Raw genomic sequence first — 55268 nt, forward strand, 5'->3', positions numbered from 1 at the left:
GCCGAGACGCACGAAAGCGACGTCCACACGGCCGTCGCCGAGATAGGCGAGCAGTTGTGCGGTGTTGCCTTCCGCAAGCGTGAGGGTGACGTTCGGGTAGTCCTGCCGATAGTCGCGAATCAGCTTGGACACGACAGGGTTGAACGCTGCGGACCCCGTAAAGCCGATGTTGAGCTGCCCGATTTCGCCGCGACCCGCGCTCTGCGCCTTTTCGACCGCCAGCCGCGTGTCGTGCAGGATCCGCTTGGCGTCGGCGGCGAAGGCCTCGCCGGCCTCCGTCAATACGACGCCATGACCGGTGCGGCGAAACAGCCGCACGCCCATTTCGTCTTCTAGCGCGTGGATCTGTTGGCTGAGCGGCGGCTGACCGATGCCAAGTCTTTCGGCCGCGCGAGTGACGTTGCGCTCTTCGGCGACAGCGAGAAAGTAGCGAATATGACGCAGTTCCATCTGATATCTGAAAAAGATATTTCAGTAAGACGCGATAGATATTGGACAGTATATCAGCGGTGCGACAAAATATCGCCATCGCGCGGTCCGTCCTAAATATCTTTCCGCAATACAACGCCGTTCGATCAAAGGATGAGGTGGGACGATTCGCGCCTATATCGGAGCGAGCGGCGGTGTGCGCCGTTGTGTTTATCTAAAGAGGAAAAGGGGGTCTACTGTGGCTGACACATTAAAAAAACCGAGGCCGGAATTCCGGAACATCGGTATCGGGCAGATATTGACGGCGTATCGCCTGCCGCTTGCAGGGCGCGTGTCGATTCTTCATCGCTTGAGCGGTGGTCTGCTGTTTGTTTTCCTTCCGTTCCTGCTGTACCTCTTCGACCAGAGCCTGACTTCCGAACTGAGCTTCGAGGTCTTCAAGGGCTTTCTCTCCAACATCATCGTCAAGCTCATCACGCTGGTGCTGGCCTGGGCGTTCCTGTTCCACTTCTGCGCCGGCATCCGTCACCTCGTGATGGACACGCACCGCGCAGTCAACAAGGAAGGCGGCAGGCAGACCTCCATCGTCGTGTTCGTCGTGTCCTCGCTTCTCACGCTCGCCTTCGCGGCGAAACTCTTCGGAGCATTCTAAAAAAATGGCAGCCCCTAACCGAATCGGTCCGAAGCGTCTGGTCGTCGGCGCGCACTACGGTCTGCGCGACTGGCTCGCACAACGCATCACCGCGGTCGTGATGGCCGTCTACACGGTGATCCTGCTCGTGTGGTTCTTTGGCGCGCGCGACTTCTCCTACGAAGGCTGGGCCTCCATCTTCGCCACCCAGTGGATGAAGCTGGCCACCTTCGTCACGCTGCTCTCGCTGTTCTATCACGCGTGGGTCGGCATCCGCGACATCTGGATGGACTATGTGAAGCCCGTGGGCATGCGCCTGTTCCTCCAGGCGCTGACCATCGTCTGGCTGCTCGCGTGCGCGGGCTACGCTGCGCAGATTCTCTGGAGAGTGTAAAAGAATGGCTGCAATCAAGAATACTCTGCCGCGTCGCAAGTTTGACGTGGTCATCGTCGGCGCGGGCGGCTCGGGAATGCGCGCGTCGCTGCAACTGGCGCGCGCGGGGCTGTCCGTGTGCGTGCTCTCCAAGGTGTTCCCCACGCGCTCGCACACGGTCGCCGCGCAGGGCGGCATTGGCGCGTCGCTCGGCAACATGAGCGAGGACAACTGGCACTACCACTTCTACGACACGATCAAGGGCTCCGACTGGCTCGGCGACCAGGACGCGATCGAGTTCATGTGCCGCGAGGCGCCCAACGCCGTCTACGAGCTCGAACACTTCGGCATGCCGTTTGACCGCAACGCCGACGGCACGATCTACCAGCGCCCGTTCGGCGGCCACACCGCGAACTACGGCGAGAAGCCCGTGCAGCGCGCGTGCGCTGCGGCTGACCGCACCGGTCACGCGCTGCTGCACACGCTGTACCAGCAGAACGTTGCGGCCAAGACGCAGTTCTTCGTCGAGTGGATGGCGCTCGATCTGATCCGCGACGCCGACGGCGACGTGCTCGGCGTAACCGCGCTCGAAATGGAAACGGGCGAGGTCTACATCCTCGAAGGCAAGACGACGCTGTTCGCCACGGGCGGCGCGGGCCGGATCTTCGCGGCCTCGACCAACGCGTTCATCAACACCGGCGACGGCCTGGGCATGGCGGCGCGCTCGGGCATCGCGCTGCAGGACATGGAGTTCTGGCAGTTCCACCCGACCGGCGTGGCCGGCGCGGGCGTGCTGATCACCGAAGGCGTGCGCGGCGAAGGCGGCATCCTGCGCAACTCGAACGGCGAGCGTTTCATGGAACGCTACGCGCCGACCCTGAAGGATCTGGCGCCGCGCGACTTTGTTTCGCGCTCGATGGACCAGGAGATCAAGGAAGGCCGCGGCGTGGGGCCGAACAAGGACCACGTGCTGCTGGACCTGTCGCACATCGGCGCGGAGACGATCATGAAGCGTCTGCCGTCGATCCGCGAGATCGCGCTGAAGTTCGCCAACGTCGACTGCATCAAGGAACCGATTCCGGTGGTGCCGACCATCCATTACCAGATGGGCGGCATTCCGACGAACATCCACGGCCAGGTGGTGGGCACCGCGAAGGGTCACGAGGAGCCGGTCAACGGTTTCTATGCGGTGGGCGAATGCTCGTGCGTGTCGGTGCACGGCGCGAACCGTCTGGGCACGAACTCGCTGCTCGATCTGGTGGTGTTCGGCCGCGCGGCGGGCAACCACATCGTCAGGCACGTGAAGGAAATAAAGAACCACAAGCCGCTGCCGGCCGACGCGGCGGAGTTCGCGCTGTCGCGTCTGGCGAAGCTCGAGAGCTCGTCCTCGGGCGAGTACGCGCAGTCGGTGGCGAACGACATCCGCGGCACGATGCAGAAGCATGCGGGCGTGTTCCGCACCTCGGCGCTGCTCTCCGAAGGCGTGGAGGCGATCCGCGAGGTGGCCGCACGCGTGGACAATATCCACCTGAAGGACAAGTCGAAGGTGTTCAACACCGCGCGTGTCGAGGCGCTCGAAGTGGCGAACCTCATCGAGGTGGCGCGCGCGACGATGGTGTCGGCCGAGGCGCGCAAGGAAAGCCGCGGCGCGCATGCGCAGAACGACTTCGAGCATCGCGACGACGAAAACTGGCTGCGCCATACGTTGTGGTTCAGCGAAGGCGACCGCCTCGACTACAAGCCGGTGCACATGCAGCCGCTGACGGTCGAATCGGTGCCGCCCAAGGCGCGGACCTTCTAAGGCACAGATCAAAGGAATTCAGAAATGGCCAAGCGTACATTTGAAATCTACCGCTACGATCCGGACCGCGACGCGGCGCCGCGCATGCAGTCGTACGAGATCGAGATCGACTCGCACGAGCGCATGCTGCTCGACGCGCTGGTGAAGCTGAAGGCGCTGGACGAGACGCTGTCGTTCCGCCGTTCGTGCCGCGAAGGCGTGTGCGGTTCGGACGCGATGAACATCAACGGCAAGAACGGTCTGGCGTGCCTGACGAACCTGAACGACCTGCCGCAGAAGATCGTGCTGCGTCCGCTGCCGGGGCTGCCGGTGGTGCGCGACCTGATCTGCGACTTCACGCAGTTCTTCAACCAGTACCACTCGATCAAGCCGTACCTGATCAACGACACGCCGCCGCCGGAGAAGGAGCGTCTGCAGTCGCCGGAAGAGCGCGACGAGCTCGACGGGCTCTACGAATGCATTCTGTGCGCGAGCTGCTCGACGTCGTGCCCGAGCTTCTGGTGGAATCCGGACAAGTTCGTGGGCCCGGCGGGTCTGCTGCAGGCGTACCGCTTCATCGCGGACAGCCGCGACGAGGCCACCGGTGAACGGCTCGACAATCTGGAAGACCCGTACCGCCTGTTCCGCTGCCACACGATCATGAACTGCGTCGACGTCTGCCCGAAAGGACTGAACCCGACCAAGGCAATCGGCAAGATCAAGGAATTGATGGTGCGTCGCGCGGTTTGAAGCACTTCCGATAGAACCTATCGGCTTTTCATTGCGTTTGCCTGGAGTCTCGTTCCGAGACTCCAGCACCACACTTTCAATCGCTCTTACAGATAGCTGCAGACGTAGTCGAGCGTTTCGATCACGTCGATGTCGAAGCGGCTCTTACCGGGCACCGAAAACGACTCGCCAGCGCGGTAAGTCTTCCATTCGCCGCTGCCTTCAAGGCGGATGCGGCACTGGCCGGCTTGCACTTCCATCAGTTCGGGCGCGTCCGTTCCGAAGTTGAGCGTGCCCGGCAATATCACGCCCAGCGTCTTGCGCGTGCCGTCCGCGAAGAGAACGGTGTGCGAAACGCACTTGCCGTCGAAATAGACGTTGGCGCGTTTGATAACGGAAACCTGATCGAATTGCGTTGCGGCCGTCATGGCGGTCTTCCTATGAATCGTCGTGAAGGGATGCGTTGGCGCCGCGTTGCGGCAGCCCATTGTGCGTGTTGCGCCGGCCGTCTGCGCGAGCTTGCGGTCGGGCGCAACTCGCCATCATACAGACGTCGCGCATCGGAATCGGCATAACGCCGAACATCAATCAGGCTTACGCCAGCGGCCCGAATCCGGACACACGACAACCGGTTCGCCATTCAGCAATACCTGCTCTTCATCCGGCTGCGAGATCGGCAAAGGTGCAACGTCGAACTCGACTTGAAGCGCGCGCGCGACATGTACGTCTTCGATAGGAAGCTCCCATGTCAGGAAGATCTGCACGCTATCCCGATCCGGCGTGAAGTCGTCCACGTTGAAGCCGCTGCTACCTCGCCGGATCACACCATGAGGCTGACCTGTGTCGAATATCACGGCCGTTCCGCGGGTCAACGGAATGCGCTGCCCCGAACAGGCGAAATGCAGGTCGAGCCCCTTGTCGTCACTCAGGAACAGGTTGCAGAATGCCGCGCCGCCGTATTGCATGGCGTCATGGTGATACGTGGCGCCGCGGCAAGCCATTAAGGCGACGTCGCTAGAGGCAAGTATGTCGGGCAATCCGAGTGAGCGCGTCCAGTCCGACATCGCCTGAACACAGAGCGTGTAATCCGGCCAACGCATACGTGTTCGCGCGAAAGGCATGACTTCGACATCGCCGGGATCGAGAACCATGCGCGACGACGTTTCCCTCTCCCAGTCGACCAGCACACGATGAGGCAGTTCAGGCACGTCGACGATGCCCGACAGCACGATGTCGCTCACGCGCCGTGTGCGAATGGCGTCGCCACTGGAGAAACAGGAGATCAGCATGTCTGGCGCTCGATGCCATTGGGAAGACGAAACATCCGCATATTGTAGCGATAGCGAACCGCTCGCTCGCGCTGCGCCAGCCGCTTGCTAGTCAATGGACACGCCGCCCACCGCTGCATAGCGTCCGGGAGTGGTTCCCGTTGCACGCCTGAACATGTCGATGAAAGCGCTCACGTTCTCGTAGCCCAGTTCGAGTGCAATGGTCGTGACGCTGACACCATCGGCGACCAGTTCCAACGCGCGCAGCAATCTGGCCTGTGCGCGCCATTGCGCAAAGCTGAGCCCCGTCTCGGCGACGAATCGCCGGCTCAGCGTGCGCGGCGAAAGCCCTGCCCACTCGGCCCATTGTTCGAGACGGCGCGTGTCGGACAGATTGCAAACGAGCGCGTCGGTGATGCGCACTAGCCGTGCGTCTTCAGGGCTCGGCAAGCCAAGCGATTCCGCCTTGGACGCCGCCAGCTCGTCCAGGATCGCTGGGCCAGCAGACCACGAAAGACCTGTCGCCCGACGAATTCAGTTCGATGCAGGGCAGGACCATGACCGAAGAGAGCTACAAGCGGCTGGCCAACAGCGTGCGTGAAGTGACCGGCGTTGATGCGACGCCCGAGGCCTGGAAGGAGATCATCAATGGCTACATGATCGGGCCGCTGACGGGCATTGCGATGACGTTCAACGAGCCCGGCGAAAAAGGCCCCGCGCCGACCAACCGGGAACAACTCGGGCTGTGGGACGCGTTCGGCGCGTCGCGCATGCTCAAGAAGAATGCGCGTGAAGTCGAAACGCTGTTCTATACCGAAGCTAGACCTGAGGAACGAGACATTCCGGGCAGGAGTGGCCGACACATCCAAGTCGCGCCCGTTCCCCGCGTTCACCGCTCCAACCAGTCACGATCTGCGCGACCTGGAGAATCACTACCGCGACAATGAAGCGATCCTGACGCTCGTTGCGGAACTCCAGCATGCGCGGGTATTCGTTCTCCAGCTGGAACGGTCCCGCCAGGTCATAGCACGCTGCTGGCGCGCGGAATCAGACCGCGATCTCGCCGCGCTTGAAGAGTTGAGGCTTCGGCTGGATGCAGAGGAGGTACGGGCCGGTCTCGCCGCAACAACTGGGTCAGTACAGCGTGGAAGCTTGCGGTGGGCTGCCGCATTCTGTAATGAACTTCACCGGGTAGGCATGCCTATTCCTACGGTTGAATAGATGAAGTCTGACAAACGAAGTTGTAGAGTCCTACGTTTAAATCCATTCAGCATGATTTAAGTTAGCCTTGGTGAAAGTCAGGTGTAATTTTAAGAGTTGTCGCATTCCTCGTTCTTGGCGGTCCCGGTAGGTTGGTTGTGCATCAAACAACCATTCAATAACCGGCAGGGACGAAAAATGAAAAGACGCCGACGCTTGGGAGTGGCGACTGTATTCGCGAGACGCCTCTTTCCAGCTTTCACGCTGTTCCTCTCAATCAACGCAAACGCGGCAGACTGCTCGTCGCTATATGCGCAGTCCGGCGCGACGCCGGGTTCCCCGACGTGCAAGCTCGATGTAACTTCAAATTCGCCCACAGGAATGGGGAATTACGCCTGCATCAATGACCTTGTGCAGATTGAGCAGTGGTGTAACACACCGGCCGACCCGCCCGCAGATGGAACTTGCTCCGTCGCTGATCCGGTGTTCCCTGCTAACGGCATCGTCACCCTTTCGGAGACAGACTTCGCCAGCGGCGACGCTTCACCTCTTGTGTTTGCCCGCAGCTATCTTTCAAAGCCATTCGACAAAACACAATCAGCTATGGGCGGATATTGGGTAAGCAACTGGCAGCGAAGGCTTGATCTGACCGCTGTCAATGCAAGCGCGCCTAAAATCACAGCCTACCAGAGCAGCGGACAGCCGCTGATCTTTAGACCCAGCGGCGGAGCGTGAGCCGTACCGGGAACTTCGGGCGTATCCCTGACGAAAAGTAGCGACGGTTACTACTACCAGAAAGACGAGCGACTCGGTACAACCGAGACATATTTTTTTGATACGGGTCGGCTGCACTCCGAGACAACGCGAATGGGCTTCTATCGCGAAGTTATCTATGACGGACAGCGAATAGATGCAATCGCACAGTGGCCCGTTGATCGGGTCGGGCAAACACCGTCGAGGCTGACGCTTAGCCTGACGTACGACAGCAGCGGTCGCGTCGTGAGCGTGGTACCGCCTTCGGGTAATGCCACGCACTATGCGTACGATACGAAAGGTAATCTCACTTCAGTAACCGCGCCAATCGGCTATGTACGTCAATACTTGTACGAGGATGCCCGCTTCCCCAATGCGTTGAGCGGCATAAAGGACGAATCGGGCTCGCGAATCGCGACATGGTCCTACGATTCCAAGGGGCGCACAATCTCCGTTACGCATCCTGACACGACGCGCAATGTTTCGTTAGCCTACGGCTCCGGCACTACAACGGTCGGCAACTCGACTGGCAACACCATATATTCATTCATCGTCGGCGACGCGTCGCGTCCTGCATCGATTGCTACGCCCGGTGGCACGGTGTCCCGCACATGGGACACGTCTGGAAACCTTAAACAGAAAACAACCCCGGATGGTAATACCCAATACACCGGGGACGCCGTGAATCGGCCAACAAAAGCCACAGCAATCGTTGACGGCATCAAGACGGTAACCACCGTCGAATACAGTGACAGCAATTCGCTGCGGCCGCACCTTGTGGCAACACCTGGAAAACTCAGGGCGTTCGTTTACGACACAGCAGGCAACGTCACTGGCTACGCTGAATGGCAGACCACGGACCAGACGGGCGAACAGGGATTGCACGCAGTCGCGGCAGGCGATCAGATGACCGTAGGGGCGCGCTACGATGCGGCGGGCCGAATGCTGTCTGCTACGGTCGTACGGAACGGTGCGACGACCGAAGACTGGACATACACGTATGACGTACGCGGCAACATCGCCACCACAACAGATGCCGTATCGGGATGGGCGATGCGGACTCTCGGCCGTAACTCCGAAAACCGTGCGACGCAGATAGCTGGTAATAGCGGTCAGGCAAGCGTCGCCTACGACGAGCGCGGTCGTGTCAAGAACTTCCAGTACAACGAGCCGGCAAGCACAATTAACGGAGGGCGGGCTCGTGTATTGACAGTGGACTACCAGTACGCGGCCAACGGTACCGTTTCGTCGCGTTCGGCGAAGGTTTCTACCAACGGTGGATGGTGGCAACCAATAAGCGACACTGAACTTGGAGCATGGCTTGCCAATTGGGAACTAGGTAATGATCCGGTGGCTCCTCCTGCCAACCTCAGCGGCGTTAAGTCGGATGACCAGGCATTCGTTCCTGACATGTGTGTTGAGTGCTACGTCAGTTGGAAAGCGAAATTGACAGGCAGACTTTATCAAAACGAAGTTAGCGAGGCGCTTCCGAAGTGGGGAGAGACAACGGAGTTGATGCTGGCTGCTCAATCGCAGCTTCCCGTCATCTACCTCATACCCGAACTTGCGGCATCTTCGAAGAGGTCGATGATTTACACTGATTCTGTCTCCTCAGCCAAAAGCCTGGACAATGGATTCGTCAAGTGTGGAGGGAGCGGAGATAATGAATGGCGTGAAGCGGACTGTCACGCAAAGTACGAGCGCGATGTCTTCAAGTGCAACACGTTCGCCAAATACATGGGTGGCTTGCCCGGCCTCGCGCTTTGCAAGAAGCAGGCGTTTGATGACTACCAGGAATGCAGAGGACACTGACGATGAAATTTCCACCATGTTCAGTGGTCGTTACTTACGATCAGGACCGTCAACGGTTGATCCTGCAGACAGCCGACCGGGCAAAAATAGCCGGGGCGCTCAAAGGGGAATCCGAGATTCCGGTTTTGCTTGATGACTTTAAGTTCAAGCTTGACGACGAATTCGCGCGTCGATTCGGCGCCGGCGTGCTCGCTCTAGTTGCGCTCGGCCAACCTGATCTCAAGCAATACATCAGCTTTACAGAGGCACCGCCCGACGAGCCGTCAGACGAGTAAGTTGTTCGCGATGGGTGACTCGACCTAACGGCGCGACGCTGGTCGGGCAGCAGCGTGTCAAGCACCCAGCGCTGCACGTTAATTGCATGCAGGTTCGCCGCACGTGCCAGTTCTACGCCCACGAACATCGCAGCGAGGTTGGCCAACCACAGCCGTTCGCCGCGGGCGGCATCCGTCGGGCGCATGAGTTCGTCGCATTTCTGCTGGATGAGTAGTGGCAAACGGTCTTGGTTGGCAACCAGCCATTGCGCATGGATGATTCCGGCGTGCCCATAGTTGCGTGCCACCTGGTGGGTGATGGGCATTTCGCTAATCCATTGCCGGTCGTCAGGATCGATGCGGGGCAACTGCACTTCAGTGAGGCGGTTGAGGACCGCGACGTGATCCGCCTCCGCGCCGTTGACCAGCATTTCGCGGATTGACTTGTTGGCGCTCGAGAGGAACATCGCACGCCAGCTTGTCCCTTTGACGAGGTGCTGCTGTGCGTTCAGTCGGTTCGGCACGACGGCAACTGATGCGCATTGGTCGAAAGGTCGCCGCGTCGCCGAACCCTGGCAGATGACATTCGATGCGCGTGCGCGAGCCGGCAATAATTCCAGCCACAGCGACGCGCTGGCGTTGACACTTCTTCACTGCTGCGCATGCTTCGCTGCGTCTTCGATCACCGCGGCGACTTCCTTGGGACGCGATTCATACACGGAGTGGCTTGCACCCGCCAGTACCGTGGTGTGGCTATGCGCGCGCTGGTAGTAAAAGCGCTCGAGGTCCGGATTGATAATCTTGTCGTCGGCCGCCACGATGCCCCAACTCGGCTTCATGGTCCAGGCGGCAACCTTCATCGGCTCGGAGAAGACCTTGGCCGCTGTGAGAATCTGCGCGCGTGACTCGAACTCCGCTTCCTTGAGCGGCAGATCGGCTGCGAAATCTTTCGCGAAATCGGCGGGATTCAGATACGTGTAACCGTCGTCCGTCTTCTTGATGGCGCCTGCCTGCTGCGACGTGTAGCTGGGCATCTTTTTGCCCAGATCGCTTTCGTCTTCGCCTACTGCCGGCGCGTGAGCCGCGACGTATACGAGCCCCGCCACTTTCGGATCGACGCCGGCCTCGGTGATCACCGATCCGCCATAGCTATGCGCGACCAGAATGGTGGGACCGTCCTGCATGTCGATTACCCGCTTCGCTGCGGCTACGTCGTCGTCGAGCGAGGTCAGCGGCTCCTGCACCATTGTGACGTGGTAGCCGTCTTTGGTCAGGATGTCATAGACCGGCCTCCACCCCGAGCCGTCGACCCACGCGCCATGAACGAGAACGATATTGCGGATCGGCGCTTTGGCGGGTTGCGTGTCCTGCGCCATTGCGCTGGCGGATGCGAACATGCATGCAGACAAGGAAAGAACCGTTGCGGCTAATGGCAAGATTTTCACGGCGAAACTCCATTGATAACGATTAGATAGCGAGGTGGGATCCTGTGCATGACTGCATAGTCCACAGGATCCGGCTTGCGGCACTTAACTACCGGCGTAGAGGTTGCAGAAGCTGACCGGGCCGACGCAAGCAGATTGCATCGCGGTATGCGACGCAGCACCCGACGCCGAGCTGCCACTTTGCGCGACACCGCCGACGGCTTGCATCGTCAGTTGCTGATCGCTTTGTGCTGCGACTTTTGCTTCTGCTGCCTCGACATCTGCGGGGTAGTTAACATCGTCACCGCTGGTAGGCCGATATCCAGCGTGCTCGACGCGGACGAGATCCGCACGAACTTCCGCACGTGTGAGCGGAGCGCTGCTTTGAGCGAAGCTGAGTACCGGGGCGCCAAGAGCGGAAACGGCGAGAGCGAGGCTTACGAACAATTTGGACATGATCAATACTCCTTAATTAAGTGAATGGTTCACGGCGGGAAGCCGCGGATAAAATCGCTTTGCACAGACCGGCAGATTCATTTCCGCCGAACAACAATGTCTATCGGATTCCTAACTATCTGACTTTCCGGTGTCACGGGTCGGTATTCGCTCCTTCGAACTTCCTTCTCGTGGGGTTCCGGATTAATGCGATTGCATCTGGCTACATAGGGGCGAACACAGGGCCCCGACGTTTATTCCAAAGTTTTTCGAAATTGATGGATCGCGGCGCTCACCTCGCGGCGAGGCCTTAGCGGGCGGCGTGCCAGCAGGCATAAGGAAAATGCAAGGAATGCGTTTGCGAACCGGCGCACAAAGCCTGTTTGTTTCCGCGGCTCAGTAGCAGCATCGGCATAGCCTTATGCCGAGGAGCAATTAGTGTGTGCAAGTTCTCAACGATGCGGTGACCTTCCTGGCCGTGGCACGTGAGCGAAACTTCACGCATGCAGCTGCGCGGCTCGGCATCCTGGTAAGAGACGCCGCGAACTCTGCGTTCGCGCCGCCCTTATAGCTGGTAGCGGAAGATTCGGGACTTATCCACCCTGAAAATCAGCGAAAGATGCGTCCAGCTGACGAGCCTGTAACCGCGCTTCTCAAGATAGTCATACACTTTCGAGCCGACGACATCCCGCATTGAGGCCGATGAAGATTCGACGATGATGATTTTAGGCTTGTACTTTTCAATATTGATCGACATCAACACCTGATAATCGTGACCTTCGGCGTCGATGGAAAGCAGGTCGATCTCATGATCCGAGTAACGGCTGTGTTCGAGCACGTCGTCCAACGTCGTAGTCTCGACACTGCGCACCGATGTAGGCGTCGTCGTTTCGTTGGCGGCCACTTCAGGATCGAGAGTGGAGGTCAGCCCATAGTTCGAGAAGTTGTAGACGTTTTTTACAGCCTTTTCGCTTGAAATAGCCGCGCACACATTGGTATCGGACGCCCGCGCAAGTCTGAAGGCCTCGATTTTGATGGGGTCCATGTCAATGTTGATGCCCCGCCAGCCGCGCTTGTACAACGCGTACGTATTCGAAAACTTGATTGGGTGATAAGCACCCACATCCACGTAAACGCCCTTGGAACACTCCGGGCTGATTATCTCGCGGAGTACAGCGTCTTCTCCGAACTGGGAATAGTACAAGCGCCCTCCCCGTGTCAGCCATGTTTTCCGCACCAGCCAAAGAAAATGCCCGAAGGTTTTAAGCGAACTCATAGTATCCCCACGCCCCTGAGATCGATGCGATGGCGGAAGACTAATCAACATTCCATACTTTTCAAGGACATTAACTCAACGAATTGGGCCTTTCAGAAACAGGGGCCTATCACTTGCGTCTCGAAGCGTCGGTGCGCGACGGCTTCAAAACCCCTCAGCAAGCCGTTGCATTCTCTCCGTGTCTGAAAATCACCGCATAAAAAATCTGCTCCCTATGACAGCACACAGGCTGAAGAAGCGATTATGTCGTTGCTTCGGGCCGGTATAGGGTCTTTACAACTTCGCAACCTGCGGAATCATCGCCGCCTGGCCACGCAAGACGCCCGAGTCGTCGAATAACTGCCACACCGTTGCTTGCTCGATCCAGAAACGCTGCCCGGACTTCGTAATGCGAATACCGCGATACCCGGTGACGAAACCGTCGCGCGCGACCTGATCCAGAAACGCCTGGCGCTCCCCGCGCTCCGGAAGTTCCGCCGACAGCCGCGAGCGCAGAGACGTGATCTCGTCCCAGTCGTATCCGAAGATCGTCTGCGCCTTTGAGTTGCCATAGATGAACATCGGGTCGGCCTGCGTGTCATGCGCGAGAAGGCCAAACGGCGCTGATGCGTAGAGCCATGCAGCGCCCTTGGTGTCGCCAATGTCGGACGGCACCAGCGATTTACCGAGCAAACGGTGATAGCTATTCGTGAGGAGGCGGAAGAATTCGACATCCGTCTTCAGTGACATGGTGTAGATGGCTCCAAATCTGGTTATCCAAAGCAGTGCAATGCGACGATTGCGAATACCGCTGGTTTCAACACGTGCGAGATTACGCAAATCACGACCGTTCCATCAACCGACAGCGAGAACGGGATCGATCTCTTTGTGCGTGAAGCCAAACCTCGCCATTTGCTCGCGATGCGCGGCCGAGCCCAAATACGATCGCAATTCCCGGTCGACCGCATGGCGCAGATCATCACTGCTCTTGCTGAACGAAAAAGCACCAAAGGGTATTCCGAGGGCGCTGCCTGTCACAGGCCGATGCTCCACTGCGCAAAGCACCGAGCCGCCAATTCGCTCAGCCAGTATGCGATTCCCGAGGGCGGTGCTCGCATAAGCGTCCACGGTGCCTGAGCGAACTGCCTCTATCGCTTCCGCCTGCTGCTGAAAGATGACAATCTGGTCCTCGCGTACGCCAGCCGCTCTGGCCGACTCACGCTGCACCTGGCCTGCGATGATGCCAAGCCGGGCATCGCGCCGCTCGGCGACCGACGCATAGCTGTCCAGCGCCTTGTCGTTGTCTGTACGAACGAGAAAGCCGTCTGCCATCGCCCACACGGGAACGCTGAAGGCCACCTGCTGCGCCCGCTGCGGCGTGATGAACAGAGGAACATTCATATCCCAGCGGCCGGTTGCTACGCCATCGAGCAACTCGCTAAACGTAGTGAGGCAATGCTCGATCTCGGTCGCACCAATGGCACGAAGAACGACCGTTGCCAGGTCGATATCGGCGCCCATAGCCGCGCCGTTCGGTCCGCTCCATCCAAACGGAGGTTCTTCCAGGTACGCGATCCGAATCTTCATTGCTGCCTCGCAAATCCGGGAAGTCGATGGTGCGCCGATTGTACTGGCACACGCGGCATCGCAAGAAAACGCAAAGTTTGATGCAAAGAAAAAGCCACCCATGAAGGGTGGCTTTTCAATGTTTGGTGGGCCTCCCGTGAGTCGAACACGGCACCAACGGATTATGCTAACCAGCTACGACTTTCGCCGCCCCTTTCGGGTTTGTGGTCTGGACTGTCTCTTGTCTTTACGACCTGCCCGTTCAGTCTCTACACGTTCTCTCAAAGAGAGCTTCGCTCGGGATTGCCACGCTGCGAGAACAGCAGAGGTTTCCCCGAATTTGAGCAGTTCTACCAAGGGGCAGAGCTAACTTACCCCAAGGCAACCCATTCATGACTCACCATGCCGTGCTGCGTGGTTTAGGTGAGTCGTTGCTAAGTCCGCTGCTCTAACCAAGCATGAGCTAGAGGCCCTGAGAACTCGAGATTTTACCGTATCTGAAGCTACCAACGTACAGCATGTTGGCATGTCCGTTCGTCGAGTGGCCGCCATACTACACGAAAAAGGGGCCTCCGCGACCGCTCCGCTTTGACGGAACAATCGGGAGACCCCTTCAAACTGCTACTGACTCACTACGGCCACACCTGCCGATCAGTTGCCCTCAAGGAACGACTTGAGTTTGTCCGAGCGGCTCGGATGACGCAGCTTACGCAGCGCCTTTGCCTCGATCTGACGAATCCGCTCACGCGTGACGTCGAACTGCTTGCCGACTTCTTCAAGCGTGTGATCGGTGCTCATCTCGATACCGAAACGCATACGCAGCACCTTCGCTTCGCGCGGCGTCAACGAATCGAGCACGTCTTTGACGACGTCGCGCATACTCGCGTGCAACGCAGCGTCTGCCGGCGCCACGGTGTTCGTATCTTCGATAAAGTCGCCCAGATGCGAATCGTCGTCGTCACCGATCGGCGTTTCCATCGAGATCGGCTCTTTCGCGATCTTCATGATCTTGCGGATCTTGTCTTCCGGCATTTCCATCTTCTCGGCCAGCGTTGCCGGATCCGGTTCGAGGCCTGTTTCCTGCAGAATCTGACGCGAGATGCGGTTCATCTTGTTGATCGTTTCGATCATGTGAACCGGAATACGGATCGTGCGCGCCTGGTCCGCGATCGAACGCGTGATGGCCTGACGGATCCACCACGTGGCATACGTGGAAAACTTGTAGCCACGACGATATTCGAACTTGTCCACCGCCTTCATCAGTCCGATGTTGCCTTCCTGAATCAGGTCGAGGAACTGCAGACCGCGGTTCGTGTACTTCTTCGCAATCGAGATCACGAGACGCAGGTTTGCCTCGGTCATTTCGCGCTTCGCCTGGCGCGCCTTCAGTTCGCCGGCCGCCATTTGACGGTTGGTTTCCTTCAGGTCCTTCAGCGGCAGCACCACACGCGCCTGCAGATCCAGCAGACGTTGTTGCTGCTCGCGAATGGCCGGAATGTTCCGCGTGAGGATCGCGCTGTACGCGTGACCTTCGCTGACGATCTTGTCGGCCCACTCGAGGTCCGTTTCGCTACCCGGGAAACGCGCGATGAACTCCGCACGCGGCATGCCGCACTTGTCGACCACCGTATGCAGAATCTGGCGCTCGACCTGACGCACTTCGTCCACCTGCGCACGCAACGTGTCGCACAAACGCTCGACGGTGCGCGCGGTGAAGCGGATCGTCATCAGCTCGTTCTGGATGGTTTCCTGCGCTTTCAGGTACGACTTCGACTTGTAGCCTTCCTTCTCGAACGCGCGACGCATCTTGTCGAACCATTCGCTGATCAGGGCGAATTTTTCGAGCGACGCACGCTTGAGCGCTTCCATTTGCGCTGCGTTGGCCGTGGCCTGCGCGGTGCCGTCGTCTTCTTCCTCGTCCTCGGCTTCTTCTTCCTCGGCTTCTTCGTCCTCGCTCTCGATCGCTTCCGCTTCCTGCACGGAGAAGCCGTCCGCGTCTTCCGCGTCGGCGTCGATCAGGCCGTCGACCAGTTCGTCGATGCGGATTTCCTCGTTCGCGACGCGCTCTGCCATAGCGAGAATGTCGGCGATCGTGGTCGGGCACGCGGAAATGGCCATCACCATGTGCTTCAGGCCGTCTTCGATCCGCTTGGCGATTTCAATTTCGCCTTCGCGCGTCAGCAGTTCGACCGTGCCCATTTCACGCATGTACATGCGCACCGGGTCGGTAGTGCGGCCGAATTCCGAGTCGACGGTGGACAGCGCAACTTCCGCTTCTTCTTCGACTTCGTCGTCTGACGAAGCGGCGGGCGCGTTGTCGTTCAGCAGCAGCGTTTCGGCGTCGGGCGCCTGCTCGTACACAGCCACGCCCATGTCGTTGAACGTGCTGATGATGCCTTCGATCGCCTCGGTCTCGGTGAAGTTGTCCGGCAGGTGATCGTTGATTTCAGCGTACGTGAGGAAACCGCGCTCCTTGCCGAGCTTGATCAGCGCGCGCAATTTGGAGCGGCGCTCCTCGAGTTCCTCCACCGTGCCGGGCGCCGACGAAGAAAACGCGTCTTTCAGAAGCGCCTTTTCTTTGGCACGGCGGTCGCGAGCCTTGGCCTTTTCCACTTTGCCGGAAGCGGCCACAGGGGTTTCTTCGCTCTGGGTTGCGTCGTCATCGACGGGTACTTCATTCAGCTTTTTCGTCATGGAGTTCGCCGTACCGGCTGTAGTCTCGACTCGCGGCTGGTGGACAACAGCCGGTTGAACCGTGGATACTGGAGTCTCGCGCACTGCCGCATCGTCCTGCGCGACAGCCGCTTCCCTTGCGCTTCTGACACCCGGTCGTTTCGCGGCCGGAGGTGGTACAGTTTTCGCCGCCTTGGCTACCGCCTTTGCCATCTGAGCCGGCTCCGCTCGCGCGGCCGGAGTGGCTAAAGACTTTTTCCCGACAGCCGGTGTAACGCTGACGGCAGAGGCTTTCCTGACGGAAGAATCTAACCTGGCCGAAGTGACCTTTCTGGTCTGCTCCATGGAGCGTGAGCCGGGTGTGTTCTTTCCGCCTGTAGTCTTTGCCATCGCATCGCCTTTTCGCCTTTGCTAGGAAAACCCTTTGAAAAACAAACCGCTGGAAACCTTTTATTATACCACTCAGGTTTCTGCGGTCCCGCCTACAAGCCGAGCTGGCGCTTCATGTCAGCCCGCTTCCTGTTGAGCTCCGCAAGCTCCGCGAACTCCTCCGGCGTGTGCCGGGATTGTCGTGAAAGCTGCTCGAGACGATCGCAATAAGCGTCGTATCGCATCTTCAGAATCGCCGCTTTCAGCTCCTCTCCGACGATCCTTTCCTGCTCGCGCCGCTCTTCTATGACGGTCGCATCTTCCGGGTCCTTCAGCAACAAATCCCGGACATTTTCATCATAGTCCAGAATTTTGCGAAAGATTTCCTCGAAAGTTGGGGCGTTTGCGCCGTTTCGCAATAGGTCGGAGAGCAATTGAAACTCCGCCGAATCGCCGAGTGCGCGCGCATGCGTCGTCACTTCTTCAAATAGTTCGCCGTGCCGCGTCACGGTGAGAAGCGCCTGTTCGGCTTCTTCGTCGAGCACCGCGACCGTGCGCGGATACATCACAAGATTGCGCAGCGTCTTTTCTTCAATCCCGGTCACGCTGCGCCGGTCCTTACGGGCCGGCGCCGAACGCGCCGCCGCCGCAATACGCGAGTCGACCTCGCAGAGCGCGGCGACCTCGTCGAACGGCACATCCAGCCGGTCGGCGAACATATGCATGATCTGCGCGCGCAGCGCATTCGCCGGCAGCGCCTGCAGCAGCGGCTTGGCGTCGAACAGCGCGCGCGCACGGCCTTCCGGCTGGTCCAGTTCCTTGCCGGCGAGCACCTCGTTGAGCATGAACTGCGAGAGCGGCATAGCGCGTTCCACCTGCTCGGCGAACGCCTCGGTACCAAACTCGCGGACGTAGCTGTCCGGGTCGTGTTCAGCCGGCAGAAACAGGAAGCGAATGGTCCGGTTGTCAGCCGCGTGCGGCAAACAGGCGTCCAACGCGCGCCGCGCGGCGCGCCGGCCGGCTGAATCACCGTCGAAACTGAAGATGACCGTGTCGGTCTGGCGCATCAGTTTCTGCACGTGAATCGGCGTGCAGGCTGTGCCCAACGTTGCGACCGCGTTCTGAAACCCCAATTGGGCCAGCGCGACCACATCCATATAACCTTCGACGACCAGCACGTAGTGCTGTTCCCGGATCGCAAGACGGGCCTCGAAAAGCCCGTACAACTCGCTGCCTTTGTTAAATAGAGGCGTTTCCGGCGAATTCAAATACTTCGGCTCGCCGCCGTCCAGCACCCGGCCGCCGAAGCCGATTACCTGCCCCTTCACATTGCGTATAGGGAACATGATCCGCTCACGAAAGCGGTCGTAGCGGCGATTCTGGCCCTGCGCGTCCGACTTCTCGCTGACGATTACCAGACCCGATTCGACCAGGGAATCGTCGCGATAGTTCGGAAAAGCTGCTTCCAGGTTCTGCCAGCCGTCCGGCGCGTAGCCCAGCCCGAAGCGAGCGGCGATCTCGCCGGTCAGGCCGCGTTTCTTCAGATATTGAATCGCGACAGGGGCGCCGCGCAATTGCTTGCGGTAGTAATCGCAAGCCGTCTGCATGACGTCGGAAAGCGCGGTCGTCACTGCTTTCGAGGCCGCCGGTGCATAGCCGCCGGAACCGCCGCCTCCGTAGCCCGGCGAAGGCTCGTTCGGCACCGTCAACCCGACCGATTGAGCGAGTTCGTTGACCGCCTCGGGGAACGAGGCGCCGACGTGTTCCATCAGGAAGCCAATGGCCGTTCCATGGGCGCCGCAGCCGAAGCAGTGATAAAACTGCTTGGTCGGGCTCACGGTGAACGACGGGCTTTTCTCGTTGTGAAACGGACACAGTCCCATGAAGTTCGCGCCGCCCTTCTTCAACTGCACATACCGCCCCACCACGTCGACGATATCGACGCGGTTGAGCAGATCCTGCAGGAATGACGGAGGAATCACGGTAGATGACGCCAGCTTAGGAGCTCGATACCGCGCGCGCCGCCCATGGCGGCCGCGCGGGCCACAACGCGCGGTTTACTTCGCGAGCGCAGCTTTGACTTGCGCGGAAACGGCGGTCATGTCGGCACGACCGGCGAGCTTCGGCTTCAGCACGCCCATCACCTTGCCCATGTCTTGCGGACCGGCCGCCCCCGTTTGCGCGACGGCGGCCTGCACCTCGGCGACGATCTCCGCCTCTGACATCTGCGCAGGCATGTATGCCGACAGAATAGCCAGTTCAGCCTTTTCCTTATCAGCGAGGTCCGTGCGGCCGGCGCCTTCGAACTGGCTGATCGAGTCCTTACGCTGCTTGATCATCTTGTCGATAACAGCAGTGATTGCAGTGTCGTCGAGCGTTACGCGCTCATCGACTTCACGTTGTTTGATCGCGGCGAGCAACAGGCGAATCGTGCCGAGACGCTCCGTTTCACGTGCCCGCATGGCGGCTTTCATATCGTCGTTGATCCGGTCTCTGAGGCTCATTACTCACCTGAATGCGTTGAAAATTGAAAAACCGGCTGAGCGGACTGCATCGACATTCACCAACACGAATACCCGCTTGGGACAGCTTCCTCAAGCGGGTTGGCGCAATGTGCGTAGTGGATGCGACCCTGCCGGCTGGTCCGAAAAGACCTTGTTTTCCGTGGCAGCATCTGTTGTGCCGTCACCGGTTGCATGTCGCGGCTCCGTTTGAGCGAAACAGCGACAACGCCAGAATCAGTAGAATTTCTTTGGCAGCATCTGGCCACGCAGACGCTTGAAATGACGCTTCACCGCAGCCGCCTTCTTGCGCTTACGCTCAGCCGTAGGCTTTTCGTAAAACTCGCGCGCTCGAAGTTCCGTCAACAAACCGCTTTTCTCCATAGTGCGCTTGAAACGGCGCATGGCGACTTCAAACGGCTCGTTGTCTTTTACGCGGATGGTCGTCATTTTTCAATAACGGAACTTTGTAAAGGTTCAGGAGTATAGCAGAGCTTTCGCACAAAGCCATTGCGCCGTCAAGCCCCCCGGGCATACTCCGCAGCGGCCTCGCCGGCCGCCACGCCTGACGCCCAGGCCCACTGGAAATTGTAGCCGCCGAGCCAGCCCGTTACGTCGACCGCCTCGCCGATGAAGTACAAGCCCGGCGCGCGGGCGCTCATCATCGAGGTGGACGAAAGGTCGCGTGTATCCACGCCACCGCGGGTGACTTCGGCCTTGCGGTAGCCTTCGGTGCCGTTCGGCGTGAGTGTCCAGCGCGACAAGGCTTCGCCAACACGGCGAAGCACCTTGTCCGGCAGGTCGGCCACGCGAGCTTCGGCGGGAATCTGATGGGTCTCGAGCCACACGTGGGCAAGCCGCTGCGGCACCCATTCCGACAACAGATTCGCAATCTGACGCCGCGTTCCGGTCTTCGCCTCAAGTAGCGCCGCGGCGGCGTCCCGGTCCGGCAGCAGGTTGATGTGGATCGGCTCGCCCGGCTGCCAATAGCTGGAGATTTGCAGCACGCCCGGCCCGGAAAGGCCGCGGTGCGTGAGCAGCAGATCTTCTTCGAATTCAGCGCCGGACTTCTTGTTGCCGGTCGCGATCCGCACCTCCAGCGACACGCCGGAGAGCGCCGAAAAGGGCTCCCAGTCGGCGGCGGCGAACGTGAGCGGAACGAGCGCGGGACGCGTGTCGATTAACTTGTGGCCGAACTGCTTGGCAAGACGATAGGCAAAGTCGGTGGCGCCGATCTTCGGGATCGACAAGCCGCCCGTAGCGACGACAAGCGCCCGCGCCGCGATAGAACCCGCGTTGGTGTCGAGTGTGAAGCGGCCTTCCACGTCTTGCCTCACATGCTCGACCGTTAGCGGCGCACGCCATGCGACCCGTCCCGCCTCGCACTCGTTTTTCAGCACGTTGATGACGGCGTCGCTCGACTCGTTGCAGAAAAGCTGTCCTTTATGCTTCTCGTGCCACGTCACATGATGCCGCTTGAGCAACGCCATGAAGTCTCGCGGCGTGTAGCGGGCGAGCGCCGAGCGGCAAAAATGCGGATTCGCAGACAGATAATTGGCCGGGCCCGCATACAGGTTCGTGAAGTTGCAGCGGCCGCCGCCCGAGATCCGGATCTTCTCCGCGAGGCGCTGCGAGTGATCGATCAGCACCACGCGACGGCCGAGTTGCCCAGCCACCGCCGCGCACATCATGCCGGCCGCGCCCGCGCCGATCACTGCAATATCGTAGGATTCCATGGGGCCGCATTGTACCTGCGCGCCTGCGGCGCCCTGGCTCGCACTGCTATACTTTAATGCTTACCTTTTTGCATTTCGGGTGCGTCCAAGCGCCCGTTTCAGCCCACCAGACATGCTCGTTCTCGGCATCGAAAGCTCCTGCGACGAAACCGGCCTCGCGCTCTACGACACTGAGCGCGGCCTGCTCGCGCACGCCCTGCATTCGCAGATTGCGATGCATCGCGAGTACGGCGGCGTGGTGCCCGAACTGGCGTCCCGCGACCACATCCGGCGCGCGCTGCCTTTGCTCGAAGAGGTAATGGAGCGGTCGGGCACGGCACGCGGCGACATCGACGCGATCGCCTACACGCAAGGGCCGGGGCTCGCGGGCGCCCTGCTGGTGGGCGCGAGCGTCGCCAATTCGCTCGCCATGGCCTGGGACAAGCCGACCATCGGGATTCATCATCTTGAAGGGCATTTGCTGTCGCCTTTGCTTGTCGACGAGCCGCCGCCGTTTCCGTTCGTCGCGTTGCTGGTGTCGGGCGGCCACACGCAATTGATGCGCGTGACCGACGTGGGCGTCTACGAAACGTTGGGCGAAACGCTAGACGACGCAGCGGGCGAAGCCTTCGACAAAACCGCCAAGCTGCTCGGCCTCGGCTATCCCGGCGGCCCAGAGGTTTCGCGCATGGCCGAGTTTGGCACGCCGGGCGCGGTGGTGCTGCCGCGCCCTATGCTGCATTCGGGCGATCTGGACTTCAGCTTCAGCGGCCTTAAAACGGCCGTGCTTACGCACGCAAAAAAGCTTGGCGGCGCAAATATCTGCGAGCAGGCGAAAGCCGATCTGGCGCGCGGCTTCGTTGACGCTGCCGTCGAAGTGCTTGCAACCAAGTCGCTCGCCGCGCTCAAGCGCACGAAGCTCAACCGGCTAGTCGTGGCAGGTGGCGTGGGCGCGAACCGGCAGTTGCGCGAGGCCCTTTCGGCCGCCGCGCGAAAGCGCAACTTCTACGTGCATTACCCCGATCTGTCGCTGTGCACGGACAACGGCGCGATGATTGCGCTGGCAGGCGCGTTGCGGCTGCAACGCTGGCCCGATCAGTCAGGCAAGGACTACGCGTTCACCGTCAAACCCCGTTGGGATCTGACGTCACTCGCACGCTGAATCCTTCGCGAGCCTCGCGCTACGCCGACAAAAAAGCCGCTTGTTTAGAGCGGCTTTTTTCATGCAATCAGGATTTAGAGGCAAAGCGTCAAACCAACCGCTTATCACGCTCGATCACGGCATACGCGCTGTGATTGTGAATCGACTCGAAGTTCTCAGCTTCCAGCACGTATGCGACGATCCGCTCATCCGCGTTCAGACGCTGCGCGACGTCGCGCACCAGATCCTCGACGAACTTCGGGTTTTCATACGCGCGCTCGGTCACGAACTTCTCGTCCGGACGCTTGAGCAAGCCCCATAGCTCACACGACGCCTCTTCCTCGGCGATACGGATCAGGTCTTCTACCGCGACCTCACCCGCCAGTTCCGCGTTGATCGTCACGTGCGAGCGTTGGTTGTGCGCGCCGTACTGCGAAATTTTCTTCGAACACGGACAGAGGCTCGTGACCGGCACGAGCACTTTCAGGAACAGACGGGTTTCGCCGTTACGCGTGTCGCCAGTCAGCGTCACTTCGTAATCCAGCAGGCTCTGCACGCCGGACACCGGCGCGGTCTTGTTCACGAAGTAAGGGAACGACACTTCGATGCGGCCCGCCTCGGCCTCGAGTTTCGTCAGCATTGCGGCGAGCATCTTGCGGAACGTGGCGGGTTCCAGCGGCGCCTTGTTCTCTTCGAGCAATGCGACGAAGCGCGACATATGCGTGCCCTTTTGCTCTGCGGGCAAATGCACGTCGAGATTCCATGTGCCGACCGTCGGCTGGGCCTCACCGCTTGGTGTGCGCACCGTCAGTGGATGGCGCACCGCCTTGACGCCGACCCGCTGAATCGGAATCTGGCGAGTATCGGGCGTGCTTTGCACGTCTGGCATCACAAAGGCGGGATTCATCTGATTCATGTTCTTGTCCTTTCAGGAAGACGCCGACCCGCCGCAGGCTTGCGGCTCCGCAGAGAGCCCTACGCCGGAGCAAATTTGCCGGTCGTTAAGGCTGCCCATAACGGGTTTTGCGGAGCGACGGGTTCGGGAGTCCTCAGCGACCGTGCGGAGCAGAGACCGCAACGGCAAACGCCGGCCCCTGCCGGCGTTCGATGATGAGCCACGCACGGGCCCATCGACTCAAGTTAGCGACTTCTATTGCCACCATGGCAACGGACGGCGCAATACGCGGAGCCGGGCTTTACAGCGTGCCAGTCGATATGCTTATCGCCTGGCACGCCGAAAAGCTAATCGGCACGCCTCAAGCGACGCGCTTGACCGACGACTGGCCGGCCACGGCACCGCTTGACAAAAAGCGTTCGCGAATCGACTTCGCAATGCCCGTGGCGTCGAGGCCGCACGCGGCGAGCAGCTTGGCCGGATCTCCGTGATCGATGAAGCGGTCGGGCAAGCCCAATTGCAGTACCGGCCGCGTAGCCCCACTCGCGAGCAGGGCCTCGACGCATGCCGAGCCCGCACCACCCATCACGCAGCCTTCTTCGACGGTGACAATGGCGTCGTGCGTTTCAGCGAGTTGACGCACGAGGTCAGCGTCGAGCGGCTTCACGAAACGCATGTTGGCCACGGTGGCGTCGAGTTGCTCGGCAGCTGCCAGAGACGGCGCGACCATCGTACCGAACGCCAGAATCGCGATGCGCTTGCCCGCCGGTTGTGACGTTTCGCGACGCACTTCGCCCTTGCCGACGGGCAGAGCAACCATTTGCTTGACGGTGGCCACGCCGGTGCCGGCGCCGCGCGGATAACGCACGGCCGTCGGACACGATTGCTGCAACGCCGTGTACAACATCTGACGGCATTCGTTTTCATCGGACGCGACCATCACCATCATGTTCGGGATGCAGCGCATGAACGCGAGGTCGTAAGCGCCCGCGTGCGTAGCGCCGTCCGCGCCGACCAGACCTGCGCGGTCGATTGCGAACACGACCGGCAGATTTTGCAGCGCGACGTCGTGGATCAGTTGATCGTAGGCGCGTTGCAGGAACGTCGAGTAGATCGCGACGACCGGCTTCATGCCCTCGGCCGCGAGACCCCCAGCGAAGGTGACTGCGTGCTGCTCGGCGATACCCACGTCGAAGTAGCGGTCAGGGAAGCGCTTCTCGAACTCCACCATGCCGGAACCTTCACGCATGGCCGGCGTGATGCCGACCACGCGCGCGTCCAGTTCCGCCGCGTCGCAAAGCCACTCGCCGAACACCTGGGTGTAGGTTTTCTTCGACGGCGCAACAGCCGGCTTGATGCCTTCAGCGGGATTGAACTTGCCCGGGCCGTGATACAGCACCGGATCAGCCTCGGCGAGCTTGTAGCCCTGGCCCTTCTTGGTGACCACGTGCAGGAATTGCGGACCGCGCAGTTCCTTGATGTTTTGCAGCGTGGGGATCAGCGAATCAAGGTCGTGACCGTCGATCGGGCCGATATAGTTGAAGCCGAATTCCTCGAACAGCGTGGCCGGAACGATCATGCCCTTCGCGTGCTCTTCGAGCTTGCGGGCCAGATCGAGCATGGGCGGCGCGACGCGCAGCACGCGCTCGACGCCCGCACGCGCCGCGGCGTAAAAGCGGCCCGACATGAGACGCGCGAGATGGCGATTGAGCGCGCCGACCGGCGGCGAAATCGACATGTCGTTGTCGTTCAGGATGACGAGCAGCGGCACGTCGTCTTCTACGCCGCCATTGTTCAATGCCTCGAAGGCCATGCCCGCCGTCATTGCGCCGTCGCCGATCACGGCGATGCCCATGCGGTTATCGCCCTGCAGCTTGCTGGCGACCGCCATGCCGAGTGCCGCCGAAATCGACGTGCTCGAATGCGCAGTGCCGAACGTGTCGTATTCCGACTCGTCGCGTTTAGGGAAACCGGAGATGCCGCCCAACTGTCGCAGCGTGTGCATTCTGTCCCGACGGCCCGTCAGGATCTTGTGCGGATACGTCTGATGGCCGACGTCCCACACGATGCGGTCGTGCGGCGTGTCGAACACATAATGCAGAGCAATGGTCAACTCGACCGTGCCGAGGTTGGACGAAAGATGGCCGCCCGTCTGCGACACGCTGTCGAGCACAAAGGCACGCAACTCGTCGGCAAGCGGTTGCAATTGGCGGCGATCGAGGCGGCGCAGGGCTGCCGGGTCGTCGATGGTTTTCAGCAAGTCGTACATCGTCGTTCCATTGTAGGAAAACTTACGCGCCCGCACTTCATACATGCGCCTGGTGGGGACGGCGCGCGGCGGCGGGCTTTCGCGTTCAGCTGACCCGGTTCACCACCAGATCTGCCAATTCGGCAAGGCGCTGCGCGCGCGCGCCGAACGGCGCCAGCGCGGCGTGCGCGTCGCTGCGCAGCTGCGCTGCCAGCGAACGCGATGCGTCGAGCCCAATAATCGACACGTAGGTCGGCTTGCCGTCCTTCGCGTCTTTACCTGCTGTCTTGCCGAGCGTCGCCGAGTCGGTCGTGACGTCGAGAATATCGTCGACGACCTGAAACGCGAGGCCGACCGCAGCCGCGTATGCGTCGAGCGAACGCATGGCGTTCGCGTCCGGCGCTTCACCCGCCAGCGCGCCCATGCGCACAGCGGCACGCAGCAACGCGCCGGTCTTCATGCGGTGCATGGTTTCGAGTTGCGTCCGCGTGAGCGTGTGACCGACGCTTGCAAGGTCGATTGCCTGACCGCCGCACATGCCGATCGAACCGCTAGCAAGAGCCAGTTCGCGCACGAGCGCCGCCTGCTGCGCGGGCGCCAGAACCTCGGAAGTCAACGCGACGAACGCCTGCGACTGCAACGCGTCGCCGACCAGCAGTGCCGTGGCTTCGTCATATTTGACGTGTACCGTGGGTTTGCCGCGGCGCAGCGCGTCGTCGTCCATGCACGGCATATCGTCGTGCACGAGCGAGTACACGTGGATCATTTCGAGCGCCGCCGCTGCTGCGTCGAGGCACTCGGCGCGCGCGCCGGTCAGCTCCCCGGCTGCATGGCACAGCAGCGGGCGAACCCGCTTGCCGCCGCCCAGCACGGCGTAGCGCATCGCCTCATGCAGCTTGGCCGGCTCCGTTGTTTCAGCCGGCAGGTAGTGTTCGAGTGCCGTTTCGACGCGCTCGAGCACTGAGCGCGTCCATTGTTCGAATGTCATAGGTCGTCCCCGCTTTCAGTAGCGGCTGTTCCTGCGGTATTCACGGGCAGTGGCCTGAGCGTCTCGCCGTCGAGCACGCGCACCTGCTGCTCGACTTTCTCGAGCTGCTGCTGGCAAAACGCCACTAGAGCCGCGCCGCGCCGATAGGCGGAGAGCGATTCTTCGAGGCTGAGATTGCCGCTTTCCATGCGTGCCACGAGCCCTTCCAGCTCTGCCTGCGCCGCCTCGTAGTTCTCAGGCAGCGGCGTGCTATCGACGCCTTCAGCCGGCGCCGCAGCAGTATCGTTCGACCCGGTCTTCGCCATGAATAGTCGCAAAATTAAAACAAGTCGGACATTCTACGGCAAAAGAGACAAATCCGACTCGCCAGCCGACCTTCGGGCCGCCTGTCCGGCCTTCGCCGCCCTGTCAGTCTCGCAGAAAAAAAACGATTGGTCTGCGGCGAAAAGACCGAACTTTCTCGACATTTTTGACCCAAATCAGTGACTTAACTGTCCCAAGGAGGGGGAAACAGGTATAATCTTGGGCTCCCTAAATCGAATCTTCGATGGTTGGGTTGTTCACTGCTTTCACGTCTTCATCGGGAGTGGGAATGTCCAATCTGAGCAATGCATTGCAGTTGCGGTCTGTTCACAGCCAACTGCCAGTCACGGCTTACTTTGACGAAGCGCTTTTAACGCGCGAAATCGAAACCCTTTTCAGGAAAGGTCCTCGTTACGTCGGGCACGATCTCATGGTGCCGGAAGCGGGGAATTATTTTGCCTTGCCCAGCGAGAGCGAAGGGCGCGTGCTCGTCCGTAACCAGCAGTCGCAAGTCGAACTGCTGTCGAACGTGTGCCGCCACCGGCAGGCCATCATGCTCAACGGCCGCGGCCACGCGGAGAATATCGTCTGCCCGCTGCATCGCTGGACGTACGATCTGAACGGCCAGCTTCTCGGCGCTCCGCATTTTGCGGACAACCCTTGCCTGAACTTGGGCGCCACGCCGCTGCAGAACTGGCAAGGGCTGCTCTTCGAAGCGCAGGGCCGCAACGTCGCACCCGACTTGGCCAATCTCGGCACGAAACGACATTTCGACTTCTCGGGCTTCATGTTCGACCATGTCGAGGTGCACGAGTGCAACTACAACTGGAAGACCTTTATCGAGGTCTATCTGGAGGACTACCACGTCGCGCCGTTCCATCCGGGCCTCGGCAGCTTCGTCAATTGCGACGATCTCACGTGGGAATTCGGCGAGTGGTACAGCGTGCAAACGGTCGGCGTTCACAAGGACCTCGAGCAGCCGGGCAGTCCGACTTACCGCAAATGGCACGACGAAGTATTGCGTTTCCGCGGCGGCACTCCGCCGGAGTTCGGCGCGATCTGGATGGTGTACTACCCCGGCATCATGATCGAATGGTATCCGCACGTGCTGGTCGTGTCGTGGCTGATTCCGCGCGGTCCGCAGAAGACCACGAACGTGGTCGAGTTCTATTACCCTGAGGAAATTGCGCTGTTCGAGCGTGAGTTCGTCGAAGCGGAACGCGCCGCCTATATGGAAACGGCTCGCGAAGACGACGAAATCGCCGAACGCATGGACGCTGGTCGCCGCGCGTTAATGGAGCGCGGCGAATCGCAGGTCGGCCCATACCAGAGCCCAATGGAAGACGGCATGCAGCACTTCCACGAGTTCCTGCGGCGCGAGCTCGGCACGATCTGACTGCGGCCTCGCTGCAACTCACTTGCCTTTGCATCAACACACGGAAAGACGGGCTTCGGCCCGTCTTTTTTTGTTTAGACTAACGAGGTAGCCCGGCCATCCGGTCGCGTCACGAGACCGCCGGCAACGGAGCCGCCATCGCCTGCATCGAGGAGACGTCATGCCCCACACTCACTACACCACTTTGATCTCTGCGACGAATCTCGCCGAACGACTCGCCGAGGCGCCGGGCAGCGTGTTCGTCATCGACTGCCGCTTTGACCTGGCCGACCCGGAAGCCGGTGAAAAAGCCTATCTCGCAGGGCATCTGCCCGGCGCGCATTATCTGCATCTGGACCGCGATCTGTCCGGGCCGAAGAACGGCACGAACGGGCGCCATCCGTTGCCCGATCGTGCGCGGCTCGTTGAAACGCTGGAATCGCGCGGATTGAAGCAAGGCCAGCAAGTCGTCGCCTACGACGCGCAAGGCGGCATGTACGCCGCGCGCGCCTGGTGGCTGCTGCGCTGGCTCGGCCACGACGCGGTGGCGTTGCTCGACGGCGGACTGCAAGCGTGGGAAGCCGCCGGCCACCCGTTGACGCAAGACGTGCCGCCGCAAAATACCGGCGACTTCAAAGCGGGCGCTCCGCTTTCCGTCACCGTCGACGCAAACATGGTCGAGCGCAATCTCGGTTCAAAAGAGCGCGTGGTGGTCGACGCGCGCTCGGCCGATCGCTATCGCGGCGAGAACGAGACGCTGGATGCGGTGGGTGGGCACATTCCGGGCGCGCTCAATCGCTTCTTCAAGGACAACCTGACGGCTGACGGCCGCTTCAAGCCGGCTCACACTCTGCGCGACGAGTTCACCGCACTACTCGGCGATACGCCTCCTGAACATGTCGTCCTGCAGTGCGGCTCGGGCGTGACGGCGTGCGTCAATGCGCTGGCGATGGAAGTCGCCGGTCTGCACGGTGCAGCGCTCTACGCGGGTTCCTGGAGCGAATGGAGTTCTGATCCGAAGCGGCCCGTCGCAACCGGCCCGAATCCCTAAGCGAAGCGCCGCCAGGAAAGCCGAAGGCCGTTGCCGCTCACAAGCGGCAACGGCCTTTTTATATGTTGCATGTGCCGGGAACGGGGCGGCCCGAGCGAGTCAAAGCGGCAAGCTCACACGCGGAGCAAAAGCAGAAGCCGCAATGCCGAAGCCCCAAGCCGAAAGCTCAAACCACTCCGTGCTGCTTGAACCAGGCCAGCGTCCGACGCCAGCCGTCTTCCGCGTCGGCCTTCTTGTAGCTCGGCCGGTAGTCCGCGAAAAAGGCATGGCCCGCATCGTCGTACACAACGAATTGCGAACCGCGCGCTACCTGCGGCCCTTGCGCAATCGCCTGTTTCATCTGCTCGAGCGAGTCCTGCGGAATGCTTTGGTCCCGCAACCCGTAGAGACCGAGCACCGGGGCGTGTAGATCCGCCACGCGGTCGAGCGGGTTCGTAGGTGTGGTCGCCGTGCGATCGCCGATAACACGCCCATACCACGCAACCGCCGCCTTGAGCCGCGGATTGTGCTCTGCGTACAGCCACGCGATGCGCCCACCCCAACAGAAGCCCGTCACGCCCAGCCGGCTCAGATCGCCGCCGTGCTCGCCGGCCCACGCGACCGTCACGTCGAGATCGGCGAGCGCCTGTTCGTCCGGCACCTTGTTCAAGATCTGTTGACTGATTTGCTGGATGGTCGGAAGCGCCATCGGATCGCCTTCGCGGACGAACAGATCCGGCGCGATGGCCAGATAGCCGAGCTTGGCGAAACGCCGGCACACGTCGGCGATATGTTCGTGCACGCCGAACGCCTCATGAATGACGATGATCACCGGCAGATGCGTCTTGCCCTTCGGCTGCGCGCGGTAGGCCGGCACGAGCGTGCCGCCTGAACGCACGGCGATCTCGCCGGCTTCCAGACCTTCGCTGTCGGTATGGATGGTTTGCGCCGACACGGGCAACACGGCGGCAGCAAATCCAGTGCCGATCGCGGCCTTGATGAAAGTGCGCCGGTTGAAGGGAACGTGCGGGACCAGGCTGTCGACATCGGGATTCAGCATGCGGGCGCTCCTCGTTGAACGTTGGAGGCAACAGGATACGCCTCGCGCGTGTCCCGTTGCAGAAGCAACTTCTTCGCGAGACGCGCCGTCAGTGCAGCTTGACGCGCGGTAACGTGGTGCGCCGCAGCCAGTGCGCAAAGGTGTCGAGCACCATTCGGGCGTAGCCGTGTAGCGCGGCGATATGCAGCCGGTACAGCGACATGTACATGAAACGCGCGAATAGTCCCTCGATCAGCATATTGCCGCCGATCACGCCGCCCATCAGATTGCCGACCGCGCTGAAGTGTCCAAGCGACACGAGCGAGCCGAAGTCGCGATAGGTGAATTCGGGCAGCGGCCTGTTTTCAAGCCGCGCCGCGAGCGCTTTCAGCAGAAAACTGGCCTGTTGATGCGCGGCCTGCGCGCGCGGCGGTACGTTCCTTTCGTTGCCGGGCCAAGGGCATGCAGCGCAATCGCCAAGCGCAAAGACGTTGTCGTCAATTTCGGTTTGCAGCGTGCGGCGCACGTTGAGCTGACCGAGCCGGTTGACCGGCAAGCCGTCAAGCTGGCTCAGAATAGCCGGCGCCTTGATGCCTGCCGCCCACACCGTCAGATCGGCACGCACGGTTTTTCCGCTCGCGGTGCGGATGATGCCGGGCGCAACCTCGGCCACGGTCTCGCTCGTCATGAGCTTTACGCCGAGCTTGGTGAGCAGCTCGGCGGTGGCCGTCGACACCCGTTCCTGCAAAGCCGGCAAAATGCGCGGCCCTGCCTCGATCAACACAATGCCCACGTCGTGCCGAGGATCGAGCTTGTGCAGACCATACGCGGACAACACCTGAGCCGTATTGCGCAGCTCCGCGGAGAGTTCGACGCCCGTCGCGCCGCCGCCGACAATCGCCACCTGAATGCGCGGCTCGGAAGAAGGCGATGTGCCCACTCCGGATTCGACCGGCTCGTGCGCCTGATGCTCGGCCCGCATGCAAGCCGCGATAAGGCGCTTGCGAAAACGCTCGGCCTGGCTCACGGTGTCGAGTGCCAGAGAGAACTCGGGCGCGCCTTTCACGCCGAAGAATGCCGTCGTGCTGCCGATCGCGATGATCAGCGTGTCGTACTCGAGATGGCGTTCGGGAAGGAGTTCGGCGCCGTCGTCGTCGAGCACTGTGCCAAGGGTAAGACGCCGGTTCGCGCGGTCGAGGCCCGTCAGTTCGCCCTGCTGGAACTCGAAGCCATGCCAGCGCGCTTGCGCGGCATATTCGAGCTCCTGCGTGAACGGGTCCATGCTGCCGGCCGCCACTTCGTGCAGCAGCGGCTTCCAGATGTGGGTCGGATTACGGTCGACGAGCGTGACCTGCGCCCGCGTACCGGCTTTGTTATTGTGACCATAGCGATCGCCTAAGCGAGTTGCCAGCTCCAGTCCTCCTGCGCCTCCGCCAACGACGATGAACCGATGCATTGAACTCTCCGTATTTGCCAATGGGTTGTGCGTCGTGATCGCGCGCGAGAGGCACGCGTCTTTACCGATTGTCCGCGAGCAGCATGGTTTGTCACAAGCCGCCAATACGCATATGTGACATGCACACGACGATATCGCGCGCCGTCACACAGGCGTCAATGCGCTTCCTCCCAGTTGAGTCCCGCGCCCACTTCGGCGACCAGCGGGACTTTCAGCGCGGCGACACCGCACATCAACTCGGGCAGACGCTGGCGCACTTCAGACAGTTCTGCGTCCGGCACTTCGAGAATCAGTTCGTCGTGCACCTGCATGATCATGCGGGTGCCGATCCTGGATTGTTCGATCCACTTCTGCACCGCGATCATCGACAACTTGATCAGATCGGCGGCCGTACCTTGCATTGGCGCATTAATGGCCGCGCGCTCCGCGGCCTGACGGCGCGGACCATTGCCGCCGTTGATTTCCGGCAGCCACAGCCTGCGGCCGAACACCGTTTCCACATAGCCCTTCGCCTTCGCGCTCAGACGCGTCTCGTCCATATAGCGAGCGACGCCCGGATAGCGCGCGAAGTAGCGGTCGATATAGAGCTTCGCGGCGTCGCGCGTAATGCCCAGGTTCGACGCAAGGCCGAACGAACTCATGCCATAGATCAGACCGAAGTTGATGACCTTTGCCACGCGCCGCTGATCGTTCGACACTTCGAGCGGCGTCACGCCGAAAATCTCGGCCGCAGTCGCGCGGTGAATGTCTTCTCCTTGCGAGAACGCGCGCAGCAACGATTCGTCGCCGGAAATGTGCGCCATGATGCGCAGTTCGATTTGCGAGTAATCCGCTGAGACGAGCTTGTGCCCCGGTGGCGCAATAAAGGCCTCGCGAATACGGCGGCCTTCGCCGGTGCGCACGGGAATGTTCTGCAGGTTCGGGTCGTTCGACGCAAGGCGCCCCGTGACCGCAACCGCCTGAGCGTAATTCGTGTGCACGCGACCGGTTGTTGCGTTGACCATTCGCGGCAGCTTGTCGGTGTAGGTCGACTTCAGCTTCGACAAGCCGCGGTGTTCCAGCAGGATCTTAGGCAGCGGATAATCTTCTGCGAGCTTCTGAAGTACTTCTTCGTCGGTGGACGGCGCGCCGCTCGGCGTCTTCTTCACGACTGGCAATTCGAGTCTCTCGAAGAAGATCTGACCGATCTGCTTCGGCGAGCCGAGATTGAATTCGCCGCCGGCGAGCACATACGCCTCGCTCTCCAGCTGAATCAGACGCGCGGCGATTTCGCTGCTTTGCTGACGCAGTTTTTCCGCGTCGATCAGAACGCCGGTACGCTCCATCTTGCGCAATACACGCGACGTGGGCACTTCGATGTCGCGATAGACATGCTCGAGCGCCTCTTCTGCAGCAAGCTGCGGATACAGTGCCTGATGCAGACGCAACGTTACGTCGGCGTCTTCTGCGGCATATTCGGCAGCTTTGTCCAGCGCGACTTCGTCGAAGCCGATTTGCTGGGCACCCTTGCCCGCGACGTCTTCGTACTTGATCGTTTTGATGCCGAGATGGCGCAACGCGAGGTTGTCCATGTCATGCGGACGATGCGACTCCAGCACGTACGATTGCAACAGCGTGTCGTGTTCGACGCCGCGCATCTCGATACCATAATTGGCCAGCACCTGCTCGTCGTATTTCATATGCTGACCGACCTTCTTGTGCTCCGCACTCTCGAGCCACGGCTTGAGCCTCGCAAGCACTTCGTCGCGCGGCAGTTGCACAGGCGCGTCGGGGCCGCGATGCGCGAGCGGCACATAAGCGGCATGACCCACTTCTACCGACAAGGACAGACCCACGATTTGCGCGGTCATTGGATCGAGCGACGTGGTTTCGGTGTCGAACGAGGTCAGCTCGGCTGCGTTGATTTTTTGCAGCCACGCGTCGAACTGTTCCCACGTTTGCACGGTTTCGTAGTGGCGTTCGTGATCGACGCTGAGCGCGGGCGGCACGTCGGTTTCCGGCCCTTCGACCGCATCGGCAATTTCGACCTCGCGCAGCCAGGTCTTGAACCCGTGACGCGTGAAGACATCGCGCAATTCTTCGCGCGATTCCGGCCGGCTCTGCAAATTCTCCTCGATCGACGTGAGATGCCCCGTCAGATCGCAATGACGCTCCACGGTGACGAGCTTGCGCGCCATCGGCAGAAAATCCAGAGCACGTCGCAGATTGTCTCCTACCGCACCTTTGATCTCGTCTGCATGTGCGACGATGCCATCTAGCGACTCGAATTGCGACAGCCATTTGAGCGCGGTTTTCGGCCCGCATTTCTCGACGCCGGGCACGTTGTCGACGGTATCGCCGATCAACGACAGGTAGTCGACAATGCGCTCCGGGGGGACGCCGAACTTCGCAAGAACGCCGGCGCGGTCGAGTTTTTCGTTGGTCATCGTATTGATGAGGGTGACATGATCCGACACGAGCTGCGCCAGATCCTTGTCCCCAGTCGACACGATCACGTTCATGCCGCGCTTTTCCGCCTCGGTGCTAAGCGTGCCGATCACGTCGTCGGCTTCCACGCCGTCGATCATCAGAAGCGGCCAGCCAAGCGCACGCACGGCCACATGAATTGGCTCGATCTGCCGCGAGAGATCGTCCGGCATGGATGGACGATTCGCCTTATAGTCGGGATACCAGTCGTCGCGAAACGTTTTGCCCTTGGCGTCGAACACGCACGCGCTATACTCTGCTGTGACTTCCTTGCGCATGCGCCGCAGCATGTTGATCATCCCGTAGAGCGCACCTGTGGGACCACCATCGGGCCCGCGCAGATCAGGCATCGCATGGTAGGCCCGGTACAGATAACTCGAACCGTCGACCAATAGCAGGGTCTTACCTTCAAGGCTTCGTTCTTCAGGCATTATGACTAAGAGAAAAGTGATTCCGAGTCTGCGATCACTCGCAGATCAAGAGCGCGCAACGGCAAAAAAGGCCCGCGCATCGTGGCAGATGTTCACGATTATGGCAGAGTTTATCGAGGCGACCGAGTACCTCTCGGAGATCCGCCCCGCTGTCAGCATCTACGGTTCAGCGCGCCTGAAACCCAGCTCGCCGTACTACAAACTCGCCACGCAAATTGCCCGCAAGCTCTCCGATGCAGGCTTCGCCGTGATCTCCGGCGGCGGCCCAGGCATCATGGAAGCCGCAAATAAGGGCGCTCATGCAGGCAAGGCGCCTTCAGTCGGGTTGAATATCGAGTTGCCGCACGAGCAGTCCGGTAACCAGTGGCAAGACATCTCGCTGCGCTTCCGTCATTTCTTCACGCGCAAAGTTACGTTCGTGAAGAATTCAGATGCCGTGATCGTGATGCCCGGTGGCTTTGGCACGCTCGACGAACTCGCGGAAGTACTCACGCTCATTCAAACCAAGAAGTCGCGTCACGTGCCGATCATTCTGGTGGGCGCAGAGTTCTGGGAAGGTCTGCTTGCGTGGTTCAAGAACTCGCTCACGCCTATGGGCCTCATCAATCCGACGGACATCGACCTGATGCAGGTGATCGACGACCCGGACCAGGTGCTCGAAGCGGTGCTCAAGTTCTACGAAGATCGCGAAGGCGCTGAGCCGCAACCCACCAAGTCGGAAGAAGACCGCATGTTCTATCTGTAACGTGCGAGGGCTGCGCACGCGCGCAAGACTGCTGGATCAATCATTCAAGCGGGCGGCCTCGGGGCTGCCCGTTTGCGTTTGCGCCTGATCGGTCTGATCGCCTTGCGCCTGCAACCATTCGCAGAATTGCGCGACGAGCGGCGCGTGGGCGACCTCTCTTCTTGCCACCCACCAATAGCCGCGCGCGTCGATGCGCGGCGCCGCCAGCGGCATCACGAGCCGGCCAGACGCGAGTTCGTCGGCAAGTAGCGGCAACGGGCCGAGCGCCACGCCAAGTCCATCTACTGCGGCCTGCAAGGCCAGATAGAAGTGATCGAACGATTGCTTCTTCCGGCAGTTCGCCGTCACGCCCGCGGCCGACAACCAGTTGCCCCACGCATCGGGCCGCGTGTCGGAATGCAGGAGAACGTGTCGCGCGAGGTCGTCGGCCGTCTTGATCGGCGAGCGCTGCAGTAGCGCGGGACTACACACGGGAAGCTCGCTCTCGCCAAGAAAGTGCCCGCTCACGCAGTTTGGCCAGTGAGCGGGGCCTCGCCTTACAGCAACGTCGAAGCTATCCAATGTTTCGACCGGCGCGTTCGACGTCGCCAATCGCAATTCGACGTTCGGCACCTTGCGCTGGAATTGATGCAGGCGCGGCAGCAGCCATTTCATCGCGAACGTGGGCAGCGCATTCACCCGCAGAATGTGAACGACGCCGGTGTCGCGCAGTTGGTCGGTGGCGTGAGCAATGCTGTCGAATGCAGCCTGCACGGTGGACAGATAACGGCGGCCGGCCGCCGTCAGGCGAACGCGCTTGCCGTGACGCTGGAACACTTGCACGCCGAGCCACGACTCGAACGCCGCGACTTGCCGGCTGATTGCACCGTGCGTCACATGCAGTTCGTTGGCCGCAGCGGTGAAGCTTTCGTGCCGTGCCGCGGCTTCAAAGGCACGCAGCGCCGGGAAAGGAGGAAGATTACGGGCCATGCTTGTGATTGTAGATCACAAAGACGCGCGCAAAAATCGTTTTGCCGCATGGCGTTTCGGCGCTAACCTCTTGAGCTTGAACGGAAAGCGAAGCGCCATGGACCACAATCTCACATCACTCGACTCCGCCGCAGGGCCGAGGCCCACTCTGCGGGAAATTTTCGGCGGTTTTCTGGGCTTGGGACTCATCTCATTCGGCGGAGCACTGCCGCTCGCGCGCCGCGCGCTTGTCGAGCAACGCCGCTGGTTGAACGCGGAAGACTTCACCGATCTGCTGGGTCTTTGCCAGTTTCTGCCGGGCGGCAACGTGATCAATCTCTCAGTAGCCGTCGGCATGCGCTTTCGCGGAATCCCGGGCGCGCTCGCTGGATTGCTCGGCTTGATCGCCGGGCCGTCGCTGGTGGTGATCGGTCTTGGCGTGTTGTACGAGCGCACGCAGGACGACCCGCATGTGCGTCATCTATTTGCGGGACTTGCGGCGGCCGCAGCGGGGCTTCTGATTTCGATGGCCGTGAAGATCTTGCTGCCGCTGCGCAACAACCCGATGGCCGCGCTCATCGCCGCCCTCGGCTTCGTTGCTATCGCGATCATGCGGCTGCCGCTGTTGCCCACCATGCTTGTGCTGACGCCGCTCAGCATCTACGTTGCATCGAGGAGCGCACAATGAACGACACGCTCGTTTCTCTCGCCATCATTTTCAGTCAGCTTTCGCTGCTCGCATTCGGCGGCGGCAACACCATTCTTCCGGAGATGCAGCGTCAGGTGGTCGAGGTGCATCACTGGATGCCGGCCGGCGAATTCAGTGCCCTCTTCGCGCTTGCCCAAGCCGCGCCAGGGCCCAACCTGATGATCGTGACACTGATTGGATGGCACGTGGCCGGCTGGCCTGGCATGCTGGTGACGTCGATCGCGAAGTTCGGGCCGTCGTCTATCGTGACCATACTCGCGCTCCACGCGTGGGACCGCTTCAAGGATCGGCCGTGGCGGCGTTATGCGCAGTTGGGGCTGGTGCCGGTTACGGCAGGCATCGTCGCGGCGAGCGCGGCGCTGATCGCGGAGGCGTCGGATTCGACGGCGATTGCCTGGGCAGTCACGGCGGCCACAGCCGCAATCGCATTGAAGACGCGCATTCATCCGCTATGGCTGCTGGCCGCCGGGAGCGTGATCGGGCTGACCGGCTTTGGGCAGTAGACGCATCGGTTGATGCCCTTGCGCTTCCGCCGAGTGCAGCCGCCGACGGAAGAATCGCCCGCCTCAACACTCCGTTTACTGAAACGCCACCTCTGCAAAGCTGCGCAGCTTGCGGCTATGCAAACGATGCAGCCCGTTCTCGCGCAAAAGCTCCATGGCTTTCACGCCGATCTGCAGATGCTGGTCGACTTGCGCGCGATAGAACTGATCGGCCATGCCGGGCAACTTCAACTCGCCGTGCAGCGGCTTGTCCGACACGCATAACAAGGTGCCGTAAGGCACGCGGAAGCGGAATCCGTTTGCGGCAATGGTCGCGCTTTCCATGTCGAGCGCGATCGCGCGGCTTTGCGACAGCCGCTGAACCGGCTCACGATGATCGCGCAACTCCCAGTTGCGGTTGTCCACACTCGCGACAGTGCCCGTGCGCATAACCCTCTTGAGTTCCACGCCGTCGAGCTGCGTGACTTGCGCGACCGCGCGCTCCAGCGCAACCTGCACTTCGGCGAGCGCGGGAATCGGGACCCACAGCGGCAGATCGGCGTCGAGTACGTGATCTTCGCGCACGTAGCCGTGCGCGAGCACATAGTCGCCGAGGCGCTGCGTGTTGCGCAGGCCCGCGCAGTGGCCCAGCATGATCCACGCATGCGGACGCAGCACGGCGATGTGATCGGTAATGGTCTTTGCGTTCGACGGCCCGACGCCGATGTTGATCATCGTGATGCCGCTGCCGTCCGCGCGCTTCAGGTGATATGCGGGCATCTGCGGCAGACGCGGCGGCGCCGTGCCTTCCTGCGCCTGCTCACCGAGATTCTCGTTGTAGATGACCACGTCGCCCGGTTCGACAAACGACGTGTATTCGCTGCGATACGCGCGCAGTTCCTCGTCGTCTGTATGGGCCATCATGGTGCGGCCAAGTTTGACGAATTCGTCGATATAAAACTGGTAGTTCGTGTACAGCACGTAGTTCTGACAATGCGTGGGCGACGTCGCCGTGTAATGCTTCAGCCGATGCAGCGAGAAATCCACGCGCGCCGCCGTGAATAGCGCGAGCGGATGCGGCTCGCCCGCCAACGGCTCGTAGGTGCCGTTGACGATACGGTCGTCGAGCAGCGCGAGGTCGGGCGTGTCGAACACGTCGCGCATCAGGAAGAGGCGCTCGCGATCCAGATCGCCTTCGAGGTGAATGCCCTCGGCAAACGCAAAATGAATGGGGATCGGCTGATTCGACACGCCAACTTCGATCTTCACATGATGGTTTTTCGCGAGCAGACGCAACTGCTCACGATAGTAGTTACCGAACAGATCGGGGCGCGTAACAGTTGTCTCGAACACGCCGGGGCCAGCGACAAAACCGTACGAGCGGCGCGAGTCGATATGCGTGTTGACTTCGGTGCAGACGCGCACGAACGGGTAGCAAGCACGTACCCGGCGTTCGAACAGTTCGTTGCGGCGATAGCGCGCGAAGGCGTCGCGCAGAAAAGACGTGTTGGCTTCGTAAATGGCCGACAGGCGTGTGACGGCCTCGGCAGCGTCGTCGAAGGATTCGGTCGGAAAGCTGTGGGCGGGAGTTTGCACCGCGCGTTGATTGGTATCGTTGTTCATCTTCATTCGCCTCTATTGATGAGACGACATTACCACGGAACCCATGATCGCCAAATGACGTCGAGGCGCGCGCGGCACGCGCCGCCGCGGGGCGAGCGAGATTGTGGGCGCGCCGCGCGAAAGCGGCGCAAAATAAGGCGACTGCGCCCGTGGCAGAAGCTGGATTTGCTAGAATCGGGGCACCATTCCGGAGAATCACCATGAAGCCGCTCCTTCCCGTCGCCGTTGCACTGGCCCTTGCCTTTGGCAACGCCGCGATGGCTGCCCAGCCTGTCGACGACACTCCGCCCCCGGGCGCGCCGCAGTCCGCTAACGAACGCGCCGGCCTGCCCGACCTGGAGAAGATCAACCGGCCGGCTGCCGAGGTCAGCTCGAAGGTGGAAATCAACGTCCCGCGCACGCCGAGTTTCCACGAGCGCAGCGGGAACGGCACGGAAATCACCGAATACCGCGACAAAGGCAAGCCCGTCGAAATCAACGTCCGCTCGAACCTTGGCACCCGCTACCAGATGAGCGCGCCGCTCGATACGTCGCCCACCGTGCGCGACAACGGACGCGCGAGCACGCGTCTGCCTTCGGTGAACCTGAGGTACTGACGCCTGGCGGGGCGCCGGCGCCGCTCCTGATCAATGCCCTGCGCCGGCGCGCGTCGCCGGTGCTGTGAGCTTGAATTCCGCATCGCGCGGCGGTGCGCCGAGCCTCGCAACTGTTCCACCGACCTGCCTGAACGCGCGCTCCACACCGCTTTCACCACCGCACGTAGCCCGCTGGCCGCATCGCGCCAGCCCGACCAACCTGACCTGACGTTTCCCGCATGGCTGTCTTCACCGCTGTCACCGAATCCCAACTAGCAGACTGGATGCGCCATTACGATCTCGGCGAAGTCGTCGAATTTCGCGGCATTACGTCCGGCATCGAAAACAGCAACTTTTTTCTCACGACCACGCGCGGCGAATACGTCCTCACCATTTTTGAAAAGCTCACGGCCGGGCAGTTGCCGTTCTATCTGAACCTGATGCGCCATCTTGCGGAGCACCGCGTGCCTGTGCCGGACCCCATGCCGCGCGAGGACGGATCGCTGTTTGGCATCCTGCACGGCAAGCCCGCCGCTATCGTGACGAAGCTCGAAGGCGCGCCGGAACTGGCGCCGGGCGTCGAACATTGCATCGAAGTTGGACAGATGCTTGCGCGCATGCATCTCGCCGGGCGCGATTACACCGGCTATCAGCCGAACCTGCGTAGCCTGCCGTGGTGGAAGGAAACGGTGCCGACCATCCTGCCGTTTCTCGAAGGCGAGCAGCGTGACTTGCTGTCGTCCGAGCTCGCGTATCAGGAGGCGTTCTTCGCGTCGGCGGATTACGCGGCGCTGCCTGAGGGGCCCTGTCACGCAGACCTGTTCCGCGACAACGCCATGTTCGCGCATGCCGCGCCGGAGACCGGTCACGAGGTACGTCTCGGCGGTTTCTTCGATTTTTACTTCGCCGGCTGCGACAAGTGGCTGTTCGACGTCGCCGTCACCGTCAACGACTGGTGCGTCGACCTCGCCACGGGCAAGCTCGACGAGGCTCGCACCGAGGCCATGCTGCGCGCGTATCAAACGGTGCGTCCTTTTACCGTCGAAGAAAACCGTCATTGGGGCGACATGCTGCGCGCGGGCGCGTACCGTTTCTGGGTCTCGCGCCTGTATGATTTTCATTTGCCGCGCGCGGCCGAACTGCTTAAACCGCACGATCCCGGCCATTTCGAACGCATTCTGCGCGAGCGCCTGTCCGGCGTCGCACTTCCAGGCATTCACACCTCATGCAACTGATCGAAGTCCCCGCGAAAACCGGCTATGTATGGTTCCGGCAAGGTATCTGGCTGTTCCGCAAGAATCCGCTCGCATTTCTCACGCTGTTTTTCACCTATCTGCTGGTGATGACGCTGGTTGCACAGATCCCGCTGATCGGCAGCGTGTTGCCGCTCGCGTTCATTCCAGGCGTCGCCGTCGGCTTCATGGCCGCATGCCGCAATACGATCGCGGGCAAGCCAGTCTTTCCAACAATCCTCGTGGATGGCTTCCGTTCGTACGGACCAGTGGTCGCCCGGCGGCTGATCGTGCTCGGCGTGTTCTACGTAATCGCGATGGCGGTGGTGCTCGCGGGTTCGGCACTCGCCGACGGCGGCATGTTGCTGAAAGTGATGCTCGGCGCGGGCGCGGCAATGGACCCTCAGGCAGTCGCCAACAGCAATATGCCGCTCGCCGTGGTTACGGCCTTTGCGCTCTACATTCCGGTGGCCATGCTGTTCTGGTTCTCACCTATTCTCGCGGCGTGGCACGATGTACCGCCCGTCAAGGCGATGTTCTTCAGCCTCGTCAGTTGCTGGCGAAATCGCGGCGCATTCATCGTGTTCGGCGCGCTGTGGTTTGCCGTGGCCATGACAGTGTCGCTCGGCTTGTCGGCGTTGATGCAGGCGCTCGGCGCGGGCGACTTCGCGTTCGCCGTGCTGATGCCCGCCACGATGATCGTCACGACCATGCTGTATTGCTCGTTCTACGCAACATATCGCGGCTGCTACGGCGTGCAGACTCCGCAAACGCCTGATCTGCCGACTACGCCGGCCGCCTGAGACCTGACGCCAGGCGCCAATTGCCGCTCGCGGCATTGGCGCTCTGTTGCTCGTCTGGCGGGGCTGCGTCCACTGCGGCGCGCGCTTCTCGTAGTCCGCCTTTACATCTCATAGTCGTCAACGTGCGCCGATTTGCGGCACAATGGTTTGCACTCAATCTATTCGCGCGCACTCCTTTGACACGAGATGCATCATGACCCAGCGCCCCGCTTTGCCCTTCACGCTCGACGAGCAACTGTGCTTCGCCCTCTACTCCACGTCGCTGGCGATGACCAAGGCCTACAAGCCGCTTCTCGACAAGCTCGGTCTCACGTATCCGCAATATCTGGCGATGCTGGTGCTATGGGAAAGCGACGACGTCACGGTCAAGGGAATGGCCGCGCGCCTGAACCTCGATTCGGCAACTGTCACGCCCCTGCTCAAGCGCCTCGAGACGCAAGGTCTAGTGGAACGGGTGCGGGGAGTGGAAGACGAACGTCTCGTCTACATTCGACTCACCAAGGCCGGCGCAGCGCTCAAGCGTCAGGCCCGCGAGGTGCCCGCCGAAATCTTTTGCGCCACGCAACAGACCCCCGAATTTCTGCTGCGTTTGCGCGACGATCTGACTCGCCTGCGCACCACGCTTAACGACTACATGGATAACTAGACGCGCCGGTGCAAACGCTGGCTATCGACGTCATGTAAAATTTCATTTGTACACAAATGATTTGTGTACTATATTTATCACACGCCGCTTCACTGGCACCGCGCCACAACGGCAGGTAGCGCGAAGCGGCAACATGCAGACCCTTACAACCCAGATCAAGGAGCAGCGCGATGAACATCCTCTACAAAGCAAGTGCAACGAGCACCGGTGGCCGCGACGGCCGTGCAGTATCGTCGGACAATGCGTTGGACGTTAAGCTCGCTGCGCCGCGCGAATTGGGAGGCAACGGCGCAGCCGGCACGAACCCTGAACAGTTGTTCGCCGCTGGCTATTCGGCATGTTTTCTCAGCGCAATGAAGTTCGTCGCGGGTCAGCACAAGCAAACGCTGCCCGCCGATACTCAGGTCACCGCAGAAGTCGGTATCGGTCCCAACGACAAGGGCGGCTTCGCACTGGACATCGATCTTCGCATCTCGCTGCCGGGTCTGGATGCAGATGCAGCTAAAGAACTGGTCGACGCCGCTCACCAGGTTTGCCCGTACTCGAACGCTACGCGCAACAACGTCGCAGTTCGTCTGCAAGTCGCGTAAGCTGCCAGGTCGGCGGGTCGCTCACGGCTCGCCGGGAAGCGCGGCACTTTAACTGCCGGCCTCATCCGCGCCCGCTCTCGACGCCGAGGGCGGGCGCGCAGCCATTTACATTTCAACTTGCCGATGACACGCGTCCGACGACTGAACGACACCTTCGACACCGGTCTGGTCTGGTTTCGCCGTGACCTGCGCAGCACCGATAACGCCGCGCTGTACTACGCGCTCAAGCATTGCGAGCGCGTGTGGTGCGTGTTCGTGTTCGATACGACGATTCTGCAACCGCTCGTCGATAAATGGCTGACGCGTAACCCGGGCACGCAGGCGCAAGATCGCCGTGTCGAGTTCATTCTTGCGTCGCTGGGCGAACTTGACGAAGCGCTGCGCGCTCGGGGTGGCGGGCTCGTCGTGCTGAGCGGCGATCCGGTCGATCTCGTGCCGAAACTCGCCAACGAGTTGCAAGTCGATGCGGTATTCGCGAACCACGACTACGAACCCGCCGCGATCGAGCGGGACGACAACGTGCGCGAGCGTCTCGCCGAGGCAGGACGCCAATGGCTGACTTTCAAGGATCAGGTGATTTTCGAGCGCGCCGAACTGTTGACTGGCCAGAACAAGCCATTCACGGTTTTCACGCCGTACAAGAACGCGTGGCTCAAACAACTGACGAGCTTCGATCTGAAGCCTTATCCGGTCGAAACCTACGCAGACCACCTGGCCAAGTTGCCGGCAAAATTGGACCGGCATCTACCGACGCTCGATCAACTGGGCTTCGCGCCCAGCAATCTGGGAGCGCTCGAGTTGCCCACCGGCATGAGCGGCGCCCGGGTGCTGCTCGACGACTTTCTGACGCGTATCGACAGCTACGCAGAACGGCGGGACTTTCCGGCGGCCAAGGGTCCTAGCTATCTGTCGGTGCACTTGCGCTTTGGCACCGTGTCGATTCGCACGCTCGCGCGGCTCGCTCATGAGATGTCTCTGCAACCGGATGGCCGGGGCTCGGCCACGTGGCTCTCGGAACTGATCTGGCGGGATTTCTACTTCATGATCCTGTCGCATCACCCCAAGTTGGCGGGCGGGGCGTCGTTCAAGGAAGAGTACGACCGTCTGCGTTGGGAGCAGGGCCCGGAAGCGGATGAAGCGTTCGCCGCATGGTGCGAAGGCCGCACCGGCTATCCGCTAATCGACGCGGCCATGTTGCAGCTCAACAGCACCGGCTACATGCATAACCGTCTGCGCATGGTGACCGCGAGTTTTCTGGTGAAGGACCTGGGCGTGGACTGGCGGCTCGGCGAGCGCTATTTCGCCGATCAACTGAACGATTTCGACTTCGCGGCAAATAATGGCGGCTGGCAATGGGCGGCTTCCACAGGATGCGATGCACAGCCCTATTTCCGGATCTTCAACCCAGTCACGCAATCGGAGAAGTTCGATGCCGACGGCCGGTTCATCAAACGCTATTTGCCGCAGTTGGGGAAACTGCCGGCCAAATGGATCCACGCGCCGTGGCTGGCGGGCGCGGAACGGCTCGCACAACACGACGTTGTGTTAGGTGAGGACTACCCGGCGCCGATCGTCGACCACGCGCAGGCGAGAGCCCGGACGCTGGCACGCTTCGGAAAGTGAGCACACGCTCACCGCGTCTTGTGACGCAGCCGGAAAGCGGGTTTTTGTAGCAGCACTACTGGCTCGGAGCCGAGGCTCAGCCCTTCGCCAGCACCGGCGTCATTCGATACCGCCGATGCTTCAATTACAGCGCAGCTTAGTGCTGGCTCATCCACGACGGCTGACGAAAGTTCGCCTCGCGATCCAGCTTGCGCATGCGGAACTCGAGGTCGTACAGGTCGGTCGCTTCTGCCAGGAACGCATCAGCGCGTTCTTTTGCGAGTTGTTCGGGCGACTTGGTCAAAAACAGGAAGAGGCGGGTGAGCAGGTACATGATGAGAACCTCGGCAATGAGTGTAGGCATTAACGCCTAGGGGATAACCCGTATTATAGGGAAAACCCTAGGATTACGCCAACATTCATTTTCGGCTGTTGCTCAAAAGTCACCGTGCGTACGCAGAGGCGTCCGCCGAAGTGCTCTCGGCGACGCCCGCGCCCACCCGCCGCTGGTGCTTGAAGAACTCCCACACCATGGCGCTGGCGTCCGGGCCCTTCGCGGAATGGAACGCCACAGAGTCGTCTCCGCCGCTCCAGGCATGCGCCACGCCTTGCACGTGACACACGCGCACGACGCGCCGGCCACTACGGAAATAGTCGCGTAGCGTCATGCCGCCCTTGCGCTCTTCGCGCATTTCGCCGGATTTGCGCGCGCCTTTGGGATCGATCATCCGATTCAGACGCAGAAATTGCGTCGCAAGCTGGTCGGCGTTGACCGGCGCAACCACATGATCGGCGTCGCCGTGGATGATGAGCGCCGGCATGCCCGGGTAGTGCGCAACGTCCGCGACCTCATCAACGAGTTCGGCAGGATCGCGCCGCGCGCCGCGCCGCATCACGTCCATCGCCGTAATGCCCGAGCGGGCTTCGCCAAAAGCCGGCCCGGAATGCAGCGCGACCGCCGCAAAGCGGTCCGGATAACGCAGCGCCAGCAGCGCCGCGAGCCCCGCCCCCGCAGAAATCCCAGCGACATACACGCGCTCGCTGTCGAAACCATGCTGGGCGACAAGTGCATCGACGAGCGACACCACCGCCCGCGCCTCGGCACCACCCGCGCTCTCGCCCGAGTCGTACCAATGCCAGCAGCGGTGCGAATGCGCATGCTTCGACTGTTCGGGATAGACGACAGCAAAGCCGTAGCGGTCCGCCAGCACGTTCATCCGTGTACCTTGCGCGAATTCGTCGATAGATTGCGTGCAGCCGTGCAGCATCACAAGCAGCGGCATAGCTTCGAGAGCGTGGCCCGACGGAACGTAGAGGCCGTATTGAAGGTGATTGACCAGGCGGCCGGGCGCCGCCGGCGCCGAATGGAACGAACGTGTCCACGATCCGCTCGCCCACGCTGCCGCCCGCGGACGCACCCGCGATTCGCGGGGGGCCGCGCGCGGCGCTTCGCGTTTGACGGGCGAACGCAGCGCGGCAGACTTCAGCGGGCGAACTTTCGTCGACGGCTTGCTGGACGCCGCGCGGGCCGGGCGCTTAGTGGCGCGCTTGGCGGTCGTGTTGGCGTGCTCGGTCTGAATAGCGAGCAGGCGCTTGAGGCCGCGGAGCCAGATTTTCGATAGACTTTTTGCCATCGGCGCTAAACCTCGCAAAAAGGGCAGGATTGACGAACGCACATGCGTTTCTTGTGCAATGCACAATAACATCAATCCTCAGGCGATGCAGAAGCCGCCTGGCGAGTCTGCCAGCACCGCCTGCTGCACTAGACCTTGTCCCCGCCCGCCATTAAAGGCTGCTGGCGCCTGTTAGCCGCCTAACATCCCCAAGCAAAAAGCTTGTCTGCGCGGCGAGAGCCGTCGGCAGGCGCCGTCTATACTAGGCGCTTACCGAACGCGTCGGCGCTTTGCCCCGCTCGCGCGTTAGTGAGATATCAATGATTCTATGCGGCTCTGACCGCCTTTTCTCGATGCCCGACCTACCAGCCCAACTGTGGTACTCGATCACCAGCCTCGGCGGCGCCGGCATGACGCTGCCGCTAGCGTTCGCCATCGCGCTGTGGCTCGGGGTCGGCTACACGTGGCGCATGGCGGCCGGCTGGCTGCTGTTGCTCGGCGCGGCAATCGGCGTCGTGACGGTGACGAAGCTGGCGTTCCTAGGCTGGGGCGTAGGCGTGCGCGAGTTCGATTTCACCGGCGTCAGCGGCCATGCCATGCTCTCGACGGCCGTCTATCCCGTCGCCCTGTTCCTGATGCTTTTGCGCACGCGTCCGTCCGTCCGCGTGCTGGGGGTTGTACTCGGGCTGGCTGCCGGAATGGCGGTTGGGTTGTCACGCGTCGTGCTGAGCGCGCACTCGCCTTCGGAAGCAATCACTGGGTGTCTCGTCGGCGCGCTAGCCGCGCTTTTGTTCGTGCGGATGGCCTGGAACGCCGTCCCCGAGCGCCTTTCCGTGGTCCCAGTCGCGGTCAGTCTGATGGCGCTTGCCGTGCTGATGCACGGCGTTCACGTGCCGACTCAGCGCTGGGTGACGCACATCGCGCTGAAAGTCTCAGGCCACGACCGGCCGTTCATCCGCGCAAAGTGGAAGGCCGTGCGCGACGTCCGGCCGGCCGCCGCGCCACTCTCGCAGACGCGAGACAGCCTCGCGCCGCCCCACTCTCTCAACGCCTAAGCCGTTTCTCTGCCTCGCCATCCGCCTTCTTCGCGCGGCGGCATGCTCGTCGGGCCAGCGCTATAACCTCGTCTATATTACGATACGGGTTTCCAATCACCGTCTGGCGCGCGCCGGGCTTCCACACGTTCATGACACTGTCCCGCCGCCTGCTGAAACAAGCGCTGCTGATGACCAGCGCGTTTTCTATTGTCTTTAGCGTCAACGCCCGCGCCGATGAACTGGTGGTGTCCGCCGCCGCCAGCCTGACCAATGCGTTCACCGCAGTGAGCGAAGCCTTCGAAAAGCAGCACGCCGGCACCAAGGTTCTGCTGAATTTCGGCGCCTCCGACGTATTGATGCAGCAAATCGTCAAAGGCGCGCCCGCCGACGTCTTTGCGTCAGCCGACCAGAAGGCCATGGACAAGGCTACGGCGGAGAAAGTCATCGTACCGGCCACGCGCAAGGACTTCGCTGCCAATTCGCTCGTTCTGATCGTCCCGGCGGACAGCCGTTTTGCGCCGTCCAGTCTCAACGAATTGACGTCGTCGAATGTGAAACGGATTGCGTATGGCGATCCGGCCTCCGTGCCGGTCGGCCGCTACACGCAAGGTGCGTTGCAAGCCGCCGGCGTATGGGATGCCGTGAGCGCCAAGGCCGTGCTTGCGGCGAACGTGCGTCAAAGCCTCGACTATGTGTCGCGTGGCGAAGTGGACGCCGGTTTCGTGTTCGGCACCGACGCCGCAATCGTCCCCGGCAAGGTGAAGGTCGCGCTGACGGTGCCGACGCAAACGCAGATCACCTACCCGATCGCGCAAGTGGAGGGCAGCCGTCATGCAGCGGACGCGCAGGCCTTCGTAAGCTTCGTTTTGTCGCCGGCCGGCCAGGCGGTGTTGGCGAAGTACGGTTTCAAACCGGCCCATTAACATCCGGATCGCTCTACCTCCATCAACGCCGACAACGGACCGCAGACGATCATGCAACAAGCCTGGATTCCGCTGATGCTGTCACTCAAGGTGGCAGGGTGGGCGACCGCGCTGAATCTGGTGTTCGGTGTTGCCGTCGGTTTCGGCCTGTCGCGCTGGCGCTCGGGAGCGCGCGACGTCGTCGATTCGTTGCTGACGCTGCCGCTCGTCATGCCGCCGACGGTGCTCGGTTACTACCTGCTCGTCCTGCTCGGGCGACGCGGTGTGATCGGCGCCTGGCTCGACCGCTTCGACATTCAACTGGTGTTCACCTGGCAAGGCGCAGTGATCGCGTCGACGGTGGTGGCGTTCCCGCTCGTGCTGAAATCGGCGCGCGCCGCCTTCGAAGCCGTCGATCCCCAACTCGAGCGCGCCGCGCGCACGCTCGGCGTCAGCGAAACGGCGGTTTTCTTTCGCGTGAGCCTGCCGCTTGCCGCGCGTGGAATTCTCGCCGGCGGCCTGCTCGCCTTCGCGCGGGCGCTCGGCGAATTCGGTGCCACGCTGATGATCGCGGGCAATCTGCCGGGCCGCACGCAGACGCTTTCGGTCGCAGTCTACTCAGCCGTGCAAGCGGGCGACGACGCCACGGCGAACTTTCTCGTAATCGTGACCTCGGTGACGTGCGTCGTGATCCTGCTGCTCGCCGGCCGCCTCGTGCCGCAGCGCACGCTTCTGGTTTCCCGCTGATATGCCGCTCGAAGTCGACATCCAGAAGACATTCGTGAGCGCCGAGCGTCGCTTCACGCTCGACGTCGCTTTTACTGCGACCACGCAGCGCGTGGTGCTGTACGGGCCGTCCGGCGCGGGAAAGAGTCTCACGCTGCAGGCGATCGCCGGTCTGTTGCGTCCCGACGAAGGCAAGATCACGCTGCACGGCAACGCGCTGTTCGACAGCAAGCTCAATCTCGATCTAAAGCCGCAGGCGCGCAAGGTCGCGTACCTTTTTCAGGACTACGCGCTGTTTCCGCATCTGAACGTGCGTCAAAACATCGGTTTCGGCTTGCAGCGCGGCTGGTTCAATCCGCGCGCGCGCAGCAGCCACGCACAGATCGATTACTGGCTCGATGCGCTGGAGTTGCGGGGTGTCGCCGGCAATTATCCGGCACAGCTTTCGGGTGGGCAGAAACAGCGCGTCGCGCTTGCGCGCGCGCTCGTCGCGCAACCTCAACTGCTGTTGCTGGACGAGCCGTTCTCGGCGTTGGACAGCACGCTGCGTCAGCGCATGCGGCTGGAGTTGTCCGACTTGCAGACACGGCTTGATATTCCGATGGTGCTCATCACGCACGATCCCGACGACGTAGCCGCCTTCGGGGATCAGGTCGTGCAGATCAGCGACGGCCGCGTTTGCGAAAACCAGACATTCAGCGGCTACACACGCAGCGAAACCTGATTGGCGGGCGCCCTTGCCCTCTCTTTCGCACGAACGCTCAGTCTTTCACGCCGAGTATCACGCTGGACGCCTTGAATGCCGCGACGGCGCTCGCGCCTTGTGCGAGGCCGAGTGATTCGGCGCTCTCGTTCGTGACCACGGCTGTGATGATCGCGCCGCCTTCGAGCATGAGCGACACCTCGGCACTGACCGCGCCCCGCTTCACGCTTTGCACGATACCGCGCAGCTGGTTGCGCGCAGAAAGCTTCAGCGGCGCGCTGTTTTCCCGTTCGACTAGCAGCACGACCCACGACGCCTTGATCAGCGCGAACGCCGCGGAGCCGACTGCGAGGCCGAGCGATTCAGTGCTTTCATGCGTGAGCACGGCGACGATCGTGTGCCCGCCGGGGAGCGTCAGCGAGACTTCGTCGTTGATCGTGCCGCGCGCGATATGCGATACGGTGCCGTACAGCTGATTGCGGGCGCTCGTTTTTACGCCGATGCGGCCGATCAGATCCCAGTCCGGCGCGAAACCTTCGATCGCGGCGCCTGCACGCTCGAGAAAGCGCCGATGTTCGCGTTCGACAGCGCGGAATGTTTCGATGAGCTTGAGTGCGCGCGGCGTCAGCGTGGTGCCGCCGCCGCCCTTGCCGCCAGTCAGACGCACGACGAGCGGCTCGCCGGCGAGGTTGTTCATTGCATCGACGGCGTCCCACGCGCCCTTGTAGCTCATGCCAACGGCCTTCGCCGCGCTGGTGATGGAGCCGGTTTCGCCGATCGCCGCGAGAAGCGCGATTCGCGACGCGCCGCCGAGCGTATTGGCGCCTGCCTGGAACCAGACCGAACCGCCGACTTCCAGCGGTTCGTGGGACGGATCGTTGAGCTCGGGTGCCATGGCGAGGAGCGGTCAGTGAATGATCGGGAACAGCAGATCATTATAGCGACCGGTGCTGCGCCCCTCGGAGGCTCAAGGCTACGCGAGCCGCGCAAGCCGCAATGGCAATACTGCCGCAGCGCCAGGACCGCACCGGTCGAACCGAGCGCCGCCGCTCAAAGTGCGTAGTGAGCGATCCCATTCCCGAACGACCAGTTCTCCTTCAGGACTTCGACGAGGTTGATCAGCACATCCTCTCGCCTCAGCCCCGGCGACTCATGCAACTCATCGACCATGCGCTTGTATAGCGCCTTCTTCTGCTCCAGCGTGCGCGTGTTGTTCAGCGTTATCTGAACCATCACGAGGTCGTCGGTTCGCTGCACATTCAGGTACTGGTTGTCGTACACGAAGTTGTCCGCTTCGTGCTCCGTGATCAACATGAAGATGTCGTCTTTCGGCACGTTGAATGTGGCAACGAGCGCCCGCTGGGTGCTGTCCGCAATTGCCTTCCGATATTCGGCGGGCTTGCCGGCGCGCAAAGCGATTCGGGTAATCGGCATGACTGACTCCTCAAATGTGTGAATACGTGCACACAGCTTAGGCCGGCCGGTTCATAATGAACAGATATTGCTGGCTATTTCATCTATATTCATCCGAAATGAAGGTTCTCGATCTGGATGCCGTCCGTGCGTTCGTGCTTGTCGCCGATCTGTGCAGCTTCACGCGCGCCGCCGCTGCGCTCGACACCACGCAATCCGCGGTCAGCCTCAAGCTCAAGCGCCTTGAAGTACATCTGGGAAAGCAGTTGCTGGAGCGCACGCCCCGCGTGGTGCGTCTTTCCGTCGACGGCAAAGCGTTTCTCAGCGCTGCCCGCGACCTGTTGAACGCGCATGAACGGGCGCTGGGGTCGCTGTCAATGGACCGACGGCGGCTCTCGCTCGGCCTGAGCGAACACGTCGCGGGGCCCGACCTGCCGCAACTGCTGGCGCGACTCAACGCGCACGACCCGGGGCTCGTGGTGGAGCTGCACCTGGGCACGTCCGCTGCGTTGCTCGCCCATTTCGACGAGCGCCGTCTCGATGCAGTGATCATCCGGTATGGCGCAGACGAACCGCCGCGCGACGACGCCCAGGTGTTGTTCAGTGAGCCGCTCGAATGGCTGGCAACGCCGGCATGGCTGCCGCGCATGGGCGAGCCATTGGCGCTCGCGCTGTTGAGCCCGCCGTGCAATGTGCGCGATGTCGCGCTGCGTACGCTGACGGAGGCGTCGGTGGCATGGCAGGAGGTCTTCGTCGGTGGCGGCGTCGCGGCTGTGGGCGCGGCGGTGGCCGCGGGACTCGCGGTGTCGCCACTTGCGCGCAGAGTCGCGCCGCGCGGTTTGATCGATGTCGGCGGGCGGCTTGGGCTGCCGCGACTGCCGGAGTCTCGCGTGACGCTGCACTCCCGCGTGCGGGACGAGCGCTCAAAGGAAACGCTGCGGCTCGTGACGAACGGGCTGGCGAGCGGGTGAGCTGGCTGGAGGGACGCGTTGTGGGTGCGTTGGCGCTCCGGCGACTCAGTGCAAGATCGGGGGAAGCGAGCCGCTGCGGGCTGTTGCCGGGTCCGCAGTTGCTGCCGCCTGGTTAGCGCTGGTATTTGGCGAGGGCGCGGAGGCATGAGGCTCGATCGTCGCCGATGTTTTCGCCGCTCCTCGCTTGCTCCCTGCGTCACTCATCGCACCGTCCCCGGCGGCGTGACTTTGAATCGTGGCGGCGTGCGTGGCCTTCGACTGACCGGTTGGTGTCTGCGCCACTTGGGCGCGTCCCTTCGTGCCTGAGGCGGTGACCGCTACCTTGTGCTTCGACTTACCTTCGGCCGTGTGGGAGGCTTTGTTGGTGCCCGTCGCCGCCACGCGATTACTACCGCCATGAATGCCGGCCTTCTCTGCATGACCGGCAGCGGCCGCCGACGCCGACCCGGTGCGCGACGCCGCATGCTTTCCAGCATCCTTCGTCGCCGGCTTCGAAGCGCTCTTTTCACCTCGCACAGACTGCCCGGAAACGGCGCCGTGCTTGGCATGCGCGCTCGCCTCAGGAGGATTCCACAATTCTGTATAACCGGCCGCCATGGCCGCTCCAGACGCACACCACACGGCGATCGCCGTTGCTACTGCTCGAAACCACATCTGCCGCATCTCCTGGATCTTTGACTTTCGTGACGAGCCGGGATTATATTCCCTTGCAAAAATCCATATTTGGACTAGCATAGGCAATAAGTACATATAAGGACTTACCCGCTTATGGCACATGCCGCCCGCGCCACCCAGCCCGAAGCGCCTCTGCACCGGCCGGCTTCGGAACCATCGTTTGCAGAAATGTCTGCGGCGGGTTTGCGCGCGTTCTTCAGAATTGCGCAAGACTGGGATCTAAGCGCCGACGAGCAGATCATGCTGCTCGGTTCGCCAGGCCGCTCCACTTACTTCAAGTGGAAGCAGGCGCCGGAAACGGCGCGCGTCGGTCGCGATACGCTCGAGCGCCTGTCGCTGCTGCTCGGCATCTACAAGGCGCTGCAAATCCTGTTGCCGCAACCGGGCACAGCGGACACCTGGATCAAACGCCCTAACAGCGCACCGCCGTTCGGCGGCCGTCGCGCGCTCGATCGCATGCTGGCGGGCAATGTCAGCGACCTCGTGGCCGTGCGCCAGTATCTCGACGCAATGCGAGGCGGCTGGGCGTGACAGAACCGCATTGGCAGGACCGCTGGCGCAGCGCGCCTTTGGATTGGTCGCCCGCGTATCGCGTGATTCCCACTCGCTTTCCGGCCGTCAATCTGTTCGATCGGGTTGCATCGCCGGAAGATTTCGATGCGCTGTACGCGCTCGAAGCAATGACCAACGACCGTCTGCGCACCGAAGTCGGAGAACTCGATCTCGTGCCGCGCGAAGAACGCCGCTTTGGGCCGGGCTACGGACCGATCATGGCCGCGCTCACGCATCTGAATCCGCTAGGCAGCAGATTTTCCGACGGCACCTACGGCGTGTTCTATTGCGCCCGTTCGCGCGTCACGGCCATCGCCGAAACGCGGTATCACACGGCCAGATTTCTGGAAGCCACCGCAGAGCCGCCAATGCGTCAGCAAATGCGCCTCTACACCGTCGTGGCGCAAGGAGAGGTGGTCGACCTTCGCGGCGATCCGAAGCTCGATCTTGCAGTGCTCTCTCCCGACGACTACCTCACCGGTCAATCGCTGGGCCGTGCGGCGCGTGAGGCGGGAGCGCCGGGCATCGCGTATCCATCGGTGCGGGATACTGAAGGCGAATGCCTTGCTGCATTCAGGACAACGCTGTTGCGCGACTGTCACCACGCGGCGTATCTGGAATACAACTGGAACGGCACGAGCGTGGATATGGTGTTCGAGCTCAACCAGGTCGGCTGAGAGCGCCTCGATGAGCGCCTCGTCAGGGTCAGGGCAGCGCCAGCGCCGCCGCGCCTTCGGCGCGCGCTTCTTCCACTGAAATCGACCAGCGTCGCAGCGCTCGCGGCTCGACGATAGTCAGCCTGCCGCCCGGACCGAATGCGCCAGTGTCGATGAACACCTGCGCGCCGACCTGCTTGATGTCGCGCATCGGAGTATGACCGCAGTACGTGAGCGACAAACCGCGCTGCCGTTGCGGATCGCCGTTGCCCATCGCGAGATCACGTCCCCACAGCATCTGCTGGCGCGTTTCGGCGGTGAAATTGCCGGCGTCGAGTTCGGCGTCGGTGCCGAAAAATTCGGCATGCAGAACATTGAAACGCTCAGGCCCGCTGCCCACCACGCGCACGAGCGGCAGCGTGCGCAGCCGCTCAGCGTAGCGACGCAAACTCTCGTCGGGCAAATTCGCTGCCCACGCGCCGCCAATGCCGTACCACCATTGCCGCCTCAACCGGCCATCGGCAACGGCGCACAGCGCGTCTTCGTGATTGCCGAGCACGGCAAAAAACCACGGCTTGTCGAGCAGAGCCAACGCCTGTTCGGAATGCTCGCCGCGATCCACCAGATCGCCGACTGAAAAGAGCCGGTCACATGCAGGATCGAACGAGACGAGGCGCAGCAGATAGCGCAATGCATCGACACAACCGTGCAAGTCGCCGACTACGAAGTCGCGGCCGCTCCGGTTGGCCGAATGGTGCTGAACAGAGGTGTCGAGTACGGAAGCCATACGTTCATGATAATGCGCAATCTCCAATGCGTATGCGCGCTGCCTCTCGTAGCGCCGCAGGAGAAAGCGCAAAGTTGACAGGAAACCACGCAAAAACCCCCGCGTACGCGGCAGAGTTTGCCGAAAACAGCCCGTTTGCGGGCGCGGTCTTGCTGGCTTCGCGTTTTGACAACTAACGTTGCCCGCAAGCCGCTATCGCGCCCCCCGCGAACAGCAATCCGACCTGGATTGACCACGGAAAGTTGCGCGCACCGGTGCTGCGAGCCTCCATCTGGGCTTCGGCTGAAAGGCGCTCGCAAAGCCGTTGTAAGCGGCTGTGAGTGCGAGGCGCCCCATTCGTCAAGCGACGCACGCACACGGGTAGAATCCGCGACACGCCCGCCTTCCGCTCGCCTTCCATGCTCATAAAATATTATCCGCAAACGCTTCGCAATCGTCCGCGCATGCTGATCGCCCTCGCGATCGGCGTCGTCGTCGCCATATTGATGCCGCAACACATGCGTCCGATGGTCCGCGTACTGGTCGGTTGGGACACTACGGTGTGGACTTACCTGGTGCTGATCTGGGCGCACATGGCCGCCGCCGATGCAGGCCGCGTGCGCGACTCCGCGCGCCGTGACGACGAAAACGCGGGCGTCGTACTGTTCGTGATATGCCTCGCCACCGTTGCGAGCATTGCCGCGATCGTCCTGGAACTCGCTTCGGCAAAGGGCACGGCGGGCGCGTCGACGGTATGGCA

At 61.6% G+C, this 55268-nt stretch carries 57 protein-coding genes and 1 pseudogene (2 of these 58 cut by a window edge); 28 read left to right on the plus strand and 30 right to left on the minus strand.

The window, feature by feature from the left end; genetic code table 11:
- Positions 1 to 450: the 5' portion of a LysR family transcriptional regulator gene (locus tag OH764_RS30900; RefSeq protein WP_087752083.1), read on the minus strand. 447 nt of this gene lie to the left of the window's left edge; 450 of the gene's 897 nt are visible here — the first part of the coding sequence; it begins with the start codon at positions 448 to 450; its stop codon lies beyond the left edge, outside the window.
- 217 nt (positions 451 to 667) lie between these two features.
- Between OH764_RS30900 and sdhC the strand changes: the two genes are divergently transcribed.
- From sdhC to OH764_RS30920, 4 genes are read left to right on the plus strand one after another with little or no spacing between them, the layout of a single operon-like run.
- On the plus strand, positions 668 to 1081 hold the full coding sequence (gene sdhC, locus OH764_RS30905; protein WP_310066138.1) for a succinate dehydrogenase, cytochrome b556 subunit: 414 nt from the start codon (positions 668 to 670) through the stop codon (positions 1079 to 1081).
- Positions 1082 to 1085: 4 nt separating this feature from the next.
- Positions 1086 to 1454: a succinate dehydrogenase, hydrophobic membrane anchor protein gene (gene sdhD, locus OH764_RS30910; RefSeq protein ID WP_110406629.1), complete on the plus strand. Its 369-nt coding sequence runs from the start codon at positions 1086 to 1088 to the stop codon at positions 1452 to 1454.
- A 4-nt stretch (positions 1455 to 1458) separates the two neighbouring features.
- Positions 1459 to 3234 (plus strand): succinate dehydrogenase flavoprotein subunit, encoded by a 1776-nt coding sequence (gene sdhA / locus OH764_RS30915; protein ID WP_498849837.1) that lies wholly within the window; start codon positions 1459 to 1461, stop codon positions 3232 to 3234.
- A 24-nt stretch (positions 3235 to 3258) separates the two neighbouring features.
- Complete coding sequence (locus tag OH764_RS30920; protein ID WP_020071104.1) at positions 3259 to 3963, plus strand: succinate dehydrogenase iron-sulfur subunit; 705 nt, start codon at positions 3259 to 3261, stop codon at positions 3961 to 3963.
- A gap of 86 nt (positions 3964 to 4049) precedes the next feature.
- Here OH764_RS30920 and ppnP read toward each other — a convergent pair whose 3' ends face one another.
- The 3 genes and pseudogenes from ppnP to OH764_RS30935 form a co-directional block, all read right to left on the minus strand.
- A complete protein-coding gene (gene ppnP / locus OH764_RS30925; RefSeq protein ID WP_310358886.1) occupies positions 4050 to 4370 on the minus strand; it encodes a pyrimidine/purine nucleoside phosphorylase in 321 nt (106 codons plus the stop codon).
- A gap of 156 nt (positions 4371 to 4526) precedes the next feature.
- Positions 4527 to 5231 (minus strand): hypothetical protein, encoded by a 705-nt coding sequence (locus OH764_RS30930; RefSeq protein ID WP_498849838.1) that lies wholly within the window; start codon positions 5229 to 5231, stop codon positions 4527 to 4529.
- Positions 5232 to 5318: 87 nt separating this feature from the next.
- Positions 5319 to 5702 (minus strand): annotated as a pseudogene (locus tag OH764_RS30935) (helix-turn-helix domain-containing protein); the annotation flags it as partial.
- A gap of 65 nt (positions 5703 to 5767) precedes the next feature.
- On the opposite strand from OH764_RS30935, the gene OH764_RS30940 reads away from it, so the two are divergent.
- From OH764_RS30940 to OH764_RS30950, 3 genes are all read left to right on the plus strand, one after another.
- Positions 5768 to 6157, plus strand: coding sequence for a hypothetical protein (locus OH764_RS30940; RefSeq protein ID WP_498849839.1), 390 nt, complete (start codon positions 5768 to 5770; stop codon positions 6155 to 6157).
- A 475-nt stretch (positions 6158 to 6632) separates the two neighbouring features.
- The gene (locus tag OH764_RS30945) at positions 6633 to 7145 is read left to right on the plus strand and encodes a DUF6531 domain-containing protein (RefSeq protein WP_498849840.1); all 513 of its coding nucleotides are present in this window, start codon (positions 6633 to 6635) and stop codon (positions 7143 to 7145) included.
- 132 nt (positions 7146 to 7277) lie between these two features.
- Positions 7278 to 8975, plus strand: coding sequence for a DUF6531 domain-containing protein (locus tag OH764_RS30950; protein ID WP_498849841.1), 1698 nt, complete (start codon positions 7278 to 7280; stop codon positions 8973 to 8975).
- Positions 8976 to 9024: 49 nt separating this feature from the next.
- Here OH764_RS30950 and OH764_RS30955 read toward each other — a convergent pair whose 3' ends face one another.
- From OH764_RS30955 to rpoD, 7 genes are all read right to left on the minus strand, one after another.
- Positions 9025 to 9753 carry a hypothetical protein gene (locus tag OH764_RS30955; RefSeq protein WP_498849842.1) on the minus strand — a complete coding sequence of 243 codons (729 nt, stop codon included), beginning with the start codon at positions 9751 to 9753 and terminating at the stop codon, positions 9025 to 9027.
- A gap of 126 nt (positions 9754 to 9879) precedes the next feature.
- Positions 9880 to 10626: an alpha/beta hydrolase gene (locus OH764_RS30960; protein ID WP_020070988.1), complete on the minus strand. Its 747-nt coding sequence runs from the start codon at positions 10624 to 10626 to the stop codon at positions 9880 to 9882.
- 132 nt (positions 10627 to 10758) lie between these two features.
- Complete coding sequence (locus OH764_RS30965) at positions 10759 to 11109, minus strand: DUF4148 domain-containing protein (RefSeq protein WP_498849843.1); 351 nt, start codon at positions 11107 to 11109, stop codon at positions 10759 to 10761.
- A gap of 544 nt (positions 11110 to 11653) precedes the next feature.
- A complete protein-coding gene (locus tag OH764_RS30970) occupies positions 11654 to 12364 on the minus strand; it encodes an FkbM family methyltransferase (RefSeq protein ID WP_498849844.1) in 711 nt (236 codons plus the stop codon).
- Between the two features lie 273 nt (positions 12365 to 12637).
- Positions 12638 to 13093 carry an MEKHLA domain-containing protein gene (locus OH764_RS30975; RefSeq protein WP_498849845.1) on the minus strand — a complete coding sequence of 152 codons (456 nt, stop codon included), beginning with the start codon at positions 13091 to 13093 and terminating at the stop codon, positions 12638 to 12640.
- A 105-nt stretch (positions 13094 to 13198) separates the two neighbouring features.
- Complete coding sequence (locus OH764_RS30980; protein ID WP_498849846.1) at positions 13199 to 13930, minus strand: type 2 periplasmic-binding domain-containing protein; 732 nt, start codon at positions 13928 to 13930, stop codon at positions 13199 to 13201.
- Positions 13931 to 14560: 630 nt separating this feature from the next.
- Positions 14561 to 16795 carry an RNA polymerase sigma factor RpoD gene (rpoD, locus tag OH764_RS30985; protein WP_498849847.1) on the minus strand — a complete coding sequence of 745 codons (2235 nt, stop codon included), beginning with the start codon at positions 16793 to 16795 and terminating at the stop codon, positions 14561 to 14563.
- A 28-nt stretch (positions 16796 to 16823) separates the two neighbouring features.
- On the opposite strand from rpoD, the gene OH764_RS30990 reads away from it, so the two are divergent.
- A complete protein-coding gene (locus tag OH764_RS30990; RefSeq protein WP_498849848.1) occupies positions 16824 to 16997 on the plus strand; it encodes a hypothetical protein in 174 nt (57 codons plus the stop codon).
- A gap of 67 nt (positions 16998 to 17064) precedes the next feature.
- Here the strand turns inward: OH764_RS30990 and dnaG are convergent, their stop codons facing one another.
- The 4 genes from dnaG to OH764_RS31010 form a co-directional block, all read right to left on the minus strand.
- On the minus strand, positions 17065 to 18933 hold the full coding sequence (gene dnaG, locus OH764_RS30995) for a DNA primase (protein WP_020070994.1): 1869 nt from the start codon (positions 18931 to 18933) through the stop codon (positions 17065 to 17067).
- A gap of 75 nt (positions 18934 to 19008) precedes the next feature.
- On the minus strand, positions 19009 to 19455 hold the full coding sequence (locus tag OH764_RS31000; protein ID WP_027805093.1) for a GatB/YqeY domain-containing protein: 447 nt from the start codon (positions 19453 to 19455) through the stop codon (positions 19009 to 19011).
- 234 nt (positions 19456 to 19689) lie between these two features.
- Positions 19690 to 19902 carry a 30S ribosomal protein S21 gene (rpsU, locus tag OH764_RS31005; protein WP_345815432.1) on the minus strand — a complete coding sequence of 71 codons (213 nt, stop codon included), beginning with the start codon at positions 19900 to 19902 and terminating at the stop codon, positions 19690 to 19692.
- Positions 19903 to 19970: 68 nt separating this feature from the next.
- The gene (locus tag OH764_RS31010; protein ID WP_498849849.1) at positions 19971 to 21188 is read right to left on the minus strand and encodes a BaiN/RdsA family NAD(P)/FAD-dependent oxidoreductase; all 1218 of its coding nucleotides are present in this window, start codon (positions 21186 to 21188) and stop codon (positions 19971 to 19973) included.
- A gap of 112 nt (positions 21189 to 21300) precedes the next feature.
- Here OH764_RS31010 and tsaD point away from each other — a divergent pair, with 112 nt between their 5' ends.
- Positions 21301 to 22329, plus strand: a complete 1029-nt coding sequence (gene tsaD, locus OH764_RS31015) for a tRNA (adenosine(37)-N6)-threonylcarbamoyltransferase complex transferase subunit TsaD (protein WP_498849850.1) — start codon at positions 21301 to 21303, stop codon at positions 22327 to 22329.
- 88 nt (positions 22330 to 22417) lie between these two features.
- On the opposite strand, the gene folE2 is transcribed toward tsaD, so the two are convergent.
- The 4 genes from folE2 to OH764_RS31035 all read right to left on the minus strand — a co-directional run bounded on the left by folE2 (position 22418) and on the right by OH764_RS31035 (position 26744).
- Entirely contained in the window at positions 22418 to 23224 is an 807-nt protein-coding gene (gene folE2 / locus OH764_RS31020; RefSeq protein ID WP_408174758.1) for a GTP cyclohydrolase FolE2, read from the minus strand.
- A 340-nt stretch (positions 23225 to 23564) separates the two neighbouring features.
- The gene (dxs, locus tag OH764_RS31025) at positions 23565 to 25472 is read right to left on the minus strand and encodes a 1-deoxy-D-xylulose-5-phosphate synthase (protein ID WP_498849851.1); all 1908 of its coding nucleotides are present in this window, start codon (positions 25470 to 25472) and stop codon (positions 23565 to 23567) included.
- Positions 25473 to 25557: 85 nt separating this feature from the next.
- Positions 25558 to 26439 carry a polyprenyl synthetase family protein gene (locus OH764_RS31030; protein ID WP_087752664.1) on the minus strand — a complete coding sequence of 294 codons (882 nt, stop codon included), beginning with the start codon at positions 26437 to 26439 and terminating at the stop codon, positions 25558 to 25560.
- Entirely contained in the window at positions 26436 to 26744 is a 309-nt protein-coding gene (locus OH764_RS31035; protein ID WP_498849852.1) for an exodeoxyribonuclease VII small subunit, read from the minus strand. The genes OH764_RS31030 and OH764_RS31035 overlap by 4 nt, the downstream gene beginning before the upstream one ends.
- A gap of 287 nt (positions 26745 to 27031) precedes the next feature.
- Between OH764_RS31035 and OH764_RS31040 the strand changes: the two genes are divergently transcribed.
- Both OH764_RS31040 and OH764_RS31045 read left to right on the plus strand, forming a co-directional pair.
- Complete coding sequence (locus tag OH764_RS31040; protein WP_498849853.1) at positions 27032 to 28138, plus strand: aromatic ring-hydroxylating oxygenase subunit alpha; 1107 nt, start codon at positions 27032 to 27034, stop codon at positions 28136 to 28138.
- A 160-nt stretch (positions 28139 to 28298) separates the two neighbouring features.
- Positions 28299 to 29168, plus strand: a complete 870-nt coding sequence (locus OH764_RS31045; RefSeq protein ID WP_498849854.1) for a sulfurtransferase — start codon at positions 28299 to 28301, stop codon at positions 29166 to 29168.
- Positions 29169 to 29334: 166 nt separating this feature from the next.
- Here the strand turns inward: OH764_RS31045 and OH764_RS31050 are convergent, their stop codons facing one another.
- The 3 genes from OH764_RS31050 to polA form a co-directional block, all read right to left on the minus strand.
- Positions 29335 to 30207 (minus strand): dienelactone hydrolase family protein, encoded by an 873-nt coding sequence (locus tag OH764_RS31050; protein ID WP_498849855.1) that lies wholly within the window; start codon positions 30205 to 30207, stop codon positions 29335 to 29337.
- 88 nt (positions 30208 to 30295) lie between these two features.
- Entirely contained in the window at positions 30296 to 31642 is a 1347-nt protein-coding gene (locus OH764_RS31055; protein WP_498849856.1) for an NAD(P)/FAD-dependent oxidoreductase, read from the minus strand.
- 155 nt (positions 31643 to 31797) lie between these two features.
- Positions 31798 to 34539: a DNA polymerase I gene (gene polA, locus OH764_RS31060; protein ID WP_498849857.1), complete on the minus strand. Its 2742-nt coding sequence runs from the start codon at positions 34537 to 34539 to the stop codon at positions 31798 to 31800.
- A 1-nt stretch (position 34540) separates the two neighbouring features.
- On the opposite strand from polA, the gene OH764_RS31065 reads away from it, so the two are divergent.
- Complete coding sequence (locus OH764_RS31065) at positions 34541 to 35284, plus strand: LOG family protein (protein ID WP_020071009.1); 744 nt, start codon at positions 34541 to 34543, stop codon at positions 35282 to 35284.
- A gap of 36 nt (positions 35285 to 35320) precedes the next feature.
- On the opposite strand, the gene OH764_RS31070 is transcribed toward OH764_RS31065, so the two are convergent.
- On the minus strand, positions 35321 to 36253 hold the full coding sequence (locus tag OH764_RS31070) for a transcriptional regulator GcvA (protein ID WP_498849858.1): 933 nt from the start codon (positions 36251 to 36253) through the stop codon (positions 35321 to 35323).
- A 97-nt stretch (positions 36254 to 36350) separates the two neighbouring features.
- Between OH764_RS31070 and OH764_RS31075 the strand changes: the two genes are divergently transcribed.
- Positions 36351 to 36920, plus strand: coding sequence for a chromate transporter (locus OH764_RS31075; RefSeq protein WP_498849859.1), 570 nt, complete (start codon positions 36351 to 36353; stop codon positions 36918 to 36920).
- A complete protein-coding gene (locus OH764_RS31080) occupies positions 36917 to 37444 on the plus strand; it encodes a chromate transporter (protein ID WP_498849860.1) in 528 nt (175 codons plus the stop codon). Before OH764_RS31075 ends, OH764_RS31080 begins: the two co-directional genes overlap by 4 nt.
- 75 nt (positions 37445 to 37519) lie before the next feature.
- Here the strand turns inward: OH764_RS31080 and OH764_RS31085 are convergent, their stop codons facing one another.
- Positions 37520 to 39046, minus strand: coding sequence for an AMP nucleosidase (locus tag OH764_RS31085; protein WP_498849861.1), 1527 nt, complete (start codon positions 39044 to 39046; stop codon positions 37520 to 37522).
- A 200-nt stretch (positions 39047 to 39246) separates the two neighbouring features.
- On the opposite strand from OH764_RS31085, the gene OH764_RS31090 reads away from it, so the two are divergent.
- The 6 genes from OH764_RS31090 (at position 39247) to OH764_RS31115 (ending at position 44515) form a co-directional block, all read left to right on the plus strand.
- Entirely contained in the window at positions 39247 to 39642 is a 396-nt protein-coding gene (locus OH764_RS31090; RefSeq protein WP_020071014.1) for a hypothetical protein, read from the plus strand.
- Between the two features lie 218 nt (positions 39643 to 39860).
- Positions 39861 to 40856: a homoserine kinase gene (locus tag OH764_RS31095; protein WP_088176541.1), complete on the plus strand. Its 996-nt coding sequence runs from the start codon at positions 39861 to 39863 to the stop codon at positions 40854 to 40856.
- Entirely contained in the window at positions 40847 to 41656 is an 810-nt protein-coding gene (locus OH764_RS31100; RefSeq protein ID WP_128597964.1) for a BPSS1780 family membrane protein, read from the plus strand. Before OH764_RS31095 ends, OH764_RS31100 begins: the two co-directional genes overlap by 10 nt.
- A gap of 193 nt (positions 41657 to 41849) precedes the next feature.
- On the plus strand, positions 41850 to 42302 hold the full coding sequence (locus OH764_RS31105) for a MarR family winged helix-turn-helix transcriptional regulator (protein WP_498849862.1): 453 nt from the start codon (positions 41850 to 41852) through the stop codon (positions 42300 to 42302).
- A gap of 170 nt (positions 42303 to 42472) precedes the next feature.
- Complete coding sequence (locus OH764_RS31110) at positions 42473 to 42892, plus strand: organic hydroperoxide resistance protein (protein ID WP_020071019.1); 420 nt, start codon at positions 42473 to 42475, stop codon at positions 42890 to 42892.
- 123 nt (positions 42893 to 43015) lie between these two features.
- Complete coding sequence (locus tag OH764_RS31115; protein ID WP_498849863.1) at positions 43016 to 44515, plus strand: cryptochrome/photolyase family protein; 1500 nt, start codon at positions 43016 to 43018, stop codon at positions 44513 to 44515.
- Positions 44516 to 44651: 136 nt separating this feature from the next.
- Here the strand turns inward: OH764_RS31115 and OH764_RS31120 are convergent, their stop codons facing one another.
- Positions 44652 to 44828, minus strand: a complete 177-nt coding sequence (locus tag OH764_RS31120; protein WP_013342022.1) for a DUF3563 family protein — start codon at positions 44826 to 44828, stop codon at positions 44652 to 44654.
- Between the two features lie 109 nt (positions 44829 to 44937).
- Positions 44938 to 46128 carry an alpha/beta hydrolase family protein gene (locus OH764_RS31125; RefSeq protein WP_498849864.1) on the minus strand — a complete coding sequence of 397 codons (1191 nt, stop codon included), beginning with the start codon at positions 46126 to 46128 and terminating at the stop codon, positions 44938 to 44940.
- Between the two features lie 332 nt (positions 46129 to 46460).
- Between OH764_RS31125 and OH764_RS31130 the strand changes: the two genes are divergently transcribed.
- From OH764_RS31130 to OH764_RS31145, 4 genes are all read left to right on the plus strand, one after another.
- On the plus strand, positions 46461 to 47162 hold the full coding sequence (locus tag OH764_RS31130; RefSeq protein WP_498849865.1) for a phosphatase PAP2 family protein: 702 nt from the start codon (positions 46461 to 46463) through the stop codon (positions 47160 to 47162).
- A gap of 131 nt (positions 47163 to 47293) precedes the next feature.
- Positions 47294 to 48067 carry a molybdate ABC transporter substrate-binding protein gene (gene modA, locus OH764_RS31135; protein WP_498849866.1) on the plus strand — a complete coding sequence of 258 codons (774 nt, stop codon included), beginning with the start codon at positions 47294 to 47296 and terminating at the stop codon, positions 48065 to 48067.
- A 51-nt stretch (positions 48068 to 48118) separates the two neighbouring features.
- Complete coding sequence (modB, locus tag OH764_RS31140) at positions 48119 to 48793, plus strand: molybdate ABC transporter permease subunit (protein WP_498849867.1); 675 nt, start codon at positions 48119 to 48121, stop codon at positions 48791 to 48793.
- A 1-nt stretch (position 48794) separates the two neighbouring features.
- Entirely contained in the window at positions 48795 to 49496 is a 702-nt protein-coding gene (locus OH764_RS31145; RefSeq protein ID WP_498849868.1) for a sulfate/molybdate ABC transporter ATP-binding protein, read from the plus strand.
- 37 nt (positions 49497 to 49533) lie between these two features.
- Here the strand turns inward: OH764_RS31145 and OH764_RS31150 are convergent, their stop codons facing one another.
- On the minus strand, positions 49534 to 50370 hold the full coding sequence (locus tag OH764_RS31150; protein WP_498849869.1) for a TOBE domain-containing protein: 837 nt from the start codon (positions 50368 to 50370) through the stop codon (positions 49534 to 49536).
- A 155-nt stretch (positions 50371 to 50525) separates the two neighbouring features.
- Positions 50526 to 50909, minus strand: coding sequence for a tautomerase family protein (locus tag OH764_RS31155; RefSeq protein ID WP_498849870.1), 384 nt, complete (start codon positions 50907 to 50909; stop codon positions 50526 to 50528).
- A gap of 98 nt (positions 50910 to 51007) precedes the next feature.
- Here OH764_RS31155 and OH764_RS31160 point away from each other — a divergent pair, with 98 nt between their 5' ends.
- On the plus strand, positions 51008 to 51859 hold the full coding sequence (locus OH764_RS31160; protein WP_498849871.1) for a LysR family transcriptional regulator: 852 nt from the start codon (positions 51008 to 51010) through the stop codon (positions 51857 to 51859).
- A gap of 45 nt (positions 51860 to 51904) precedes the next feature.
- Here the strand turns inward: OH764_RS31160 and OH764_RS31165 are convergent, their stop codons facing one another.
- Positions 51905 to 52609: a hypothetical protein gene (locus OH764_RS31165; RefSeq protein WP_498849872.1), complete on the minus strand. Its 705-nt coding sequence runs from the start codon at positions 52607 to 52609 to the stop codon at positions 51905 to 51907.
- Positions 52610 to 52627: 18 nt separating this feature from the next.
- Between OH764_RS31165 and OH764_RS31170 the strand changes: the two genes are divergently transcribed.
- A complete protein-coding gene (locus OH764_RS31170; RefSeq protein ID WP_498849873.1) occupies positions 52628 to 53065 on the plus strand; it encodes an MbcA/ParS/Xre antitoxin family protein in 438 nt (145 codons plus the stop codon).
- Positions 53062 to 53763 (plus strand): RES family NAD+ phosphorylase, encoded by a 702-nt coding sequence (locus tag OH764_RS31175; protein ID WP_498849874.1) that lies wholly within the window; start codon positions 53062 to 53064, stop codon positions 53761 to 53763. The genes OH764_RS31170 and OH764_RS31175 overlap by 4 nt, the downstream gene beginning before the upstream one ends.
- Positions 53764 to 53791: 28 nt before the next feature.
- On the opposite strand, the gene OH764_RS31180 is transcribed toward OH764_RS31175, so the two are convergent.
- Positions 53792 to 54529, minus strand: coding sequence for a metallophosphoesterase family protein (locus tag OH764_RS31180; RefSeq protein ID WP_498849875.1), 738 nt, complete (start codon positions 54527 to 54529; stop codon positions 53792 to 53794).
- Between the two features lie 398 nt (positions 54530 to 54927).
- On the opposite strand from OH764_RS31180, the gene OH764_RS31185 reads away from it, so the two are divergent.
- Positions 54928 to 55268: the 5' portion of a DUF1345 domain-containing protein gene (locus tag OH764_RS31185; protein ID WP_498849876.1), read on the plus strand. It continues 322 nt past the right edge of the window; only the first 341 of its 663 coding nucleotides appear in the window; it begins with the start codon at positions 54928 to 54930; its stop codon lies beyond the right edge, outside the window.

The sequence above is a fragment of the Burkholderia sp. M6-3 genome (assembly GCF_050858985.1).
Lineage (GTDB): Bacteria > Pseudomonadota > Gammaproteobacteria > Burkholderiales > Burkholderiaceae > Paraburkholderia > Paraburkholderia caledonica.

Bases quoted from the DNA above. Each gene is read 5' to 3' on its own strand.
- sdhD (WP_110406629.1), top strand. From the start codon at position 1,086: ATGGCAGCCCCTAACCGAATCGGTCCGAAGCGTCTGGTCGTCGGCGCG.
- sdhA (WP_498849837.1), top strand. From the start codon at position 1,459: ATGGCTGCAATCAAGAATACTCTGCCGCGTCGCAAGTTTGACGTGGTC.
- OH764_RS30920 (WP_020071104.1), top strand. From the start codon at position 3,259: ATGGCCAAGCGTACATTTGAAATCTACCGCTACGATCCGGACCGCGAC.
- ppnP (WP_310358886.1), bottom strand. From the start codon at position 4,370: ATGACGGCCGCAACGCAATTCGATCAGGTTTCCGTTATCAAACGCGCC.
- OH764_RS30930 (WP_498849838.1), bottom strand. From the start codon at position 5,231: ATGCTGATCTCCTGTTTCTCCAGTGGCGACGCCATTCGCACACGGCGC.
- OH764_RS30940 (WP_498849839.1), top strand. From the start codon at position 5,768: ATGACCGAAGAGAGCTACAAGCGGCTGGCCAACAGCGTGCGTGAAGTG.
- OH764_RS30950 (WP_498849841.1), top strand. From the start codon at position 7,278: ATGGGCTTCTATCGCGAAGTTATCTATGACGGACAGCGAATAGATGCA.
- OH764_RS30960 (WP_020070988.1), bottom strand. From the start codon at position 10,626: ATGTTCGCATCCGCCAGCGCAATGGCGCAGGACACGCAACCCGCCAAA.
- OH764_RS30965 (WP_498849843.1), bottom strand. From the start codon at position 11,109: ATGTCCAAATTGTTCGTAAGCCTCGCTCTCGCCGTTTCCGCTCTTGGC.
- OH764_RS30970 (WP_498849844.1), bottom strand. From the start codon at position 12,364: ATGAGTTCGCTTAAAACCTTCGGGCATTTTCTTTGGCTGGTGCGGAAA.
- OH764_RS30975 (WP_498849845.1), bottom strand. From the start codon at position 13,093: ATGTCACTGAAGACGGATGTCGAATTCTTCCGCCTCCTCACGAATAGC.
- OH764_RS30980 (WP_498849846.1), bottom strand. From the start codon at position 13,930: ATGAAGATTCGGATCGCGTACCTGGAAGAACCTCCGTTTGGATGGAGC.
- rpoD (WP_498849847.1), bottom strand. From the start codon at position 16,795: ATGGCAAAGGCGGTAGCCAAGGCGGCGAAAACTGTACCACCTCCGGCC.
- OH764_RS31000 (WP_027805093.1), bottom strand. From the start codon at position 19,455: ATGAGCCTCAGAGACCGGATCAACGACGATATGAAAGCCGCCATGCGG.
- rpsU (WP_345815432.1), bottom strand. From the start codon at position 19,902: ATGACGACCATCCGCGTAAAAGACAACGAGCCGTTTGAAGTCGCCATG.
- OH764_RS31010 (WP_498849849.1), bottom strand. From the start codon at position 21,188: ATGGAATCCTACGATATTGCAGTGATCGGCGCGGGCGCGGCCGGCATG.
- tsaD (WP_498849850.1), top strand. From the start codon at position 21,301: ATGCTCGTTCTCGGCATCGAAAGCTCCTGCGACGAAACCGGCCTCGCG.
- folE2 (WP_408174758.1), bottom strand. From the start codon at position 23,224: ATGAATCAGATGAATCCCGCCTTTGTGATGCCAGACGTGCAAAGCACG.
- dxs (WP_498849851.1), bottom strand. From the start codon at position 25,472: ATGTACGACTTGCTGAAAACCATCGACGACCCGGCAGCCCTGCGCCGC.
- OH764_RS31030 (WP_087752664.1), bottom strand. From the start codon at position 26,439: ATGACATTCGAACAATGGACGCGCTCAGTGCTCGAGCGCGTCGAAACG.
- OH764_RS31035 (WP_498849852.1), bottom strand. From the start codon at position 26,744: ATGGCGAAGACCGGGTCGAACGATACTGCTGCGGCGCCGGCTGAAGGC.
- OH764_RS31040 (WP_498849853.1), top strand. From the start codon at position 27,032: ATGTCCAATCTGAGCAATGCATTGCAGTTGCGGTCTGTTCACAGCCAA.
- OH764_RS31045 (WP_498849854.1), top strand. From the start codon at position 28,299: ATGCCCCACACTCACTACACCACTTTGATCTCTGCGACGAATCTCGCC.
- OH764_RS31050 (WP_498849855.1), bottom strand. From the start codon at position 30,207: ATGCTGAATCCCGATGTCGACAGCCTGGTCCCGCACGTTCCCTTCAAC.
- OH764_RS31055 (WP_498849856.1), bottom strand. From the start codon at position 31,642: ATGCATCGGTTCATCGTCGTTGGCGGAGGCGCAGGAGGACTGGAGCTG.
- polA (WP_498849857.1), bottom strand. From the start codon at position 34,539: ATGCCTGAAGAACGAAGCCTTGAAGGTAAGACCCTGCTATTGGTCGAC.
- OH764_RS31065 (WP_020071009.1), top strand. From the start codon at position 34,541: ATGACTAAGAGAAAAGTGATTCCGAGTCTGCGATCACTCGCAGATCAA.
- OH764_RS31070 (WP_498849858.1), bottom strand. From the start codon at position 36,253: ATGGCCCGTAATCTTCCTCCTTTCCCGGCGCTGCGTGCCTTTGAAGCC.
- OH764_RS31075 (WP_498849859.1), top strand. From the start codon at position 36,351: ATGGACCACAATCTCACATCACTCGACTCCGCCGCAGGGCCGAGGCCC.
- OH764_RS31080 (WP_498849860.1), top strand. From the start codon at position 36,917: ATGAACGACACGCTCGTTTCTCTCGCCATCATTTTCAGTCAGCTTTCG.
- OH764_RS31085 (WP_498849861.1), bottom strand. From the start codon at position 39,046: ATGAACAACGATACCAATCAACGCGCGGTGCAAACTCCCGCCCACAGC.
- OH764_RS31090 (WP_020071014.1), top strand. From the start codon at position 39,247: ATGAAGCCGCTCCTTCCCGTCGCCGTTGCACTGGCCCTTGCCTTTGGC.
- OH764_RS31095 (WP_088176541.1), top strand. From the start codon at position 39,861: ATGGCTGTCTTCACCGCTGTCACCGAATCCCAACTAGCAGACTGGATG.
- OH764_RS31100 (WP_128597964.1), top strand. From the start codon at position 40,847: ATGCAACTGATCGAAGTCCCCGCGAAAACCGGCTATGTATGGTTCCGG.
- OH764_RS31105 (WP_498849862.1), top strand. From the start codon at position 41,850: ATGACCCAGCGCCCCGCTTTGCCCTTCACGCTCGACGAGCAACTGTGC.
- OH764_RS31110 (WP_020071019.1), top strand. From the start codon at position 42,473: ATGAACATCCTCTACAAAGCAAGTGCAACGAGCACCGGTGGCCGCGAC.
- OH764_RS31115 (WP_498849863.1), top strand. From the start codon at position 43,016: ATGACACGCGTCCGACGACTGAACGACACCTTCGACACCGGTCTGGTC.
- OH764_RS31120 (WP_013342022.1), bottom strand. From the start codon at position 44,828: ATGTACCTGCTCACCCGCCTCTTCCTGTTTTTGACCAAGTCGCCCGAA.
- OH764_RS31125 (WP_498849864.1), bottom strand. From the start codon at position 46,128: ATGGCAAAAAGTCTATCGAAAATCTGGCTCCGCGGCCTCAAGCGCCTG.
- OH764_RS31130 (WP_498849865.1), top strand. From the start codon at position 46,461: ATGCCCGACCTACCAGCCCAACTGTGGTACTCGATCACCAGCCTCGGC.
- modA (WP_498849866.1), top strand. From the start codon at position 47,294: ATGACACTGTCCCGCCGCCTGCTGAAACAAGCGCTGCTGATGACCAGC.
- modB (WP_498849867.1), top strand. From the start codon at position 48,119: ATGCAACAAGCCTGGATTCCGCTGATGCTGTCACTCAAGGTGGCAGGG.
- OH764_RS31145 (WP_498849868.1), top strand. From the start codon at position 48,795: ATGCCGCTCGAAGTCGACATCCAGAAGACATTCGTGAGCGCCGAGCGT.
- OH764_RS31150 (WP_498849869.1), bottom strand. From the start codon at position 50,370: ATGGCACCCGAGCTCAACGATCCGTCCCACGAACCGCTGGAAGTCGGC.
- OH764_RS31155 (WP_498849870.1), bottom strand. From the start codon at position 50,909: ATGCCGATTACCCGAATCGCTTTGCGCGCCGGCAAGCCCGCCGAATAT.
- OH764_RS31160 (WP_498849871.1), top strand. From the start codon at position 51,008: ATGAAGGTTCTCGATCTGGATGCCGTCCGTGCGTTCGTGCTTGTCGCC.
- OH764_RS31165 (WP_498849872.1), bottom strand. From the start codon at position 52,609: ATGTACTTATTGCCTATGCTAGTCCAAATATGGATTTTTGCAAGGGAA.
- OH764_RS31170 (WP_498849873.1), top strand. From the start codon at position 52,628: ATGGCACATGCCGCCCGCGCCACCCAGCCCGAAGCGCCTCTGCACCGG.
- OH764_RS31180 (WP_498849875.1), bottom strand. From the start codon at position 54,529: ATGGCTTCCGTACTCGACACCTCTGTTCAGCACCATTCGGCCAACCGG.